General features: G+C 64.5%; 52 protein-coding genes and 1 rRNA gene. 34 read left to right on the top strand and 19 right to left on the bottom strand.

Features of this window, described 5'->3' with window-relative positions; all coding sequences use genetic code 11:
* Positions 1 to 139: 139 nt before the first annotated feature.
* From rrf to IEX78_RS23980, 3 genes are all read left to right on the top strand, one after another.
* Positions 140 to 256, top strand: a 5S ribosomal RNA gene (gene rrf / locus IEX78_RS23990).
* 95 nt (positions 257 to 351) lie between these two features.
* A complete protein-coding gene (gene nucS, locus IEX78_RS23985; RefSeq protein WP_188831343.1) occupies positions 352 to 1,092 on the top strand; it encodes an endonuclease NucS in 741 nt (246 codons plus the stop codon).
* A gap of 11 nt (positions 1,093 to 1,103) precedes the next feature.
* Positions 1,104 to 1,403, top strand: coding sequence for an Rv1322 family protein (locus tag IEX78_RS23980; protein WP_188831342.1), 300 nt, complete (start codon positions 1,104 to 1,106; stop codon positions 1,401 to 1,403).
* Positions 1,404 to 1,469: 66 nt separating this feature from the next.
* Here the strand turns inward: IEX78_RS23980 and IEX78_RS23975 are convergent, their stop codons facing one another.
* Together IEX78_RS23975 and mce are read right to left on the bottom strand one after the other, a co-directional pair.
* The gene (locus tag IEX78_RS23975) at positions 1,470 to 2,468 is read right to left on the bottom strand and encodes a coiled-coil domain-containing protein (protein ID WP_188831341.1); all 999 of its coding nucleotides are present in this window, start codon (positions 2,466 to 2,468) and stop codon (positions 1,470 to 1,472) included.
* Between the two features lie 86 nt (positions 2,469 to 2,554).
* The gene (gene mce / locus IEX78_RS23970; protein ID WP_229684327.1) at positions 2,555 to 3,016 is read right to left on the bottom strand and encodes a methylmalonyl-CoA epimerase; all 462 of its coding nucleotides are present in this window, start codon (positions 3,014 to 3,016) and stop codon (positions 2,555 to 2,557) included.
* Between the two features lie 100 nt (positions 3,017 to 3,116).
* Between mce and IEX78_RS23965 the strand changes: the two genes are divergently transcribed.
* The 3 genes from IEX78_RS23965 to IEX78_RS23955 all read left to right on the top strand — a co-directional run bounded on the left by IEX78_RS23965 (position 3,117) and on the right by IEX78_RS23955 (position 5,806).
* On the top strand, positions 3,117 to 4,307 hold the full coding sequence (locus IEX78_RS23965; RefSeq protein WP_188831340.1) for an acetyl-CoA C-acetyltransferase: 1,191 nt from the start codon (positions 3,117 to 3,119) through the stop codon (positions 4,305 to 4,307).
* Between the two features lie 211 nt (positions 4,308 to 4,518).
* The gene (locus IEX78_RS23960) at positions 4,519 to 4,890 is read left to right on the top strand and encodes a DUF3817 domain-containing protein (RefSeq protein ID WP_373291648.1); all 372 of its coding nucleotides are present in this window, start codon (positions 4,519 to 4,521) and stop codon (positions 4,888 to 4,890) included.
* A 61-nt stretch (positions 4,891 to 4,951) separates the two neighbouring features.
* On the top strand, positions 4,952 to 5,806 hold the full coding sequence (locus tag IEX78_RS23955; protein WP_188831350.1) for a tetratricopeptide repeat protein: 855 nt from the start codon (positions 4,952 to 4,954) through the stop codon (positions 5,804 to 5,806).
* 181 nt (positions 5,807 to 5,987) lie between these two features.
* Here IEX78_RS23955 and glgB read toward each other — a convergent pair whose 3' ends face one another.
* Together glgB and IEX78_RS23945 are read right to left on the bottom strand one after the other, a co-directional pair.
* Entirely contained in the window at positions 5,988 to 8,132 is a 2,145-nt protein-coding gene (gene glgB / locus IEX78_RS23950) for a 1,4-alpha-glucan branching protein GlgB (protein ID WP_188831338.1), read from the bottom strand.
* Complete coding sequence (locus IEX78_RS23945; protein ID WP_188831337.1) at positions 8,129 to 10,135, bottom strand: alpha-1,4-glucan--maltose-1-phosphate maltosyltransferase; 2,007 nt, start codon at positions 10,133 to 10,135, stop codon at positions 8,129 to 8,131. The genes glgB and IEX78_RS23945 overlap by 4 nt, the downstream gene beginning before the upstream one ends.
* Before the next feature lie 93 nt (positions 10,136 to 10,228).
* On the opposite strand from IEX78_RS23945, the gene glgP reads away from it, so the two are divergent.
* The 5 genes from glgP (at position 10,229) to IEX78_RS23920 (ending at position 16,416) form a co-directional block, all read left to right on the top strand.
* Positions 10,229 to 12,793, top strand: a complete 2,565-nt coding sequence (glgP, locus tag IEX78_RS23940) for an alpha-glucan family phosphorylase (protein ID WP_188831336.1) — start codon at positions 10,229 to 10,231, stop codon at positions 12,791 to 12,793.
* A gap of 103 nt (positions 12,794 to 12,896) precedes the next feature.
* A complete protein-coding gene (locus IEX78_RS23935; protein WP_188831335.1) occupies positions 12,897 to 14,261 on the top strand; it encodes an NCS2 family permease in 1,365 nt (454 codons plus the stop codon).
* A 69-nt stretch (positions 14,262 to 14,330) separates the two neighbouring features.
* Positions 14,331 to 14,744 carry an MTB12 C-terminal domain-containing protein gene (locus tag IEX78_RS23930; RefSeq protein ID WP_188831334.1) on the top strand — a complete coding sequence of 138 codons (414 nt, stop codon included), beginning with the start codon at positions 14,331 to 14,333 and terminating at the stop codon, positions 14,742 to 14,744.
* A 168-nt stretch (positions 14,745 to 14,912) separates the two neighbouring features.
* On the top strand, positions 14,913 to 15,461 hold the full coding sequence (locus IEX78_RS23925) for a DoxX family protein (protein WP_188831333.1): 549 nt from the start codon (positions 14,913 to 14,915) through the stop codon (positions 15,459 to 15,461).
* A gap of 145 nt (positions 15,462 to 15,606) precedes the next feature.
* Positions 15,607 to 16,416 carry a hypothetical protein gene (locus tag IEX78_RS23920; RefSeq protein WP_188831332.1) on the top strand — a complete coding sequence of 270 codons (810 nt, stop codon included), beginning with the start codon at positions 15,607 to 15,609 and terminating at the stop codon, positions 16,414 to 16,416.
* Here IEX78_RS23920 and IEX78_RS23915 read toward each other — a convergent pair whose 3' ends face one another.
* From IEX78_RS23915 to IEX78_RS23890, 6 genes are read right to left on the bottom strand one after another with little or no spacing between them, the layout of a single operon-like run.
* Positions 16,417 to 17,694: a glycosyltransferase 87 family protein gene (locus IEX78_RS23915; RefSeq protein ID WP_229684324.1), complete on the bottom strand. Its 1,278-nt coding sequence runs from the start codon at positions 17,692 to 17,694 to the stop codon at positions 16,417 to 16,419. It lies immediately after the preceding gene.
* 44 nt (positions 17,695 to 17,738) lie between these two features.
* Positions 17,739 to 18,440 carry a class I SAM-dependent methyltransferase gene (locus IEX78_RS23910; RefSeq protein ID WP_229684322.1) on the bottom strand — a complete coding sequence of 234 codons (702 nt, stop codon included), beginning with the start codon at positions 18,438 to 18,440 and terminating at the stop codon, positions 17,739 to 17,741.
* A 42-nt stretch (positions 18,441 to 18,482) separates the two neighbouring features.
* Positions 18,483 to 20,531, bottom strand: a complete 2,049-nt coding sequence (locus IEX78_RS23905) for an ATP-dependent DNA helicase (protein ID WP_188831331.1) — start codon at positions 20,529 to 20,531, stop codon at positions 18,483 to 18,485.
* A gap of 45 nt (positions 20,532 to 20,576) precedes the next feature.
* The gene (locus tag IEX78_RS23900) at positions 20,577 to 21,116 is read right to left on the bottom strand and encodes a DMP19 family protein (RefSeq protein ID WP_188831330.1); all 540 of its coding nucleotides are present in this window, start codon (positions 21,114 to 21,116) and stop codon (positions 20,577 to 20,579) included.
* A 9-nt stretch (positions 21,117 to 21,125) separates the two neighbouring features.
* Positions 21,126 to 21,692: an isochorismatase family protein gene (locus tag IEX78_RS23895; RefSeq protein WP_188831329.1), complete on the bottom strand. Its 567-nt coding sequence runs from the start codon at positions 21,690 to 21,692 to the stop codon at positions 21,126 to 21,128.
* A 48-nt stretch (positions 21,693 to 21,740) separates the two neighbouring features.
* On the bottom strand, positions 21,741 to 23,054 hold the full coding sequence (locus tag IEX78_RS23890; RefSeq protein WP_229684320.1) for a nicotinate phosphoribosyltransferase: 1,314 nt from the start codon (positions 23,052 to 23,054) through the stop codon (positions 21,741 to 21,743).
* 61 nt (positions 23,055 to 23,115) lie between these two features.
* On the opposite strand from IEX78_RS23890, the gene clpS reads away from it, so the two are divergent.
* The 10 genes from clpS (at position 23,116) to rdgB (ending at position 29,746) form a co-directional block, all read left to right on the top strand.
* The gene (gene clpS / locus IEX78_RS23885) at positions 23,116 to 23,412 is read left to right on the top strand and encodes an ATP-dependent Clp protease adapter ClpS (protein WP_188831327.1); all 297 of its coding nucleotides are present in this window, start codon (positions 23,116 to 23,118) and stop codon (positions 23,410 to 23,412) included.
* A gap of 22 nt (positions 23,413 to 23,434) precedes the next feature.
* The gene (gene aosR, locus IEX78_RS23880) at positions 23,435 to 24,010 is read left to right on the top strand and encodes an oxidative stress transcriptional regulator AosR (RefSeq protein ID WP_188831326.1); all 576 of its coding nucleotides are present in this window, start codon (positions 23,435 to 23,437) and stop codon (positions 24,008 to 24,010) included.
* A 10-nt stretch (positions 24,011 to 24,020) separates the two neighbouring features.
* On the top strand, positions 24,021 to 25,088 hold the full coding sequence (locus IEX78_RS23875) for a P1 family peptidase (RefSeq protein WP_188831325.1): 1,068 nt from the start codon (positions 24,021 to 24,023) through the stop codon (positions 25,086 to 25,088).
* Between the two features lie 48 nt (positions 25,089 to 25,136).
* Entirely contained in the window at positions 25,137 to 25,556 is a 420-nt protein-coding gene (locus IEX78_RS23870) for a M67 family metallopeptidase (protein WP_188831324.1), read from the top strand.
* Positions 25,557 to 25,558: 2 nt separating this feature from the next.
* Entirely contained in the window at positions 25,559 to 25,837 is a 279-nt protein-coding gene (locus IEX78_RS23865) for a MoaD/ThiS family protein (RefSeq protein WP_188831323.1), read from the top strand.
* 4 nt (positions 25,838 to 25,841) lie between these two features.
* Positions 25,842 to 26,804: a PLP-dependent cysteine synthase family protein gene (locus IEX78_RS23860; protein WP_188831322.1), complete on the top strand. Its 963-nt coding sequence runs from the start codon at positions 25,842 to 25,844 to the stop codon at positions 26,802 to 26,804.
* A 40-nt stretch (positions 26,805 to 26,844) separates the two neighbouring features.
* Positions 26,845 to 27,501 carry a rhomboid family intramembrane serine protease gene (locus IEX78_RS23855; RefSeq protein ID WP_229684319.1) on the top strand — a complete coding sequence of 219 codons (657 nt, stop codon included), beginning with the start codon at positions 26,845 to 26,847 and terminating at the stop codon, positions 27,499 to 27,501.
* A gap of 69 nt (positions 27,502 to 27,570) precedes the next feature.
* Entirely contained in the window at positions 27,571 to 28,335 is a 765-nt protein-coding gene (locus IEX78_RS23850; protein WP_188831347.1) for a cyclic nucleotide-degrading phosphodiesterase, read from the top strand.
* 44 nt (positions 28,336 to 28,379) lie between these two features.
* Positions 28,380 to 29,144, top strand: coding sequence for a ribonuclease PH (gene rph, locus IEX78_RS23845; protein ID WP_188831320.1), 765 nt, complete (start codon positions 28,380 to 28,382; stop codon positions 29,142 to 29,144).
* The gene (gene rdgB / locus IEX78_RS23840; protein ID WP_188831319.1) at positions 29,144 to 29,746 is read left to right on the top strand and encodes an RdgB/HAM1 family non-canonical purine NTP pyrophosphatase; all 603 of its coding nucleotides are present in this window, start codon (positions 29,144 to 29,146) and stop codon (positions 29,744 to 29,746) included. The genes rph and rdgB overlap by 1 nt, the downstream gene beginning before the upstream one ends.
* Positions 29,747 to 29,820: 74 nt before the next feature.
* On the opposite strand, the gene IEX78_RS23835 is transcribed toward rdgB, so the two are convergent.
* The 3 genes from IEX78_RS23835 to IEX78_RS23825 all read right to left on the bottom strand — a co-directional run bounded on the left by IEX78_RS23835 (position 29,821) and on the right by IEX78_RS23825 (position 31,572).
* Complete coding sequence (locus IEX78_RS23835; protein WP_188831318.1) at positions 29,821 to 30,207, bottom strand: DUF3817 domain-containing protein; 387 nt, start codon at positions 30,205 to 30,207, stop codon at positions 29,821 to 29,823.
* A complete protein-coding gene (locus tag IEX78_RS23830) occupies positions 30,204 to 30,629 on the bottom strand; it encodes a transcriptional regulator (protein ID WP_188831317.1) in 426 nt (141 codons plus the stop codon). Before IEX78_RS23830 ends, IEX78_RS23835 begins: the two co-directional genes overlap by 4 nt.
* Before the next feature lie 64 nt (positions 30,630 to 30,693).
* Positions 30,694 to 31,572, bottom strand: a complete 879-nt coding sequence (locus IEX78_RS23825; protein ID WP_188831316.1) for an oxidoreductase — start codon at positions 31,570 to 31,572, stop codon at positions 30,694 to 30,696.
* 111 nt (positions 31,573 to 31,683) lie between these two features.
* Between IEX78_RS23825 and IEX78_RS23820 the strand changes: the two genes are divergently transcribed.
* The gene (locus IEX78_RS23820; RefSeq protein ID WP_229684317.1) at positions 31,684 to 33,711 is read left to right on the top strand and encodes an MDR family MFS transporter; all 2,028 of its coding nucleotides are present in this window, start codon (positions 31,684 to 31,686) and stop codon (positions 33,709 to 33,711) included.
* 4 nt (positions 33,712 to 33,715) lie between these two features.
* Here IEX78_RS23820 and IEX78_RS23815 read toward each other — a convergent pair whose 3' ends face one another.
* The 3 genes from IEX78_RS23815 to IEX78_RS23805 all read right to left on the bottom strand — a co-directional run bounded on the left by IEX78_RS23815 (position 33,716) and on the right by IEX78_RS23805 (position 35,453).
* Positions 33,716 to 33,940 carry a hypothetical protein gene (locus tag IEX78_RS23815; RefSeq protein ID WP_188831315.1) on the bottom strand — a complete coding sequence of 75 codons (225 nt, stop codon included), beginning with the start codon at positions 33,938 to 33,940 and terminating at the stop codon, positions 33,716 to 33,718.
* Positions 33,941 to 33,975: 35 nt separating this feature from the next.
* The gene (locus IEX78_RS23810) at positions 33,976 to 34,734 is read right to left on the bottom strand and encodes an HNH endonuclease family protein (protein ID WP_188831314.1); all 759 of its coding nucleotides are present in this window, start codon (positions 34,732 to 34,734) and stop codon (positions 33,976 to 33,978) included.
* Positions 34,735 to 34,805: 71 nt separating this feature from the next.
* Positions 34,806 to 35,453: a phosphate signaling complex PhoU family protein gene (locus IEX78_RS23805; RefSeq protein ID WP_188831313.1), complete on the bottom strand. Its 648-nt coding sequence runs from the start codon at positions 35,451 to 35,453 to the stop codon at positions 34,806 to 34,808.
* A 294-nt stretch (positions 35,454 to 35,747) separates the two neighbouring features.
* Here IEX78_RS23805 and IEX78_RS23800 point away from each other — a divergent pair, with 294 nt between their 5' ends.
* From IEX78_RS23800 to IEX78_RS23755, 10 genes are all read left to right on the top strand, one after another.
* On the top strand, positions 35,748 to 36,599 hold the full coding sequence (locus IEX78_RS23800) for an ABC transporter permease (RefSeq protein WP_188831312.1): 852 nt from the start codon (positions 35,748 to 35,750) through the stop codon (positions 36,597 to 36,599).
* Positions 36,600 to 37,463: an MlaE family ABC transporter permease gene (locus tag IEX78_RS23795; protein WP_188831311.1), complete on the top strand. Its 864-nt coding sequence runs from the start codon at positions 36,600 to 36,602 to the stop codon at positions 37,461 to 37,463.
* A 6-nt stretch (positions 37,464 to 37,469) separates the two neighbouring features.
* Positions 37,470 to 38,501, top strand: coding sequence for an MlaD family protein (locus IEX78_RS23790; protein WP_229684315.1), 1,032 nt, complete (start codon positions 37,470 to 37,472; stop codon positions 38,499 to 38,501).
* Complete coding sequence (locus IEX78_RS23785; RefSeq protein WP_188831310.1) at positions 38,498 to 39,496, top strand: MlaD family protein; 999 nt, start codon at positions 38,498 to 38,500, stop codon at positions 39,494 to 39,496. The genes IEX78_RS23790 and IEX78_RS23785 overlap by 4 nt, the downstream gene beginning before the upstream one ends.
* Positions 39,484 to 40,497 (top strand): MlaD family protein, encoded by a 1,014-nt coding sequence (locus tag IEX78_RS23780; RefSeq protein WP_188831309.1) that lies wholly within the window; start codon positions 39,484 to 39,486, stop codon positions 40,495 to 40,497. Before IEX78_RS23785 ends, IEX78_RS23780 begins: the two co-directional genes overlap by 13 nt.
* A complete protein-coding gene (locus IEX78_RS23775) occupies positions 40,467 to 41,582 on the top strand; it encodes an MlaD family protein (RefSeq protein WP_229684313.1) in 1,116 nt (371 codons plus the stop codon). The genes IEX78_RS23780 and IEX78_RS23775 overlap by 31 nt, the downstream gene beginning before the upstream one ends.
* Positions 41,579 to 42,625, top strand: a complete 1,047-nt coding sequence (locus IEX78_RS23770) for an MlaD family protein (protein ID WP_188831308.1) — start codon at positions 41,579 to 41,581, stop codon at positions 42,623 to 42,625. The genes IEX78_RS23775 and IEX78_RS23770 overlap by 4 nt, the downstream gene beginning before the upstream one ends.
* Positions 42,622 to 43,578: an MlaD family protein gene (locus IEX78_RS23765; RefSeq protein ID WP_188831307.1), complete on the top strand. Its 957-nt coding sequence runs from the start codon at positions 42,622 to 42,624 to the stop codon at positions 43,576 to 43,578. Before IEX78_RS23770 ends, IEX78_RS23765 begins: the two co-directional genes overlap by 4 nt.
* Positions 43,579 to 43,715: 137 nt before the next feature.
* On the top strand, positions 43,716 to 44,378 hold the full coding sequence (locus tag IEX78_RS23760; RefSeq protein WP_188831306.1) for a hypothetical protein: 663 nt from the start codon (positions 43,716 to 43,718) through the stop codon (positions 44,376 to 44,378).
* A gap of 246 nt (positions 44,379 to 44,624) precedes the next feature.
* A complete protein-coding gene (locus IEX78_RS23755) occupies positions 44,625 to 46,208 on the top strand; it encodes a Na+/H+ antiporter (RefSeq protein ID WP_188831305.1) in 1,584 nt (527 codons plus the stop codon).
* On the opposite strand, the gene IEX78_RS23750 is transcribed toward IEX78_RS23755, so the two are convergent.
* Genes IEX78_RS23750 through IEX78_RS23740 form a run of 3 tightly spaced genes read right to left on the bottom strand, consistent with a single transcriptional unit; the run spans position 46,205 to position 48,860 of the window.
* Entirely contained in the window at positions 46,205 to 46,918 is a 714-nt protein-coding gene (locus tag IEX78_RS23750) for a VIT1/CCC1 transporter family protein (protein ID WP_188831304.1), read from the bottom strand. The genes IEX78_RS23755 and IEX78_RS23750 overlap by 4 nt on opposite strands.
* Positions 46,919 to 46,941: 23 nt before the next feature.
* Positions 46,942 to 48,273: a GMC oxidoreductase gene (locus IEX78_RS23745; protein ID WP_188831303.1), complete on the bottom strand. Its 1,332-nt coding sequence runs from the start codon at positions 48,271 to 48,273 to the stop codon at positions 46,942 to 46,944.
* 38 nt (positions 48,274 to 48,311) lie between these two features.
* The gene (locus IEX78_RS23740) at positions 48,312 to 48,860 is read right to left on the bottom strand and encodes a YdcF family protein (RefSeq protein WP_229684328.1); all 549 of its coding nucleotides are present in this window, start codon (positions 48,858 to 48,860) and stop codon (positions 48,312 to 48,314) included.
* Positions 48,861 to 48,925: 65 nt separating this feature from the next.
* Between IEX78_RS23740 and IEX78_RS23735 the strand changes: the two genes are divergently transcribed.
* Complete coding sequence (locus IEX78_RS23735) at positions 48,926 to 50,434, top strand: flavin-containing monooxygenase (protein ID WP_188831301.1); 1,509 nt, start codon at positions 48,926 to 48,928, stop codon at positions 50,432 to 50,434.
* Between the two features lie 67 nt (positions 50,435 to 50,501).
* A complete protein-coding gene (locus IEX78_RS23730) occupies positions 50,502 to 50,909 on the top strand; it encodes a DUF7144 family membrane protein (RefSeq protein WP_188831300.1) in 408 nt (135 codons plus the stop codon).
* Positions 50,910 to 51,470: the final 561 nt, after the last annotated feature.

Here is a 51,470-nt window from a genome sequence, read left to right as displayed (position 1 = left end):
TTACTGAATGAAGGTGTTACGCGTCCACTGTGCGGTATCTGAAACAACAGACACTGCAGCACACTCACCCACGGTGTGATTCCTGATGAGAATTCGGGTTTCGCATTTGGGTGGGGAGCGCTGTCTAGTTTCATAGTGTTACGGCGGTTATAGCGGTGGGGAAACGCCCGGTCCCATTCCGAACCCGGAAGCTAAGGCCACCTGCGCCGATGGTACTGCACTCGACAGGGTGTGGGAGAGTAGGACACCGCCGGAACAATTTTCCCGAAAGGCCCCCAGCATTGCTGGGGGCCTTTCGTCATTTCTCGACCAGTTTTGCATTCGACCGTGCCCGGTCCCTAGAGTTGCCGGGTGCGCCTCGTCATTGCTCGTTGCAAGGTTGATTACGTCGGTCGACTGACCGCTCACCTGCCCATGGCTCGTCGGCTGCTGATGATCAAAGCCGATGGCTCGGTGCTCGTGCATTCGGACGGCGGCTCCTATAAGCCGCTCAACTGGATGAGCCCGCCATGCTGGTTCAACGAGCGTGACGTCACCGAACCCGCCGACGAACTACCGCCCGGCGTTACGCCGCTGCGCGAGGGTCAGGCGGTCGCGCCGAATCAAATCAAGGCGCTCTGGGTGGTCACCAACAAGGCTGGCGAAGAGCTGCGCATCAGCATCGAGGAAATCTTCCACGACTTCGAACACGACCTGGGGATCGATCCCGGTCTGCAGAAGGACGGCGTCGAAGCGCACCTGCAAGCGCTGCTGGCTGAACACGTGACGAAACTCGGTGAGGGTTACACCTTGGTTCGTCGCGAATACATGACCGCGATCGGCCCAGTCGACCTGCTTTGCCGCAACGCCGACGGCGCGACGGTCGCCGTCGAAATCAAGCGCCGCGGTGACATCGACGGCGTCGAACAGCTCACGCGCTACCTCGAATTGCTCAACCGCGACCCGGTCCTCGCACCGGTGACTGGCGTGTTCGCGGCGCAGCAAATCAAGCCGCAAGCGCGTACTTTGGCTGAGGACCGAGGGATCCGTTGCCTGACGCTCGATTACGACGAGCTACGTGGCACGGAGAGCAACGTGTTCCGACTTTTCTAGGGGCAGGCAGGATGCCACGACGTAAACCACGCGCTGGGGCTTCAAGCCGTTCCAACGCACCGCGTCCCGTTGGCGACGTATTTGGGCGCACTGAGGCGGGTCCGTCCGGCGATGACTATGTGGTTCGCACGGTTCCTGGCGCTCGTGCGGTCAAGACGTACCGGTGTCCAGGCTGCGATCACGAGATCGCGCCCGGTGTCGCCCATGTCGTCGCTTGGGCGGTCGACGGTGGCGAAGAGGATCGCAGGCATTGGCACCAGGGCTGCTGGAACGGTCGCCGCACGCGCACGATCACGCGACGCTGGTCATAGCGCGACAAACGAAAGGGCCCGTCGCTCGGAAAGTTCCGAGCGACGGGCCCTTTTTGCTAACCGGACCTAGTTGCTGACGTCAGCGGCTTCGCGCTCGTCCTCAACGATCTCGGCGTCATCGGTGTTGTCCTTCGCCTTGCTGTTGCGCGAGACGGACTTGCCGTTGCCGCCGTTGCTGCTGATCGACTTGCGCTCGGGTGCACCGTCGAGCAGTTCGCTTTCGCGGTTGACCGCGGCGAGCATCGCGGGCACCGAGTCGAGCTGGCCACGAATACCGAGCAGCTGCGCGAGCACGCGGCCACGCAGGACGCGCATTTCCTCGGCAAGTTCCTTGGCGTGGGCGATCTTGCGCTCGGAGGTCTGGGTTGCCGAGCTGATGAGTCGGTTGGACTCGTCGGTGGCATCCTTGATCCGCTGAGCGGCCTCGGCGCGGCTTGTTGCTTCCAGCTCTTCCATAGCCCGAGTCAGCTTGGTGCGCCGATCGTTCATGGTTGCTTCGAAGTCCTGCTGGGTGGCCTTGCGCTTGGCTTCGGCCTCCTTGCCCAGACGTTCGACATCGGCTTGGGCGGCTTCGATGATCTTGGCCGACTCGGTGCGCGCGTTCGCGAGGGTCTGCTCGAACTCAATTTCGAGGGCCTCGCGCTTCTCCTTGGTCTCGGCGAGCAGCGACTCGTACTTGCCACGCATTTCGGTGGCCTGCTGCTCGGCGATCGACACCATCTCGGCGGCCTCGGCCTGCGCGAGCGCGCGGACCTCGGACGCTTCGTCCGAGGCGAGGCGCAGCATGCGCGAGATGCGGTCGGACATACCTTCGGCGGTGGTCGGCGGCACGGAAAGCCGGTCGACCTCCTTGCGGAGCTCGTCGATTTCGTCCCGTGCATCTTCCAGCTGGCTGGCGAGATTGCGGGCCTGCGCTGCGGCAGCGTCCCGGTCGGTGGCGGTGACGCGGAGCTCAGCGTCGAAGCGGTCGAAGTAGTTGCGCACCTCGTCTTGCGCATAACCCTTGCGCACAACGGTGAAGGGCAGTGCAACGAAGCGATTGCGATCGGACTCAGGTGACGACATGGCACACAAAATACAGCCTTGAGCCACCCTATGGAGACTCGACCGCAATTGTGACCGCGCCGAGATTTACCAGGCTGCTATGACTACTAGTGCGTAACGTCGGCGCTGGGCTCAACCAGTTCGATCAGCACACCGCCAGCATCCTTGGGATGCACGAAATTAATGCGCGAATCGGCGGTTCCGTTGCGGGGTGCGTCGTACAGCAATCGCAGTCCGCGTTCGCGTAGGAAGCTCGAAACGGTCTCAATATCGGTGACGCGGTAGGCCAGCTGCTGGAGGCCGGGACCGCTGCGATCGATGAACTTCGCGATCGTCGAATCGGCGTTCAGCGGGGCCAGCAACTGCAGAGCGGTCGAGCCGTCGGCGGCGGCAGGCGAAGACAGCATCGCCTCGACGACGCCCTGTGCCTCGTTGACTTCGCGGTGGGTCTCGACCATGCCGAGATTGTCGGTGTAGAAGGCGACGGCGGCGTCGAGGTCGGGCACGGCGATGCCCACGTGGTCGACGGCGATGATGTAGTCGCCCGGGATTAAGTTCGCGTTGCTCACCTGAGCCAAGTTAGCCGAAGTTTGTTGCTACCTGCGTGTCAGCCACCCGCCGATACCGGTTACCGTGGAGAGCAACCCTTTTTATGAATGCGAGGCTTTCGTGACGACTTCTGTCATCGTGTCCGGTGCACGTACCCCGGTTGGTCGACTGCTGGGTGGGCTGAAGGACTTCAAGGCTTCGGACCTGGCTGGCGTCGCGATCAAGGCCGCGCTTGAAAAGGGCGGCGTCGCCCCCGAGCAGGTCGACTACGTGATCCTCGGCCAGGTGCTGCAGGCCGGTCAGGGTCAGCTGCCCGCGCGTCAGGCCGCGATCGCCGGCGGCATCCCAATGGATGTGCCGTCGATTCTGATCAACAAGGTTTGCTTGTCGGGCATCAACGCGATCGCGTTGGCCGACCAGCTCATTCGCGCTGGCGAGCACGAGATCATCGTCGCCGGCGGCATGGAATCGATGAGCCAGACCCCGCACCTGCTGCCGAAGAGCCGTGAGGGCTTCAAGTACGGCAACACCACGCTGGTCGACCACATGGCCTACGACGGCCTGCATGACGTGATCACCGACCAGGCGATGGGTCTGCTCACCGAAGAGCGCAACGACCTCGACAAGGTCAGCCGGGAAGAGCAGGACGCGGTTGCCGCGCGCTCGCACCAGCTCGCCGCCAAGGCGTGGAAGGACGGCGTTTTCGCCGACGAGGTCGTGCCCGTCGCTGTTCCGCAGCGCAAGGGCGACCCGATTTACGTCACCGAGGACGAGGGCATTCGCGCTGACACGACCGTTGAGTCGCTCGGCAAGCTGCGTCCCGCGTTCCGCAAGGACGGCACGGTCACTGCTGGTACCGCGTCACAGATTTCCGACGGTGCCGCCGCTGTTGTCGTGATGAGCAAGGCGAAGGCCGAAGAGCTTGGGCTTGAGTGGATCGCCGAGATTGGCGCGTCGGGCCAGGTCGCAGGGCCGGACTCCACGCTGCAGGACCAGCCTGCCAACGCCATCCTCGCCGCATGCGCGAAGGAAGGCATCACGCCCGCCGACCTGGATTTGATCGAGATCAACGAGGCATTCGCCGCCGTTGGTGTCGCGTCGACGAAGAAGCTGGGTTTTGACCCGGAAAAGGTGAACGTGAACGGTGGTGCGATTTCGATCGGCCACCCGCTTGGCATGTCGGGTGCCCGCATCGCCCTGCACCTCGCGCTGGAACTGCAGCGTCGTGGTGGGGGAGTTGGCGCGGCCGCACTGTGCGGTGGTGGAGGCCAGGGCGACGCCTTGATCCTCAAAGTGCCGGGCGCGAAGTAGTCGGGCCGCAGCACGCGACTCTTTTCGGAGCCCTCGTGACCCACTGATTTCGGGACACGAGGGTAACTCCGCTCCCACCTCCGACTTTGCGGGGCGGAACGTGAGCCCGACTGTCAACAGTCGAGCTACCGGACGCTCCGCTGAGTCGCGGGGAGGCGGGACTGCCGGGCCAACTACGTATCGTCGTAGCCAGTCCTGCACAATGGTTGACATGGGTTTCTTCGATCTTCGGTCCACGGTCAGTCGGTTTCGGTTCTTCGCGGTGCTCGAAGCACTGTCGTGGATCGGGTTGCTCGTCGGCATGGCCTTCAAATACCTGCCTGCCGATGGCAATGAAATCGGCGTGAAGATCTTCGGGCCGGTGCACGGCACGATCTTCATTCTCTTCGTCATCACCGCGCTGCTTACCGCGCGTGAGCTGGGCTGGAGTGCCAAGACCACGCTGCTCGCGCTGGCGTCGAGCATTCCGCCGCTGTTCACTGTCGTTTTCGAAATCTGGGCCGTGCGTACCGGTCAGCTTGGTGAGCTCAGCGCACCCGACGCGCGTAAGGACTCCCCGGCAGCTTCGCCGATCGCTTCGTGACAAACTGGAAACCGTGACTCGTCCAGCTGCCCGTCGTCCCTCACCCGCCATCGCTGCCGCCATGTCTGGCGCGGTGGATCTGTCCGGTCTTAAGCAGCCGCCCGCCGCCGCTGGTGGTGCCGCAACACCGGGCGACAATGCCGTCACCGAAGCCAATTTCGAGGCTAAGGTGCTGCGTCGCTCGATGCAGGTGCCCGTTGTTGTCGCGGTGTATTCGCAGCGCAGCCAGGGCAGTATCGACCTGCTGCACACCCTTGAGCGGTATCAGGCCGCCGATGGTGGCACATGGGATTTGGCGACGGTCGAAGCCGAACCGAATATGCAGATCGTCCAGGCGCTTGGCGTGAAGGGCATTCCGACGGTGATTGCTGTCGCCGGTGGTCAGCCGCTTGCGGATTTCGAGGGGGCGCAGCCGCCTGAGCAGGTGCGACAGTGGCTCGACGCGGTGCTCGACGCGACCGCTGGCAAGCTCGAAGGCCCAGGCGGGGCGCCGGAACCCGAGGTCGACGATCCCCGTTTCACCGCGGCCGAGGATGCGCTCGCCGAAGGTGATTACGCGGGTGCTGAGGCCGCGTACGAGGCGATCATCGCTGAGGAACCCGGCAACGAAGAAGCCAAGGCGGCGCTGCGTCAGGTGCGTTTCCTGACTCGCGCCCAAGCGCTAGACCCCGCAGTTATCGCGACGGCCGACGCCACCCCGACCGAAGTTGCCGCCGCACTCGACGCCGCTGACGTCGAGGTGCTTGAGCAGCGCCCGGAAGCCGCGTTCGAACGGCTCGTCGCGCTGGTCAGGGCCACCGCTGGCGACGACCGCACGACCGTGCGCACCCGCCTGCTTGAGCTGTTTGAGCTGTACGACAAGGCCGACCCGACCGTGGTCGCCGCACGTCGCAAGTTGGCTGCCGCGCTGTACTAGAAGGCGAGCGTCGCCCGCACCGGAAATTGCCCGAGTCGGTTCCCGCAACTGGGAGCCGACTCGTGGTGTGCCCGGGGTCCAGGGCCCGCCATAGCGACCGCCTTCGAGGTCAACCCGCGCCCAGCGTGCCCGTCAGAGCGACGGGGCGCGATCGCCTGGATCGTGTGCCGAGCGCGAATGCCTAGAGCGTCAGCCAAACGGCGCTGTTGGGGGCCAGCGTGACTTCCGCTGAGAACGGGCGTCCGTGCCACGGGATCTCAAGCGCATCGACCGCGCCCAAGTTTCCTGTTCCCGCGCCGCCGAATTCGGCCGCGTCGGTGTTGAGGATTTCGCGCCACGTTCCGGGGAACGGTAGGCCGATGCGGTAGTTCTCGCGGGTGGTTCCCGAGAAGTTGAAGACGCACGCGACGACGGAGCCGTCGGTGCCCCAGCGCAGGAACGCGAGCATGTTGCCAGCGCTGTCGTCGGCTTCGATCCATTCGTGCCCGCCGGGGGTGGTGTCTTGCGACCACAGTGCCGAATGCGCGCGATAGACCGCGTTCAGTGCGGTGACCGTTGTCGAAATACCTTGGTGCAGTGGGTTTTCCAGCTCGTGCCAGTCGACGCCACGCTCGTTGTCCCACTCGCGGAACTGGCCGAATTCCTGGCCCATGAACAGCAACTGCTTGCCCGGGTGCGCCCACATGTACGCGAGTAGCGCGCGGACGCCTGCCGCGCGGACGTAGTCGTCGCCGGGCATCCGCGTCCACAGGGTGCCCTTGCCGTGCACGACCTCGTCGTGGCTGATGGGCAGCACATAGTTCTCGCTCCACGCGTAGACCAGCGAGAACGTCATTTCGTTGTGGTGCCATGCGCGGTGGATGGGGTCGCGCGACAGGTAGCCGAGCGTGTCGTGCATCCAGCCCATGTTCCATTTCATGGTGAAGCCGAGGCCGCCAACGTCGGTGCCGCGCGTGACGCCGGGCCAGGTTGTTGATTCTTCGGCGATCATGACGACGCCGGGGTGGGTGCCCGCCACGGTGTCGTTGAGTTCCTGCATAAAGTCGACGGCGTCGAGGTTTTCGCGACCGCCGTAGATATTGGGTTCCCATTCGTCGCGGGAGTAGTCGAGGTAAAGCATCGAAGCGACGGCATCCACCCGCAGTCCGTCGATGTGAAATTCGTCGAGCCAGAACAGGGCGTTGGCTACGAGGAAATTGCGTACTTCGTGACGGCCAAAATGGAAAACATAAGTACCCCAGTCCAATTGCTCGCCACGGCGGGGGTCGGGGTGCTCATACAGGGGCGTTCCGTCGAAGCGGCCGAGCGCCCATTCGTCCCGGGGGAAATGCGCGGGCACCCAGTCGAGCAGCACGCCGATGCCCGCTTGGTGCAGTTGATCGACGAAATAGCGGAAGTCGTCGGGCGAACCGAACCGCGACGTTGGCGCGTAATAGGACGTGACCTGATAACCCCACGATCCACCGAAGGGATGCTCGGACACCGGCAACAATTCCACATGCGTAAAGCCAAGTCCGCGCACGTATTCGACCAGTTCGCTTGCCAATTCGCGATACGTCAGCCCTGGTCGCCACGAACCGAGGTGCACCTCGTAAACGCTCATCGGGTCGCGAATCGCATCGGCATTGCGCCGGCGATCCAGCCAATTGCCGTCGCCCCATTGGTAATTCGACTGAGCGACGACCGACGCTGTCGCAGGCGGCAATTCGGTCGCGAAAGCCAGCGGGTCGGCGTGGTCGACAACGCGCCCGTCGGCACCGTGAATTCGATACTTATACCGCGTCCCGGGCGCGACTCCCGGCACGAAAACTTCCCATACCCCCGAATCGCCAAGCTTGCGCATCGGCGCTGCCTGCCCACCCCAGTGGTCGAAGTCGCCAAACACCGTGACACCCCGAGCATTTGGGGCCCACACCGCGAATGACGTGCCGTCGACGTCGCCGTCGAGGGTGGTGTAGTGCCGTGGGTGCGCGCCGAGTACCTGCCAGAGTCGCGTGTGTTTGCCCTCGCCGATGAGATGCAGGTCGAGTTCGCCGACGGTTGGCAGGAAGCGGTAACCGTCGGCCGACAGCACCGTCTGACCGCCGGGATAAGTTGTGCGAACGCGGTAGTCGTCGAGCTGCGGGTAAGGGAGTTTCGCGGCGAAAACGCCGTGGCCCAACGACTTCAGCGGATGTTGCGCGTCGCCAACCAACACCGTGACCGACTCGGCGTGCGGGCGAAGCGTGCGAACGGTCGTCCCGTCCGCTTCGACATGCGAGCCAAGGACGGTGTGTGGGTCGGGGTGCGTGCCCGCGGCGAGCAGCATCAAATCGCGACGTTTCATCGCAGGCTCGTTCGATAGCCGAGCCGAGCGCGGGCGTCGATCGGCACGGGCGGCAACGCGACGATATGCGCGACGGCCTGGGCGGGATCGAGGCGAACCCAGTTCGCGGCACCCCAGTGCCACTGTTGCCCGCTGACCTCGTCAACGACGTCGAACGTCTCGTCGGCACTTCGGCCAAGCGCGCTTAGGTCCACAAAAAGCGTGCCTTCCTCGGCACCGTGCGGATTGAGGTTCACCACCACAAGTACCGCGTCGCCGGAAACCGGATCGACTTTCGAATAGGCGATGAGCGCGTCATTGTCGATGTGGTGGAAAACGATATTGCGCAACTGCTGCAAACTCGGATGCGCACGTCGGATCTCGTTCAGCCGGGTGATCCACGGTTCAAGTGATTCACCGCGATCGAGCGCACCGGCGAAATCGCGCGGGCGCAATTCGTACTTCTCGGAATCGAGGTATTCCTCGCTGCCCGGCCGAACGGCGACGTGTTCGAATAATTCGAAACCGGAGTACACACCCCAGGTCGGGCCCATTGTCGCGGCAAGCGCGGCGCGGATCGCGAACATCGCTGGACCGCCGTTTTGCAAGCTTTCGTGCAGGATATCCGGGGTATTGACGAAGAGGTTCGGCCGCGATTCGTCTGCCTTCGCGGCTAGTTCGTGCCCGAATTCGATGAGTTCGTTCTTGTAAACGCGCCACGTGAAGTACGTGTACGACTGGCTGAATCCACGTCGCGCCAATCCGTACAGTCGTGCCGGGCGAGTGAAGGACTCGGATAAGAAAATCACGTCCGGGTCAGTGCGGCGGACCGTGGTAATAAGCCATTCCCAGAAATCGGCGGGCTTGGTATGCGGGTTGTCGACCCGGAAAATGCGCACACCCAAACTGATCCAATGCCGCACGACGCGCAGTACTTCCGCGTAGATGCCGTCGGGGTCATTATCGAAATTCACCGGGTAGATATCTTGGTACTTCTTCGGCGGGTTTTCCGCGTAGGCGATGGTCCCGTCAGGCAGGGTCGTGAACCACTCCGGGTGGGCTTCGACCCACGGGTGGTCGGGAGCTGCTTGCAGCGCCAGGTCCAACGCGACCTCAAGGCCCAATGACCTTGCGACAGCGACAAAGTCAACGAAGTCAGCCTCGGTGCCGAGCAGCGGATCGATCGCGTCATGCCCGCCAGCCGACGACCCGATTGCCCACGGCGAGCCAACATCCCCAGGCTCGGTGACGAGAGAGTTGTTGCGCCCCTTGCGATTTACCTCGCCGATCGGATGAATCGGCGGCAGGTAAACCACGTCGAACCCCATGTTCGCGACGCGGGGGAGTGCCCGCGTCGCGGTCGCGAAGGTGCCGTGAACCGGCACACCGTCACCATCGCGACCGCCGGTTGACCTCGGGAAAAACTCGTACCACGAACCGACGAGCGCCCGCCGACGTTCAACCAGCACGGTGAATTGCGTTCCCCGCGTGAGCAATTCGCGCAGCGGAGTCGCGCGCAAAATCTCGCTTACCTCAGTCGAGAACGCGGGCGCGACGCGTGCGGGCAGGTCGGCTGAACTCCGCAACGCGGCAGCCGCCGCACGCAGTCGTTCGAACTGTTTCTTCGGCACGGCTTGGGCGGCCCGTTCCAGCAAGTCGGCACCAACGGCCAAGTCGTTGGCAAGCTCGGCCGCGTTCTGCCCGACGGCCAACTTCGCCTCAACGGCGGCCCGCCATGTCGCGATGGGGTCGCCCCACCCTTCGACGCGATAGGTCCAGCTCCCCGCGGTGTGCGGGGTGAATGACGCGTTGAACACGTCGGGTTCCCACTGATCTGGCGTCATCGGAATGCGGGTAACCCGCGACGTGCCGGGCGCGCGCACCGCCAACGTCGCCCCGACCGCGTCGTGGCCTTCACGCCACACAACCGCGCGCACCGGGAACGATTCACCGACTACGGCCTTGGCCGGGCGGTTTCCTGGGAGCGAGGGGGCGATGTCATCGATGGCAATCCGGCCGGTCACCGGATCAGTGTATGTACGGTCGCGCCGCTCGCGCGTGTTCGCGACGCGGTCTCAGCGTGCGAGCGGCCGTCGGTGCGCGCTAGGGTTTCGCTGGTGAAGGCTCTTCGTCGGTTCACTGTCCGGGCCCATCTGCCGCAGCGACTTTCCGCGCTCGCGGCGCTGTCAACCAACCTGCGGTGGTCGTGGCACGGGCCAACGCAAGATCTCTTCGCCGAACTCGACCCCGAATTGTGGCGTGAGGTCGGGCAAGATCCGGTGCGGATGCTTGGCGAAGTGCCCGCTGCCAGGCTCGATGAACTCGCCGCCGACGACGACTACGTCGCGCGCGTCGAAGCGGCCGACGCCGGACTGCGCGACTACCTCACTCGCCCACGCTGGTTCCAAGAACAGTCGGGCACCGACGTCGCGGGCATCGCCTATTTCTCGATGGAATTCGGGGTCACCGAAGTACTGCCGAACTATTCGGGCGGCCTCGGCATCCTCGCTGGCGACCACCTCAAAGCAGCCTCTGACCTTGGCCTTCCGCTTATTGGCGTCGGCCTGCTTTATCGCTCGGGGTACTTCCGGCAGTCATTGTCGGCCGACGGTTGGCAGCTTGAGCACTACCCCGCGCTCGACCCGCAAGGTCTGCCGCTCAAGCTCCTGACCAGCGAAGACGGTTCGCCGGTGCTCATTCACGTCGGCATGCCCGAAGGGCGCGTGCTGCGGGCGCGGGTGTGGATCGCCCAGGTTGGTCGGATTCCGCTGCTGCTGCTCGACTCCGACATCGCCGAAAACGACCCCGAATTGCGTGCCGTCACCGACCGGCTTTACGGCGGTGACCAGGACCATCGCATCAAGCAGGAAATCCTCGCTGGCATCGGTGGCGTTCGCGCGGTCCGCGCTTACACCCACGCGAACGGGCTGCCCGATCCTGACGTGTTCCACATGAATGAGGGCCACGCTGGCTTCCTTGGCGTCGAGCGCATTCGCGAATTCGTCGCTGCCGGACTGGATTTCGACACCGCGCTGGCGGCCGTGCGTGCGGGCACCGTGTTCACCACCCACACGCCAGTCCCTGCTGGCATCGATCGGTTCCCAATGTCGTTGGTGCGCAGATACTTTGGCGGCAGTGAAGCGGAGTCGACACTGCTGCCCGGTCTCGCGCTCGACCAGATTCTCGCGTTCGGCCGCGAAGCCGACCCCGGCGTCTTCAACATGGCCAACATGGGCCTGCGTCTCGCCCAACGCGCCAACGGCGTTTCGAAGCTGCACGGCGAAGTCAGCCGCGACATGTTCGCCTCACTCTGGCCCGGTTTTGACGCAAGCGAGGTGCCGATCGGGTCGGTGACCAACGGCGTCCACGCGCCAACCTGGGCCGCGCGCGAATGGCTCGACAAGGCGCGCGAGCTGGTCGGCCCCGAACTCGTCGAAGAAGCGCGCGGCTGGGAGAATCTGTCCGACGTCGACTTGGGCGAATTGTGGTCGACGCGCCAGGAGTTGCGCGGCGTGCTGATCGACGAAGTGCGACGTCGCGTCCGCGCGTCATGGCGTCAGCGCGGTGCTGCCGAGGCCGAATTGGGTTGGGTAGACAGCGTTTTCGATCCGAATGTCCTCACGATCGGTTTCGCCCGCCGCGTGCCGACTTACAAGCGACTCACCCTTATGCTGCGCGACCCCGACCGACTCCGCGCGCTGCTCCTCGACCCCGAACGCCCAGTTCAGCTTGTTGTCGCGGGCAAGAGTCACCCAGCCGACGACGGCGGCAAAGCGCTGATCCAGCAGGTCGTGCGCTTTGCTGACGACCCGGCGGTGCGTCATCGCATTGTTTTCCTGCCCGATTACGACATGTCCATGGCCCGCTACCTCTACTGGGGCTGCGACGTATGGCTCAACAACCCGCTGCGCCCGCTGGAAGCGTGTGGCACGTCGGGGATGAAGTCGGCGCTGAACGGCGGACTGAATCTGTCGATTCGCGACGGCTGGTGGGACGAAATGTTCGACGGCGAAAACGGGTGGTCGATCCCGTCAGCCGACGGTGTCACCGACGAAGTCCGCCGCGACGACCTCGAAGCGGCTGCGCTGTATGAGCTGGTCGAGCGCACGGTCGCGCCGCGTTTCTACGACCGCGACGAGCGCGACGTTCCGGTGCGCTGGACCGAAATGGTGCGCCACACGTTGCAGACAACGAGCCCGCAGGTGCTCGCGTCGCGGATGGTCGCCGATTACGCGCAGCAGTACTACGGTCCCGCGGCCGCCGCGTTCGCAAAAGTGTCGACCGACGATTTCGCTGGCGCACGTGCGCTTGCCGAGTACCGCACGCGCGTCGATCAGGCGTGGCCGTCGGTGCGGGTGTTGCAAGTCGACAGTTCCGGCCTCGACATCCCGGTGATCGGCGCTGACCTGTCGCTGCGCGCCCGAATCGACCTTGCTGGTTTGTCGCCCGACGACGTGACGGTCGAAGCGGTCATCGGCCGGGTCTCGCCGACCGACGAGCTCACCGAAACGACCGCGTTCGCGATGTCGCTGGAAGGCGTCACCGACGGCGTGCACGACTTCGCGATCACCGCGCCCGTTCCGCTGTCGGGGGCGGTCGGCTACACCGTGCGCGTGCTGCCGCGCAACGCGTTGCTGGCAAGTCCGGCCGAGCTGGGTTTGGTCGCCGTCGCCACCGGGTAACGCACGACACCTTCGGCTGGCGTCGGCGGGTTACAGAATTGGGTGAATAGTCAGCTAACGTTGCCTTTCGCACCCTATTTCTTAAATCGCGGACTGGAGAGTCATGGCCAGCGACGTACTAACCCGTGCCCGACGGGGCTTAGATTCCTATTTTGGAGTCACCGCCGCCGGGTCCACCTTCCGACGCGAGGTGATGGCGGGCACGGTCACGTTCCTCGCCATGTCCTACGTGCTCGCCGTCAACCCGTCGATCCTTGGTGATCAGGGCGCGCTTGGCGACAAGGGCATCCCGATGCAGGCGGTGTTCACCGCGACCGCTGTCGCCGCGGTGTTCGGCACGCTGGTCATGGGCATCTGGGCGCGGTACCCGATCGCGCTCGCCCCCGGCATGGGCCTCAACGCGTTCTTCGCCTACACGGTCGTGCTCACGATGGGCATTCCGTGGCAGGTCGCGTTGTCGGGCACGTTCCTGTCCGGCGTGATCTTCTTCGTGCTCGCGATAACCAAGGTTCGCGAACGCATTCTCAACGCGATCCCGCTGCAGTTGAAGTTCGCCGTTGGCGCTGGCATTGGTTTGTTCGTCGCGTTCCTCGGCTTTAAGAACGCGGGCATCGTTGTCAACAGTGACGCGACCTTCGTGACGGTCGGCGACTTCACCAAGAGCACAACCATGCTCGCCCTTTTCGGGCTGGTGCTCACCGTCATCTTCCTTGTTCGTGGCTGGCATGGCGCGGTGCTTTACGGCATCGTCGCGACAACGACGGTCGGCATGATCTTCGGCATCGTCGACGTGCCGCATTCGATCGCCGAACTGCCGAAGGGCCTCGATCAGACCTTCGGTCAGGCCATCATTCACCTGCCTGACGCGTTTACCGGGCAGATGATCGTCGTCGTGCTGACGATGCTTTTCGTTGACTTCTTCGACGCGTCGGGCACCCTGATCGGCGTCGCGAACCAGGCTGGCCTGCTCAATAAGGACGGCACGCTGCCGCGCGCTGCTTCGGCGATGGCAGCGGACTCGGTTGGTACCACCGCGGGCGCGATTATCGGTACGTCGACGACCACGGCTTATGTCGAATCAACCGCGGGCGTAAGTGCGGGCGGTAGAACCGGAATAACGGCCATCGCGACGGCAGGTTGGTTCTTCGTCGCGATGTTCTGTTTCCCGTTGTTCTCGGTGATCGCGGGTTCGGCGGAAATCACCGCGCCCGCGTTGATCGTCGTCGGCGTGTTGATGGCTCGCTCGCTCGGCGACATCGACTGGCAGCACCTCGAATACTCGGTGCCCGCGTTCATCACCGTGATCATGATGCCGCTCACGTATTCGATCGCGAATGGCCTTGCGATGGGCATGATTTTCTACCCGATCGTCATGGTCGCGAAGGGTCGCGGCAAGGACATCCATCCGGTGATGTGGGCGCTGATGGTGCTGTTCCTTGGGTACTTCTTCTTCCTCGTCGAGCACTAGGTAGACGAACTTAGGTTAGGTATGCCTATACTTAGCGCAGCCTAACCAAAGCTCGAAGGAGAACACCCTATGAAGCGTTCGCTCGCCGCTGCCTCGATGGCCGTCGCCACCCTGTTCGCGCCGGTCGCCGTCGCGGTTGTCGCCACCGCGCCCGTCGCCATCGCCGCCCCGGCTACGCCGTCGGCGGGCGAACTGCAGGGCAAGCTGCGCGCCGCGATGAACGGTTCGGCCGCCGAACTCGCCTCGGGCGACGCGTCGGGCATGGCGACGGTGAACGCGACCGTCGGCCGTATCCCCGGCTACAGCTGGGACGTTTCGGGTCCGGTGACCGTCGACGGTGACGTGCTGTCGGCCACCCTCAACAGTCGCCTCGGCGACTACGTGTTCCCGATCCCGGTCACCTGGGTCGCCGTCGACGGCACCTGGAAGCTGTCGCAGGAGTCGGAGCAGACGCTGGTTGGGTACGCCACGATGGCTTGGTAAGACCGCAATCGCGAAAAGGGCCGTCCTTCGGGGCGGCCCTTTTCGCATGTGACGAGCGTCACTCGGAAAGGTCTCAAGGCTGGGAACAGTTGTACAGGGACGAGTGGTTAGTTCCAATGAATATCCGGACCTTAGTCCGGATTGCCGGACTAAGTAGATGGGGATCTCATGACTGTCACCACTTCGCCTGCGACCGAATCGACAACCAACACCGAGACTAATGATGCGACCAGCATCGGCCTGCTCATCCTGCGGGTCGGCTTCGGTGGACTGATGGCCATCCACGGCGCGCAGAAGCTCTTCGGCTGGTTCAACGGCTACGGCTGGAGCGCGAACGCGGACGGTTTCGAGGCGATGGGCTACCACCCGGGCGCGCTATTCGGCACGCTCGCTGGCGGCACCGAACTGCTCGCCGGCCTCGCGCTTGCCCTCGGTCTGTTCACACCCCTCGCCGCCGCGGCCTTGCTCGGCACGATGGTCAACGTCCTGAATACCACCTGGGGCAACGGCCTGATGGGCGGCACTGCCGGTCCCGGCTACGAGATGGGGCTGCTGTTCGCGATCGTCGCGGTTGTCATCGGCTTCACCGGCGCGGGCAAGTATTCCCTCGACAACGGTCGCGTGTGGGATCGCAATGGCGTCGCGATCGGCGGCGGCGTTCTCGTCGTTGGCATCGTTTCGGGCCTGCTCATCTTGGTGCTCAAGGCCGTTCTCTAACTCTGCTACCGCCGACAGCGTGCCAATCGAAATCGGTTGGTGCGTTGTCGTTCGCCGTAATGTCGCCGATCCCAGCTAACCTCGTCGGCGGTGCGCCTTTTCCGGCGGCCGGGCGGCATCGGTGTGTGGCGAAGGAGAATGGCGAATGAAGGCTTACGACCTGGGATTCGGTGATTCGGCGGACAAGTTGGCCGAGACGCCTGGCGGCGAACCGCTTGTGCTGAAAGCGGCGGTGCGCTCGGGTTGGGTTGGCAGCGACGGGCCCGCTATCGACCCGGCAACTTGGCCGCGCGGACCGGTGACCGGCCTGCCGATGATGCACGCGCTCACCTTGGCCCTCCCTGCCGACTACCAGCGACGCGGCGCGCAGTACCCCGCGATCGCCTTCTTCCAGGGCGAAGGGCAGTTCGCCAACCCAGCCGACCAGGTCGAAGCCGATGCCGAATCGCCCGATCCGGTGTTGCGCGACCTCGCGTCGACGCGAGTGCACCCGCAACTGCAGTTGATGCACGACGAGATTGGTGGCGTTTTCGCGCTGGTCTGGCTCACAGCAGCCGAATACGCGGCCGGACCCGTCGCTCCGCCCGCCGACGTGCGCGAGGAAGGAACGCCCGCATCGACCGACGGCGGTACTAACGCCTGGGACAACACATCGCCGACCATCGGGATTTGGCTCGCCGAGCGCGACGACCCCAACGTCGGCATTCCGCCCGTCGAATACGACCCGTACACCTCGTACAAAGACCCGCTCACTGACGATTCCGGTTGGGAGCCCTGGGCTGAGCCGCTGTTCGGCCGGTCGCACTTGGGTGGCACGGCGTTCCCTGTGCAGGCATTGCCCGAGGGGTTGACCCAGTTCTATCTGGAGATTGAAGAGGTCGGCGGGCTCAATCTGGGCGGCGGTATCGCCCAAATCGATTTGGAGTCAGGCGTTTTCGACTGGGCCTGTCCCTAACTACCGTTGGGCAACAAGCGGGGTCGGGATTTCGACTTCGACCTCGCTTGGCGGAAGTGCTTGCGCTCCTTGCCTGTTCGTGTACACGAGGCGTGCGCACGCCGCGATCACCAGGACGTACAGCGCTACGTAGACGTTTTGCATCAGCGGCGCGCCGAACCACCACGGTGGCAGCAGGAACGTGCCCACGCTCACCCAGCCAGGCAGGTAGGTGTAGGTCCACGCCGCGATCGCGAGTGAAAGACCAAGGGCAACAAGCCAATAGCGCGCTGACTGGGTCGCTCGGTGCACGATGTAGACCAATAGCGGAACGAACCACACCCAGTGGTGGCCCCACGAAAAAGGGGAAACAACGCAGGCGGTGAGGCCCGCGACGGTGATCGAAAGCAGCCGCTCGCCGGTGCGATGCAGGGCAACCGAGACTGTGAGCCCAACCGCTACCGCGACACCAACGCCCAACGCCCACAACCAAAGCGGCGCAGGCCCGCCACCGAGATGGGCGATCAGACCGCGCAACGACTGGTTGGCGGGGTGGTCGTCGGGGGCGATGCGCCCGGACTGGAAGAAAATCGACGTCCAGTATTCGCGCGATTCCACCGGCAACAGCAGCGCGGTGCCAACAACGGTTCCGGCGAAGGTCGCCGACGCGACAACCGCCGCGCGCCACTGTCGCAACGCGGCGAATTCGACGATGAAAAACAGGGGGACCAGCTTGATTCCGCCCGCGATGCCAACGCCGACGCCGCGCAGTTTCGCCGATGCGGGACGTGCGAAGTCGAGCAGCACTACGAGCATGAGGATCAGGTTGATTTGCCCGTAGTAGAGCGTGGTGCGCACCGGTTCGAGGAAAACGCACCCGAAAGTCATGATCGCGCTCGCGCCGAGCAGCGTTGGGGTGATGCGGTAGCCGAGCATTCGCCAGCTGGTGACAATGCATCCGAAAAGGGTGAGCAGATTCAGCACCAGCCAGGTGCTTGTCAGTGCCTGCCATGGGAACAGGTTTGTCGGGGTGAAGGCGATCGCGGAGAACGGGGTGTAGGTGTAGAGCAGATCGCGCAAGGTCGGCTCGTCATAAAGTGGACGGCCGTGCAAGATTCGCGACGCGCCGTCGCGGTAGATGTGCGCATCGAGTCCGCCGTTGAAAATGCCGCCGTTGACGAGCCATGGATCCATCGTGCTGAACAGCAGAATCAGTGACGTGACGGCGGCTAGCGACAGGATCACGAACGTCGCGGGGGAGCGCGGAAAGGCTGTCGTCGAACCTGGTTCGGCCACCATTCGTTAGACGGTACAACAAATCCATAGCAGGGCTGTATCGGGGCTCAATTGCTTCGGTCGGCGACGAGCATGGTGTGCGCGCCGTGGTGAAATTCGTAGTCGACGCGCACCAATGAAGTGGTAATTCCGTTGGTGGACAGTTCTTTTCGTACCCGGTCGACGAGCTCGTCAAGAGGGTTGCCGAGGTAGTCAAGGAGGGGATACGCGCGCACCTGGCGAGCAACGCGGCTGAGTTCGAGCAGGGCTTTGACGTGAAAGGTGGCGTCGAGTCGATCGGCGTAGCTGAAGAGCAGATGCGAACTGAGCGCGAGGTCAAAGCTGTTGTCGGCGAAGGGAAGTGAAGGCAGCGCGCCGAAGTAATAGCGCTCCGGTGCGACCCGAACGTCGGCCGCGAAGCGTGTCGCCGCGGCCCGGCGAACGCGCGCTTGGGCGTCGAGTGTGCCGTAGAAATCCCAGCGATAACGCTCGGCATGATGGTGTGCCCAGGCCACCGCGCGTTCGGTTTCGACCAACGCCTGCTCGGCGAGGACGTTGGGACTGGTCGCGTAAATCGGGTCGACGGCGACAGCGCGCGCGCCAACGCGGTTGGCCTCGGCGGTGAAACTAGCGGCGCCACCTGGGCAATCGAGGATGTCGCGACCAGCTAGGTCGCGAGGGGACAGCGCGAACATCGCACGGTACTCACTCAAAGAACGTGCGCTGACGAGGAATTCAGTGAGAACTTCGCTTTGCGAACCTTCGAACATGAACGCAACAGTGCCACGAGAAACGATCACGTGGATCCGATTTCACCGTGTGGTTACCTCAGTTGTCAATCGGCGCAATGCTTTTCGCACGAGCTCGGGATCGTCGGTCTCCCAATACGGCGGCAGCGACGCGCGCAGGTAGCCGCCGTAGCGGGCTTTGGCAAGGCGCGGATCGAGGATCGCGATCACGCCGCGATCGTCGACACTACGCAGTAGGCGGCCGGTGCCCTGCGCGAGCAAAAGAGCAGCGTGACTTGCGGCGATGGTCATAAAGCCGTTGCCGCCGCGCGACTCGACCGCGCGCTGCCGAGCGGTAAGCAGCGGGTCGTCGGGGCGCGGGAACGGAATGCGGTCGAGGATCACCAAACTCAGCGATGGGCCGGGCACATCGACGCCCTGCCAAAGGGTGAGGGTGCCGAACAGCGACGTTGCCGGATCGTCGGCGAACTTGCGGACAAGCGCGCCCATCGAGTCGTCGCCCTGGCAGAGGACCGGGGTGTCGAGACGTTCGCGCAGCGCTTCGGTTGCCGCTTTCGCCGCGCGCATGGACGAGAAAAGCCCAAGCGTGCGACCGCCTGCGGCGTTGATGAGCCGTTCGATTTCATCGAGGTAGGCGGGCGCGAGGCCGTCGCGGCCCGGGGTTGGCAGGTGCGACGCGACGTAAAGGATGCCGGATTTGGCGTGGTCGAAGGGGGAGCCGACGTCGAGGGAACTCCACCGCATCGTTTCGGTGTCGGCTGGGGCTTTCGCACCGTTGGCCAGCGCGGCGTCGACCTTGCTTGACGTTTGTGGCGGAAGCCCCCAGGTGATCGCGAGGCCATCGAAGGAACCGCCGATTTGCAGCGTGGCCGAGGTGAGGACCACTGTCGCTGTGCCGAAAAGTTGCGCGCGCAACAGCCCGCCAACCGAAAGTGGGGCCATGCGCAACGTGCGGCGCGGAACGCCACGGATTTCTTCCAGCGACAACCAAATCACGTCGCGACGCGCGGATGCGTCGGGCTCTTCGAACGTGGTGAGCGCGCGGACGGCGGCGTCGTGGATTTCATCGAGGCCAGCAACGGCGAGCGTGCGTGCCGCCGCGTTGTCGGGGTCGTCGGTGACCTTGACGCTGCCCGACGGCGCGATCTCGGTGCGCGCGTTCCACGCGGCGTCGCGGACCAGCGCCAACACCCCGGCGACGCCTTCAGGCAGCTGATCCCAACGGGCAGCGGGCAGCTCTTCGAGGATCTCGTGGAACGCTTCGGCCGCGCCTTCAAGCCGGTCGAGTTCGCGTTCGTCGATGAGTTTCGTGCAGCGACGCGCTGCCCCGGAAATGGCGGCCGATGTGAGTTCGGCGGTGGCGACGCCGGTGACGCGGTCGACCAGCTCGTGCGCTTCATCGATGACGACAACATCGTGTTCGGGCAGGATTTGGATGCCGCTGATGGCGTCGATCGCGAGCAACGCGTGGTTGGTGACGACAACGTCGGCCTGGGCGGCTTCGGCACGTGCCCGCTCGGCGAAGCAGTCTTGCCCGAACGCGCAGCGCGACTTGCCGAGGCACTCACGCGACGACACGCTCACCTGCCGCCACGCGCGGTCGCTGACACCGGGGGCGAGTTCGTCGCGGTCGCCGGTCTCGGTGTCAGACGCCCACTCGTTGAGCCGCTGCACTTCCTTGCCGAGGCGCGAGATCGCGAACGCGTCGAAAAGCTGGTCTTCGGCGGGGTCTTCGGGAACGCTGTTGATCTTGTTCAGGCACAAATAGTTGTTGCGGCCCTTGAGAATTGCGAATTGCGCGACGCGCCCAAGCGCGGGGGTGAGCGCTTCGGCGAGGCGCGGCAGGTCGCGGTCGACAAGCTGACGTTGCAACGCGATGGTGGCGGTACTCACCACAACCGTGCGACCAGTGCGGACCGCGTGCCGCAAACTCGGCACCAGATACGCGAGCGACTTGCCGGTGCCCGTTCCCGCTTGGACGGCTAGATGCTCTTTGGTGTCGATCGCGTTGTCGACCGCATTGGCCATCGTGGTTTGACCCGCACGTTCAGTGCCGCCAAGCGCTTTGACGGCGGTGGCGAGCAGGCTGGAGACGGAGGGGAGTTCGGGCACGTGAGCCACCTTATCGGCAGGCTCTGACAAGTTCTGACAAGTTTCTCAGTCGGTCTCGACGAAGTCATCGAGGTTGGCGCGCACGTAGTCGAGCACGCGCTCCTCGAAGTCGGCGGGCTCGTTGATGTCGTATATCTCGTCGGGATCGTCGACGCGCGCGCCCTTCGGCCGCTTGATCTGGTCGGGGTTGGCTAAGACCTGTTCCTCGTGTTCCCAGAATCGATCGAGGATGTCGTCGGCGCGGCTCGGTGACGCGTCACGCGCGGCGATGATCGCGGCGGCGGCCAACTCGGGCATGCCAGCCGCACGCAGCGCGCGCACCGCCCACGGCAGTTCATCGCGACGAGTGCGCAGGTAGGTGGTGAAACCGGAGTCGAGCACGGTCGAATGCAAACTGGAAAGCGCGAGCAAATGCGCGAACGCGGGCGGTAGCTGACCGAACACGCGCACGCCGATGTCATGCAGTTCGTAAGCGGCCGGATTGGACCAAAACACGATGTCGGCGGCATCGTGGATATCGGAAGTCTTCGCCAGGCCGCTGGCGACCCGATCACGAACGTGCGCCGGGAACCGGTAATCCTGCATGGGGTTAGCCTACGACGGAACCTCGCCGGTCAGTGCCACGCCCGCTTCGCGTAATTGACGCAGCGCATCCGTTGTCGTCGCCGGCGACACGCCCGCGGTGAGGTCGAGCAACACCGTCGTGTCGAAGCCCGCGGCGGCCGCGTCTACTGCCGTCGCGCGCACGCAGTGGTCGGTCGCGATGCCGACAATGTCGACGGCGTCGATGTCGCGTGCGCGCAACCACTCGGCGAGCCCAGTTCCGTCGTCGGCCGCGCCCTCGAAACCCGAGTACGCCGCGCTGTAATGGCCCTTCGAAAACACTTCGGCGACCGCGCTCGTGTCGAAGTTCGGGTGGAAATCCGCGCCCGGCGTCCCAACCCGACAGTGCGGCGGCCACGTGTCGACGTAATCCGGCTGCGCCGAGAAGTGCGCGCCCGGGTCGATATGGAAATCGCGCGTCGCGACAATGGCCGCGTAGTCCGAACCGGCGACGTGCGCGCTAATCGCGGACGCGACCGCAGCGCCCCCGGCCACCGCGAGCGCACCCCCTTCGCAGAAATCGTTTTGCACATCGACGATCACCAAACCGCGTGCCATCGGCCTACCTCTCCACTAACAAACTTCGGCGGTCCCCATTGTGGCCGCTCAGCCCACGTATGTCGTGGGGATAGCTGGTTCGCCAGCCGACAGCTTGAGCCCTTCCCACGGCAGGCTGACCAACCCGCGCGCGACCAGGTCGCGGCTTTGGGTCAGGTCGGCCAATCCGTCGACCGGAACGCCCTTGCGGACCATCGGCACCTGCAACGGTCGCGCGGTGAACTCCTCGCTGACGGGCGCTTCGCCGTTCGCCGGGTAGATCACTTCCTCGACAACGGTGCCGGTTGGCCGAGCGAGTCGAAGGGCGCTCTTCGCGCCGCCACGCGATTCCTTATGACTACTGCGCTTGGCGACCGGGATACCGTCGACCTCGACAAGCTTGTACACCATGCCCGCGGTCGGCGCGCCCGACCCGACGACAACCGACGTACCGACGCCGTACACGTCGACCGGCTCGGCACGCAGCGCCGCGATCGCGTACTCATCGAGGTCGCCGGAAACGACGATGCGCGTTTTGGTCGCGCCAAGGCCGTCGAGCTGGTCGCGGACCTGTCGGGCGAGCACACCGAGGTCGCCGGAGTCGATCCGCACGCCGCCAAGCTCAGGACCAGCCACTTCGACCGCCGTCGCGACACCGCGCGTGATGTCGAAGGTGTCGACAAGCAACGTTGTCCCAACGCCCTGCACAGCGACCTGACTGCGGAACGCTTCAGCCTCATGCTCACCGTCGGCGCCGCTGTGCAGCAACGTGAACGCGTGCGCGCTCGTACCCGCGCCGGGCACGCCGAATTCGCGAACCGCCTGCAAGTTCGACGTTGCGTCAAAGCCCGCGAGATACGCCGCGCGCGAGCTGGCCGGTGCCGCCCATTCGTGCGTGCGGCGGGAACCCATCTCGATCATCCGCCGTCCAGACGCCGCGCTGACCATCCGCGCCGCCGCCGACGCGATCGCGCTGTCGTGGTTGTAAATCGACAAGATCAACGTCTCAAGCAGCACACTTTCAGCAAAGCTGCCGCGCACGGTGAGAATCGGCGAACCGGGGAAGTACAGCTCGCCCTCGGGATAGCCGTCGATGTCGCCGGTGAAACGGTAATTCGACAGCCACTCGACCGTGGCGGGGTCGAGAAAACGTGAAACGACGTCAAGCTCGGGTTCGGTGAAGCGGAAGTCGGCGAGCGCGTCGAGCAACCGGCCCGTGCCCGCGACAACGCCGTAGCGCCGCCCGGTCGGCAGTCGTCGCGCGAACACTTCAAAAACGCATTCGCGCTGGGCAGAGCCGTCGGCAAGCGCCGCAGCCAGCATGGTGAGTTCGTACTGGTCGGTCAGCAAAGCGGTGCTGGCATGTTCGTCACGGTTGCGCACACGCGCAACTCTAGTCACCGCGAGTGTTGTTTCCACGGGCTCGCGTCGTACCCTGGAAATCATGATGTCGGCACCACAAGCGACGCCGGAGGCCACCGAATACGCCGAGATCCTCGAGGCCGAAGATCGGCCTTGGGTCACCGTTGTCTGGGACGACCCGGTCAACCTCATGCACTACGTCACCTACATCTTCCAAAAGCTCTTCGGCTACAGCAAAGCCAAGGCGACCGAGTTGATGCTGCAGGTGCACAACGAGGGCAAGGCCGTCGTCTCGTCGGGTTCGCGCGACAAGATGGAACAAGACGTGCGTCGCCTGCATGCGGCTGGCCTGTGGGCCACCATGCAACGCGACGACTAGCGCCCCGACTACCCTTGCGCTTGTGCGTAAGTGGAGCAGGAAATCCTCACTCAGTGGGAGCGGCCCGAAGCTTCGTTCGGAAATGGACGAGCACGAGGCCACGGTTCTGCGTTCGCTAATCGGGGCGGTTTCCGGGCTACTCAACGACCGGGCTGCCGAAGCTCCCGAAGACGAACTCACGCAGCTCACGGGCTTGCGGCCGGGCAATCCGGTCGCCCCTGACGACCCGCAACTGCTGCGGTTACTTCCCGATTTTCATCGCGCCGAACCCGGCTCACCCGATGCCAAACGCGCCGACCTCAACGCCGCGCTACGCAGTTTGCACGAACCGGAAATCATCGAATCGAAGCTGGCCGCCGGTCGCGTTGTGTTGGAAACCTGCCCGGAGTCGGGCGGCAAAATCGTGCTCAATAGCGACCAGGCCGACGCGTGGCTCGCCGCGCTCACCGACGTGCGATTGGCGCTCGGCACGCTACTCGACATCGACGACGAAACGCCCGATCACCTCGACCCCGACGACCCGCGCGCCCCGCATCTCGACGTCTACCACTGGCTCACCTGGATGCAGGACTCGCTGCTACAAGCGCTCAACCCGTAGGAGTCACGCGATGCGCGCGGTGCAAGGACAGCGGAATTCGATCACTGATGTCGCTGGCGTGCTCGTCGGCCAGCATCAGGCTCTTGATCCTGACGCGACACTCGGCACGGGCGCGGCGACCGGCACGACGGTGGTGCGATTTCCGAATGGCGCGACCGCGTCGGTCGACGTGCGCGGCGGTGGACCAGGCACTCGTGAAACCGATCTGCTGCACCCCGCCAACACCATTCGCCAGGTCAACGCCATCGTGCTCACCGGCGGCAGCGCCTACGGCCTCGCCGCTGCCGACGGCGTGATGCGCTGGGCGGAGAAGCACGGCGAAGGCATTCCGATGGATCCGCGCGACCTGTCGAAAGTGGTGCCGATCGTGCCCGCCGCGGTGATTTTCGATCTGCCCGTTGGGGATTGGCGTATTCGCCCCGACGCGGAGTTTGGCTACGCGGCGGCGTCGGCGGCCGACGTTGAGTTCGAACGCGGCACCGCGGGCGCTGGAACGGGGGCACGTGCGGGTTCGCTCAAAGGTGGAATCGGCTCTGCCAGTGTGGTTTTGGACGATGGCCCCGGCGAAGGCGTCACGGTCGGTGCGGTCGTTGTCGCCAATCCTGTTGGCTCCGTTGTTGATCCACGTACTGGTTGGCCGTGGGGCGTTGGCACCGACGGGCCGGAGTTCTTCGGACTAGGGCCGGTGACACCCGACGAGTTGGCCGCGTTCAACGCGCTGCCGACCAAAGGCACTGTCCTCAACACCACACTCGGCGTCGTCGCCACCGACGCCGCACTTGACCCCGCAGGGTGTGAACGGGTCGCGACCGCGGCCCACGACGGGCTCGCCCGCGCGATCCGCCCAGTGCACTCCCCACTTGATGGCGACACGATCTTCGTCGCTGCGACGGGCACGTTCGACGTCGCGCCAGCGCAACTGCCGCCCGCGTTCCCAAGCGACCTGCCGCTGCTCGACCAGCTCTGTAGCGCCGCCGCCGTTGTTGTTGAACGCGCGATCGTCGACGCGGTGCTCAACGCCACCTCGGTCGCTGGCATCCCCGCCTACCGCGACTTGTTTCCAAGCGCGATGGAATAGCCGCGATAGGCTCGACAGTTGTCGCTTGATGTGGAAAGGGGCTCGTAAGTGCTGGTGATCAGAGCCGATCTTGTTGACGCGATGGTCGCGCACGCGCGCGCCGATCATCCGGATGAAGCATGCGGCATCATCGCTGGTCCTGAGGGCAGCGACCGCCCAGAACGCTTTATCGCGATGGACAACGCCGAGCGTTCGCCCACGTTCTACCGCTTTGACTCGGGTGAGCAGTTGCGCGTGTGGCGCGCGATGGACGACGCCGACGAGGTGCCCGTTGTCGTGTATCACTCCCATACCGCGACCGAGGCGTACCCGAGCCGCACCGACATCTCCTACGCCGCCGAGCCGGACGCGCACTACGTCCTGATTTCTACCCGCGACCCCGCCGAACACGAGCTGCGCAGCTACCGCATCATCGACGGGGTCGTCACCGAGGAACCAGTCAGCATCGTCGAGAAGTATCAGGAGTGACCATGTCGGTAACCGTGTCCATCCCAACCATCATGCGCGGCCTCACCGGCGGGGAGAAGCGCGTCCAAGGCGAAGGCGACACCGTCGCGGCGCTGATCGACAACCTCAACGCCAACCACCCCGGCCTTGCCGACCGGCTGCTTTCCGACGGCAAACTCAACCGCTTCGTCAATATTTACGTCGACGACGAAGACGTGCGCTTCCTCGGTGGACTCGCCGCCGAAGTGCCCGCCGACGCCTCGGTCACGATCTTGCCCGCGGTCGCGGGCGGGGCGCGCTGATCGCGTGGCCCGCTACGAGTCGGTTATCGACACGCTCGGCGGCACCCCGCTCGTCGGGTTGAAGTCGCTTTCGCCGCAGTGGGACGGCGACGATCACGTGCGACTGTGGGCCAAACTCGAGGACCGCAACCCGACCGGCTCCATCAAAGACCGTGCCGCGCTGAAAATGATTGAGCAGGCCGAAGCCGACGGTCGCCTGACCCCCGGCTGCACGATTCTGGAACCGACAAGCGGCAATACCGGGATTTCGTTGGCGATGGCAGCCAAGCTCAAGGGCTACAAACTCGTGTGCGTGATGCCGGAGAACACGTCGATCGAGCGACGCCAGCTGCTCACGATGTACGGCGCCGAGATCATCACCTCGCCTGCGGCGGGCGGTTCGAACCAAGCTGTCGCGATGGCGAAGGAAATCGCCGCCTCCCACCCCGATTGGGTGATGCTCTATCAATACGGCAACCCGGCCAACGCGCTAGCCCACTACGAGGGCACCGGGCCCGAATTGCTCGCTGACCTGCCTGAAATCACGCATTTCGTCGCCGGACTCGGCACGACGGGCACGCTTATGGGCACCGGCCGCTACCTGCGCGAACACGTGCCCGATATCCAGATCGTCGCAGCCGAACCGCGCTATGGCGAGCTGGTTTACGGTCTGCGCAATATTGACGAGGGCTTTATTCCTGAGCTTTACGACGAGAAGGTGCTCACCAGTCGATTCTCGGTCGGCCCGTACGACGCGGTCCGCCGCACACGCGAACTCGTCGGCGAGGAAGGCATCTTCGCTGGCATTTCGACCGGCGCGATCTTGCATGCCGCGCTTGGTGTCGCGAAAAAGGCGCAGAAAGCGGGCGAGCGAGCCGACATCGCGTTCGTTGTCGCCGACGGCGGCTGGAAGTACCTGTCGACCGGCGCTTACGACGGCACGCTCGACGAAGCGGAAGAAGCACTCGACGGGCAGCTCTGGGCCTGATTTGCCCGTACTCTCGATGAAAAGCGAGGAGGGCTTTGCGATGTTCGATACGAGTGCGCCACCGGCGAAGCGATCCGGGCTCAACTGGCTCGGCGCTGCTATCGCGATCAGCGTCTTCGTGCTTTCGCTGTATGTCATCGAAGGCGTCGACGCGATCCTGTCCGCCGACCGGCCAGCGTGGCAGGCCAACCAGCTCGACGGTGCTGGCATCGAACCGCGCACTGTCGACGGACTCGACGGCATCATCTGGGCCCCGCTGTTGCACGGCGGCTGGGACCACCTCATCGCCAACACTCTGCCGCTGCTGATCCTCGGTTTCCTCGTTTTGCTGTCGGGCGTCGCGCGCGGCATCGCGGCAACGGTCATCATCTGGATCGTCGCTGGCGTCGGCACCTGGCTCACCGGTTCGCCGGGCAGCGTGCACCTTGGTGCTTCGTCGCTGGTGTTCGGTTGGTTGACGTATCTGATTTGCCGAGGCTGGTTCGCGCGCAACGTCGGCCAGATCATTTTGGGTGTCGTGATCTTCCTGATTTACGGCTCAATGCTGTGGGGCGTACTGCCCAGCGATCCCCGAATTTCTTGGCAGGGGCATCTTTTCGGGGCGGTGGGTGGAGTGCTCGCGGGCTGGGTACTCTCTGGTGATGAACGTCGACGCCGCCGTGGAACCTCGGTCGGCCGCGCACCAACAACGCGGTAACCGGGGGTCAGGTCTGGAATTTGGGGGGATCTCGCAGTGACTACCAGTTCGTCGTGGGAGCATGGGGGCATGCGCCTAACCGTCCTCGGGTGCTCGGGCAGTGTGTCCGGCCCGGACTCGCCCGCGTCCGGTTACCTGTTGACCGGGCCGGATATGCGGCCGACGGTCATCGATTTCGGACCAGGCATTCTTGGCGCGTTGCAAAAGCACCTCAACCCCGGCGACGTCGACATTTTCCTCACGCATCTGCACGCCGATCACTGCCTTGACCTGCCCGGTTTGCTGGTTTGGCGGCGCTACCATCCCAACCCGCCCACCGGGCGCGCGCTGGTTCGCGGCCCGTCGGATGCGGCGTTGCGCATCGGCAACGCGTCGGCCGAAATCGGCGGCGAAACCGACGACTGGTCCGACGTCATCGACTCCCAGGCGTGGGAAGACGGCGTTGCCGCCGAGTTCGGCCCAGGCCACACCGTTGTCGCGCGGCGGATGTTCCACCCGCCCGAGTCATACGGGTTGCGCATTACAAGCAACGACGGTCGCGTTTTCGTCTACACCGGTGACACCGCGATGTGCGACGCGGTCGTCGAGCTCGCCCAAGGCGCCGACGTGCTCATGGCCGAAGCGTCGTGGACCCACGACCCGGCCAACCGGCCGCCCGGGATTCACCTTTCGGGCACCGAAGCTGGCGAGGTCGCAACACGCGCGGGGGCGAAGGAACTGCTGCTCACCCACATCCCGCCGTGGACGTCGCGCGAAGATGTGATCGCCGAAGCCAAGGCCGCGTTCTCCGGTCCGGTCCACGCGGTCGCGCCCGGCGAAACCTTCGACCTGTAAGGCGAATCGGTAACTGTCGGTCCGTCCGGGCATAATCGGCAACCATGTCGAGACGAGCTGATGGCAGGGCGGATGACCAACTCCGCGAAGTGAAGATCACCCGAGGATTCACGTCGCATCCGGCCGGTTCGGTTTTGGTCGAATTCGGCCAGACGCGCGTGATGTGCACCGCGAGCGTCACCGAGGGGGTGCCGCCGTGGCGTCGTGATTCGGGCCTCGGGTGGCTCACCGCCGAGTACGCGATGCTGCCCGCCGCCACGCACACCCGCAGTGGGCGTGAATCGGTGAAGGGCAAGGTCGGTGGGCGCACGCAGGAGATCAGCCGACTGATCGGTCGTTCACTACGCGCTTGCATCGACCTTGCCGCGCTCGGCGAGAACACCATCGCGATCGACTGCGATGTCCTCCAAGCCGATGGCGGCACGCGCACCGCGTCGATCACCGGTGCCTACGTCGCGCTGTCGGACGCGGTCACCTACCTTGCCGCACGCGGCAAACTGGCTGACCCGCAACCGATTTCGTGCATGATCGCGGCAGTGAGCGTGGGCGTTGTCGACGGTCGCGTTCGCCTTGACCTCCCGTACGAAGAAGATTCGCGCGCCGAGGTCGACATGAATGTCGTCGCCACCGACACCGGCACGCTCGTCGAGATTCAGGGCACCGGCGAAGGCGCCACCTTCCCGCGCTCGACCCTGGACAAAATGCTCGACTCGGCGCTGCTTGGCTGCGATGAGATCTTCGCGATCCAGCGGGCCGCGCTCGCGCTGCCGTACCCGGGCCCGCTGCCTGAGCCGACGGGCAAGCGCTAATGACCAAGGTGCTTGTCGCGAGTCGAAATGCCAAGAAGCTCAACGAACTTCGTCGCATCCTCGATGAAGCTGGCGTCGCCGGAATCGAATTGGTGAGCCTGGCCGACGTGCCGCCGTACGAGGAAGCGCCCGAGACCGGTGCGACGTTCGAAGAGAACTCGATCGCGAAGGCGCGCGACGGTGCTGTCGCGACCGGATTGCCTTGTGTCGCCGACGATTCCGGCATCGAGGTCGACGCGCTGAACGGGATGCCCGGCGTGCTTTCGGCGCGGTGGGCGGGCAAGCACGGCGACGACGCGGCCAACAACGCGTTGCTGCTCGCACAGTTGGGCGACGTGCCCGCCGAGCGTCGCGGTGCGCGGTTCGTTTCCACCTGCGCCCTGGTGCTGCCCGACGGAACAACCACGGTGGTTCGCGGTGAATGGCCCGGCGTGATCGGCACCGAACCCGCTGGTGACGGCGGTTTTGGCTACGATCCGCTGTTCTACCCCGACGGTGGAACGGGCAGCGCTGGCCAACTCACGCCCGCTGAGAAGGACGCGGTTTCACATCGCGGACGCGCGCTGGCACAGTTGCTTCCGGCATTGGCCGCACTGGCCTAGCCAGTCCTAGCTACGGAAAACGCCGCCCCGGGTTCCGAATCCCAGGGCGGCGTTTTGCGTTGTGCGCGAAGCGATTACGCGATGTCGAACGCGGCCTTGACCTGCTTGGTGCGAAGGTGTTCGACGTAGAACGACAGGAATGGGATCGTGCCCGCGAGTGCGGTGAGCACCGTGACCTCGGGCTTCCACCGTGCCTTGATGGCAAGGTCGATCGTGAAGACCAGGTACAGCATGTAGAAAACGCCGTGCGCCTGGGCGATGTAGAAGAACCAGCCCGGCGCGTCGGCCGAGTCGGCGAGCACGAGGTACTTGAAAACCATCTCGCCAACGAGCACGAGCAGCCACACGCCGGTGATCCACGCGAGCACGCGGTAACGAGTAAGCGCGGTGGCGATCTTGTCCTTGGCTGCCGCGCCCGCAGGCGGCTTGGGAGCGGTTGCGGTCTGGTTGTCGCTGGTCACCCGGCGTTCCTCTCAGGTGCGCGCAAGCCAGCCGAATCGACCTGCGCTTTGATGTCTTCGGCGTGCAAACTCGCCAGGTATTGGTTGTAGGCGACGGTCTCCGGGTCGTCCTCGACAGCGACCTTGGGCCGCTCGGGGAGAAAATCCGCCGGGATTTCGCGCGGTGCTTCGCGTTTTTCCGCGACCGGTTGCGCGGGGGAGTCCGGGTCGGCTTCGCGTTCCAGCCGCACAAACCGCACATACGCGAAGATCGCGAACGCGGCGAACAGCGGCCACTGCAACGCGTAACCGAGATTCTGGCCGGTGCCGGTCGCGGATTCGAACCGCTGCCACTGCCACCACCCAAGCGCCAGACAGCCGAGCGCCGCGACGACGACTAGCGCGATGAGCGCGGGCCGGTTGTGCTGCGGGCGGGGAGTCACGCAACCGAGGGTACCTGCCTACTACGCGGGCGCGTAGCGGCAGGTAGTCGGGGTGAAGCGCCGGTCACAGCCCCTTGTAGCTGAAGCCGGTGAGTCGCTCGGATTCGATCCACAGCTTGGCGAGGAGTTCGGGGTCGCGCGAGATCTTGCTCGACGGGCACGCTTCGACCGGGCCTTGGGACTGCATCAACCGGTTCGGACCCCAGTAGGTGGTCGGGTCGGCGTCGGGTTCGGTCGCGGCGAATAGCGTGGAGTGCGCTGCCTTGGCGGGCGCGTGGCCGATGAGCCGGATGAACGGCTTGCTCACGAGGTCGAGTGGGGTTTCGGTTTTCGAGAACAGGTCGGTCGCTGAGACGCCGGGATGCACAACGTAGGACTTCTTCGCCGAGCCGGCCTCGGTCAGCCGACGCTGCAGTTCGCGCCCGAACATCAAATTCGACAGCTTCGCTTGGGCGTAGGCGAGATTGCGCTGGTAGCGACGGTTTTCGTAGTTGAGGTCGTCGACCCAGAGCTTTGGCGTCTGCTTGTGGGCGATGCTCGCCAGCGTCACAACGCGGTCGCTGATGCGGTCGAGCAGCAGGCCGGTGAGCACGAAGTGACCGAGGTGGTTCACGCCGAACTGGGTTTCGAAGCCGTCCTTGGTGCGCGAGAACGGGATGTTCATCAGGCCAGCGTTGTTGACGAGCACATCGAAGTCGCCCTGCTTGTCGGCGAAGGCGCGCACCGATGCCAGGTCGGCGAGGTCGAGCGTGGCGACGCGCACGTCACCGTCGATCTTGTCGGCGACCGGTTGCGCCTTCTCCGCGTTGCGACAGGCCATGATCACTGTCGCGCCTTTTGCGGCGAGTACCTTCGTAGTCTCGGCACCGAGGCCGCCATTGGCCCCAGTGATCACGAAGGTGCGCCCGCTTTGGTCGGCGATATCCGCCGGTTTCCATGCCATGCGCCGATCTTACTCTTGAGTAAGATGAGGCGGTGTCAGATGACAACCGATAGCCGATTGCCGCCGTGTCACTGAACCGGTCCGAGCGGGACAAAAGCCCATACTGAGGCCATGTCGGAAGCCGTTGCTGACCCCGAGGTGATGAGCAAAACGAAGGTCAATCTGATCTTCGCCACGGTCGCGCTCGGCATGTTCATGGCCGCGCTTGATCAGACGATCGTGTCGTCGGCGCTGCCGTCGATCGTTGCCGACCTGGGTAGCGCGGGGCATATGGCCTGGGTCGTCACGTCGTATCTGCTTGCCGAAGCGGTGGCGACGGTGCTCGCTGGCAAGCTCGGTGACCTGTTCGGCCGCAAACTCATGTTCCAGCTCAGCGCGATCATCTTCATCACCGGCTCAGCGCTCGCGGGGCTTGCGGGCGACATGGTGATCTTGATTCTGGCGCGCGGCATCCAAGGCATCGGCGCTGGCGGCCTGATGGTCACGTCGATGGCGCTGATCGCCGATGCCATTCCGCTGCGCGAACGCGGCAAATACCAGGGCGCGCTCGGCGGCGTTTTCGGCATCACGACCGTGATCGGCCCAACGCTCGGCGGCCTGTTCACCGACCACGCGAGCTGGCGGTGGTGCTTTTACGTGAACGTCCCCGTCGCGATCTTGATGGTGCTGCTCGCGGCCCGCACCCTCCCGCATTTGCGCACCAAAGCCAAGCCCATCATCGACTATCTCGGCATTGGCCTTGTCGCCCTTGGTGTTTCGGCCCTGATCCTTGGCCTTGAGTTCGGCGGCAATGAGTACCCGTGGCTGTCCTGGCAGATCATCGGCCTGTTCATCGCGGCCGCGCTGCTACTCACGGCGTTCGTTTTCGCGGAAAACCGCGCGAAGGAACCTATGCTGCCCATGCGACTGTTCAGCAGTCGCGTTTTCACGGTGTCGTCGATTCTGAGTTTCATCGTCGGCTTCGCGATGCTCGGCTCGATGACCTATCTGCCCGCGTATTTGCAGTACGTCGACGGCGATTCGGCAACCATCTCGGGCCTGCGCACCCTGCCGATGGTCGTCGGCCTGTTCATCACGTCAATCTTCTCCGGCCAAGTTGTTGGCCGCACCGGCCAGTACCGCTACTTCCCGATCGCGGGCATGGCCGTGATGGCTGTCGGCCTCGCGTTGATGTCGACGATGGGCCACGACACCAGCATCTGGCTCGAATCGCTCTACATGTTCATCCTCGGCGCGGGCTTAGGGCTGTCGATGCAGGTGCTCACGATCGTCGTGCAAAACACCGTGCCCTACTCCGACCTCGGTACAGCGACTTCGGGCGTGACGTTCTTCCGCACGCTCGGCAGCTCCTTCGGTACCGCCGTCTTCGGAACGCTCTACAACAACAAGAGCGAACCGGAACTCAAAGCCGCGATGGCCAAGGTGCACGGCATCCCACCGCAGGCGGTCACCGACCCGAAAACCCTGCGCAACCTGCCAGTCGACCAGGTGCGCCCGATCATCGACGCTTACGCGACGTCGATCGACTACGTCTTCCGCTGGGTTGTTCCGGTCGCGCTCGTCGGTTTCGTGATCGCCTGGTTCCTGCCGCAGGTGAAGCTGCGCGACAGCGCCCGCCACGGCGCATCCGACATGGGCGAGGGCTTTTCTATGCCAGATTCGCATGACCGGGTTGTGCAGCTGGAACGCGCGGTCGCGACGACGGTCCGCAAGGCGCGCGCGCACGGCCCGATCACGTCGCAACTGATCGCGGCGGCCCACAGCGACCTCACCCCCGACACCGCGTGGGTGCTCGCGCAGGTTTATCTGGAAAGCAAGACCGGGCAGCCGGTGACAATGCGCGGGATCGCCTACCGACACATGGTGCCGGTTGAAGTGTTGTCGCCGGTATTCCAGCGTGCGGTGGAGCGCGGCTTACTCACCGACAAAGCAGGCGACCTTGCCCTGACCAAAGAGGGCAAACAGGAAGTTGACGTGCTGCGCGTTGGCTGGCGACGCTGGCTCGGCGAACGCCTAGACGACTGGAACTCCAACAACCCGAAGGATCGCGAACTCCTTGACCAAGCGTTGACCAACATCGCGGCCAAACTGCTCGACCAGGGTGCTGACACCGACGAGCCGATGCCAGCACGGTCGTAACGAACTACGCTTCGAAAACCACGGCGTTGCCAGCGACATCGCGCGTGCCAGCGACCTTTTTGATGGCTTTCACCAAGTCGCCCAACGAGTCCCAGGTTTTCGCGTCTTCGCCTTCGATATTGCCGATGTGATACCAGGAATCGGTATCGCGATAGCGGACAAGCCCCTTGCCAGCATCGTCAAGCATCACATCGAGTGCGCCAGAAATCGTGCCTTCCTCTTCGGTCATCACGGCGGAATCAGCGGTGATCTCGATGAACTCGCTTATTTGAACTCTCCTCCACGAACGCAGTCAGCAACTGCGGTGCGCAATGCGGTGTGCTCCACGGAATCAACGGTCAACGCGTATTTTACTTTGATCTTCACGTAATGCTCGAGGTATGCGCAGCGAAATTCGCCGGGCGGCAAATAATTCGCGACGTCCTGGTCACCCTTTGACCGGTTGGCCGACGGGTCGGCGGCGACGAGGTTGATCGAGTCGTTGGCGATGCGGCGACGGGTGTCGACGTCGCGGTCGGCGGCGCCCGAACGCCACGCTTCCGCGAGCGGAACAATGTGTTCGGCATCGACTTTGGCGGGGTCGGTGATGAATTTGTACGGGCCGAGCTGGTTGGTCTTCTTGTCGATGAACCCGTAGTGGTCTTGCCACCCCGCACCCGCCGGGATCTTGAGGTCACACGTTGCCGCGTCGAGAGTCACGCCACCGGTCGCGTCGCGCAGCATCATCACTTCGCGCGTTGTGCATTTCGCGTATTTCGCCAGGTCGCCGGTGAAGCCGTGTTCGGGCTTGTTGGTGTCCCAGTGCGGGAACTTCTCCCGGTCGTAGCCGGTCATCGGGCCCTCGGGCGCGACGACGAGTTTGTCGACGAGCGCGCCGATTTCCTTGCTCGTGACCGTCGCCGCGCTCGCGGCGGGCAGACCTGGGCCACCGGGATTGGTTGTCGAAGACGACGAGCAACCGGACAGTAATGCGACGCCGAGAACAACAGGAACAATCGGCGCGCCGATCGAGAACCACTTCATGGCGACGAGCTTAGGCTGTTGAGGCGTCAAAAATGGTGCTATCCCATAGCTTGGCGCTATCGAGGGGTGAATCAGTCGGGTGCTGAACCACTTTCGGGAGCTACTCCGGTGGTCTGGAAGTGAATCAGACGAATGATGCGGGCAGCGTGATCGACGCAACGCTGAAACTGGCTGCCAAGCAAGGCGATATCAATCGCGACTTCGGCGGGGGTGTCGGCCTCGCTGAGCGTGGTGCGCAAGCGCGCGCACAGCGCTTCCATCGCATCGGGCGCACCGTCGTCGGCCTTGATGCGGCCGGTCGCCAGCGAATCGCCAACCCGCGAAACACTATGGGCCGCAAGCTCGCTCATCGGCGCAAGCACGTCGACAATCCCCGGTGCGGCGACTGCCGACGGGTGCGCGCGGTAAACGTACTGGCCTGCGGTTTCGGTGCGTCGCCCGATCCGCGACAGTTCACCAGCGATTTGGATCGACGTAACAACGTGGCGCAGGTCGCGCGCAACGGGGGCTTGCAGCGCGAGCAGGGCCATTGTGCGAGATTCGCAGGCGGCGAACATCTTTTGTAGTTGCTCGTCTAGCGCGAACACTTCATAGGTAGCGGCGAGGTCGGCATGGGTGATGGCGAAGCCGACGCGTTCGGTCGCGTCGTGGGCCAGGCGTGACATAAGAGTCAGATCGTTCGACAGAGCGAGAAGCTCAAGGGTGAACTGGGTCCGCACGCGCTGAATTCTTCCCCATCCTCGCCGTTGGAGTGCAGTACTCCGGCGATCTTCGCGACCACTTTCGGCAGCCGTGCTGGACGGCACCGGTCGTAATCGTAATGGGGATTGACGCGCCCGTTGGCCGCCTAGTGACGCCATTTCAGCAGGTGAGTGGGGTAGATCACATAGCGGTGATACGCGCGGCGAATTGATTGTGAAGTGGCGTGGATCACGGGGTGGAAATTTTGTTGTGACGCACAGTACCGGTTAGCTTGACCGGGAAGCATCGATGCCGAACCGAGAGAGCGCGTGATGACCACCTCAGTCGACGAGCACCGCGCGAAATCCGATTCCGCCGCACAGATCGTCCGCAAAAACTTCACCGACACCATCGTGTCGTCGTTGCGAACTTTTGGTCGCGCCGTCGATCTAGCGCGCGAATCAACAACGGGAACGCTTGCCGATGTGCTCGCGCGCAATTTCCAATGGCGCGAAACGCTGATTCAAGCGTGGCGGCTGATTACCGTCACCGCGATTCCCGCGATTTTGATGGCCATTCCGTTCGGCGTGATTGTGTCGGTTCAGGTCGGCAATCTCATTCACAGCCTCGGCGCTGACTCGATGCTCGGCGCGACCGGCGGCCTCGGCGTCATCAAACAGGGCGCGCCCATCGCGACCGGCTTCCTCCTCGGTGGCGCCGGCGCCGCGGCGATTGCCGCCGACCTCGGCGCCCGCACGATCCGCGAGGAAATCGACGCGCTCAACACGATGGGCATCAGCCCGGTGCACCGGCTCGTGATCCCGCGACTGGTCGCGATGCTGATCGTCGCGCCGATGCTGAACGTGCTGATCATCATCGTTGGCGTGCTCGCCGGCTACGCCGTCGCCGTCAGCGGCCAGGGCGTAACCCCGGGTTCGTACTGGTCGACGTTCGGTTCGTTCGCGACCGTCGGCGACGTGTGGGTCTCGCTGCTCAAGGCGCTGATCTTCGGCTTCCTTGTTGTCATCATCGCGTGCCAGCGTGGCCTTGAAGCCAAGGGCGGCCCGCGTGGCGTCGCCGATGCCGTGAACGCGGCCGTGGTGTTGAGCGTGGTTTCGATCGCGATCGTCAACCTGCTCGCCACCCAGATCAGCGCGATGTTCCTTCCGACGAAGTTGGCGTAAATGGCTGCTCCTTATCTCCCCGCGTCGCTGGCGTGGTTGCGTAAACCCGCCCGCGTTGGCAAACAAGTTGTTGGCGCTGGCGAATCGCTCGGCTTTATCGCGGTGTTCGTCTGGCAGGTCATCGCGTCGGTTCCGCTGACGCTCAAGCGCTATCGCGCTGAGACGCTGCGCGCGGTCACCGACATGACCTGGGGTCGCGGTTCGATCATCGTCGGCGGCGGCACCGTCCCGATGATGATCGTGTTGGGCCTGGTGATGGGCGCGTCGGTCGGCGTTGAGTCGTTCGCTTCGCTTGACATGCTCGGCATGGGCCCGGTCACCGGCGTGATTTCTGCGTACGCGACAACGCGTGAACTCGCGCCCATCGCCGCCGCGATCGGCTTCGCCGCCCAGGCAGGCTGCCGCATCACCGCCGAAATCGGCTCGATGCGCATCTCCGAGGAGATCGACGCCATCGAAGCGCTCGGCCTGCGTTCGGTGCCGTTCGTCGTGACCACCCGCGTGATCGCGGGCGCGATCGCGATCGTCCCGACGTTCCTTATCGCGCTGATCCTGTCGTACGCGGCGTGCCGCGGCCTGCTGACGATGGTCTACGGCCAGTCAGCGGGCGTATACGACCACTACTTTTTCCAGTTCATTGCTGGTTTCGACATGATCGCCGCCGTTATCAAGGTCGCCGTTTTCGGCACGGTCGTGATCCTTGTCCACAGCTACTTCGGTTTCTTCGCCACCGGCGGCCCCGAGGGCGTCGGCATCGCGTCGGGACGTGCCGTTCGCGCGTCGTCGGTCGCGATTGTCGCCATCGACATGGTCTTGTCGATCGCGCTGTGGGGCTTCAACTCGGCGATCAGCTTTACGGGGTGATGGGCAGTGCCTAACTACGGAATGCCAGGCGTCGCTGCCTCGCGTAAATCGTCGCGTACTACCGGCGTTGTCATCATCGGGCTGATCGCGGTGGTGCTCGTCGCCACCCTCGTCTACCGCAACGTCCGCACCGAAGATGGCCTGCGCGTCTCGCTGCACACCGAACTCATTGGTGACGGCATTACAGCGGGCAGTCAGGTGCGCGTCGACGGCGTCACCGTCGGCAAGGTCGACTCGGTCGTCGCGGGGGAGAGCGGCACGCAGCAAATCGCGCTGCTGCTCGACAACTCCCGTATGCACGGCATCGATTCGGCGCTGTCGATCGACTACGCCCCGACGAACCTGTTCGGCATCGCCGAAATCGAACTCAAGCGTGGCGACGGTGGCCAACCGCTGCGCGGCGGCGAAACCATCGACCTGACCGGGCCGAAGTCAGGTCGCGTTTACGACGCGACGATGAGCTCGATCCTGCGCAGCCTCTCCGGCATGGGCGTCACGGTGACGAGCCCGCAGATGGCGTCGGTGATTTCCCAGCTTGCCGCCGACTTCAAGGCGTTCACCCCGCTCGCGCAGGCGATGATCACCCTGGCGACCACCATCGCCGACAACCAGGACGTCATGCCGTCGGAGTTGGCGGGCAAGCTCGGTCCCGCCTTCCACGGCGGCGGCGAGTTCGCGGGCGCGACCATGCAGGTGCTCGACATCCTGTCCGACATCCGCGTCACCCAGGTCGACAAGGAACGCTACGACCTCGGCGTCAACGCGCTCGGCGGCACGATTCTGCCTTCGCTTTCCACCACACTTACCACCGCGGGCGGCCAGCTCACCGGCACCGCCGACCTGCTCGCCCCGATGCTGTACGCGCTCGCGCAGATGTCGTCGGCGCAGGCCGGCACTGACCTGCACGCGCTGCTCACCAACCTGCTCGGCGCGATGCCCGCTGGCCCGAACGGCAGCCCGGTGCTCAACCTCGAAGTCGAGCTCGCGGACGTTCCCGCGCTCGCCGTTCCCCTGTTCGGAAAGGGCGGTGTCCGATGAAAATCGGTGGCGTCGCACTGCGACTCGGCGTTTTCGCCCTCGTCATGCTCGCGTTACTCGGGCTGGTCTTCACGCTGATCAAGCGGCCCGTCGCTGGCGAAACCCAAGCTCACGACGCGATCTTCACCGACGCGAACGGGCTCAAAGTCGGCAATGACGTGCGCATGTTCGGTGTGCAGGTCGGCAAGGTCGAAAAGATCTCCCTCGAAGGCGACAAGGCCAAGGTCGCGTTGACGGTGAAGACCGACACCCCGATCTATGACAACTCGAAGTTGGCCATCCGGTACCAAAACCTCACCGGCCAGCGCTACATCGACCTGCAGCAGCAGCCGAACCCGGGCAAGGTCATGCCTGCCGGGGCGCGGATCGGCGCGAACATGACCGTCCCGTCGTTCGACGTGACGAGCCTGTTCAGCGGGTTGAAGCCGGTGCTCGCGACGCTGTCGCCCGAGGCGATCAACCAGTTCACCGCCAACATGCTCGCGGTCATCGAAGGCGACGGCAACGGCATCGGTCCCGCGCTGAAGTCGATCGACGAGCTGGTGAAATACGCCGACAACCGGCAGGAAATCATCAGCACGCTCATCGCGAACCTGTCGACGCTGAGCGAACGTCACGGCGGCCGCGTCGGCTACCTCGTCCCGTTGCTCGCGCGTCTCACCGACATCTTCGAAGCGATGCAGCGCAACATCGACGGCGTCGTGAAGTTCGCGATGACCGCGCCGTCGGTGCTCGCGCCGGTCGACCACCTGCTCGCTTCGCTTGGTCTTACCTCGGCCAACGACGCCGACGCGCTGATCAAGTCGCTGTTCCCCGATCCGAACGAAGCCGTTGACGTGCTCGGCAAGCTGCCCGGCCTGCTGACCAGCGTCGACGCGACGATGTCGCGCGACTTCGCCGACTTCACCCCGCACTGCACCAACGGTGCCGCGACGGTGCCCGCCCCGCTGCGGGTGCTCATGGCAGGACAGGAGGTCACGGTATGCAACGGCTGATGCGTTGGCTGTCGTCGGGTGACCGCCCGATCATGGATGAGCCGACCCGTAAAGCGCGCGAATTACGTATGGGCGTCATCGGATTGGCGATGGTCGTGCTTTTCGTGATCGGCGCTGGCGTGATTTACGTTGTGCCGCTTGGCAAGCACACCTACACCGCCGAGCTCGCCGAAGCGCAGTCGGTGCACGAGGGTGACGACGTTCGCCTCGCTGGTATCTCGGTTGGCGAGGTGACCTCGCTTGAGCTGCGGCCCGACAAGGTGATCATGAAGTTCACCGTCGACCGTGACGTGTTCGTCGGCGATAAGACCTCGCTGGATGTCCGCATGCTCACCGTCGTCGGTGGCCACTACGTCGCGCTGTACCCGGCGGGCTCAACTGCCTTGGGCGACAAGCCAATTCCCACCGACCGCATCCGGTTGCCCTACAGCCTGATGGAAACGTTCCAGGACGCGACCAACCCGCTCAACGCCGTCGACGGCGCGACCGTGCGCAACAACCTCGCCGCCGCCAACGCCGCGATCGCGAAATCGCCTGACGCCCTTCGCACTACGCTTGACACCGTCGGCAAGTACGCCGACATGCTCGACCGCCAGCGCGACCAGGTGTCGAAGTCGATCGCCGTTGTCGACGAGTACATCAGGATGTACGACGGCGCGAAAAGCGACCTCGGTCGCCTGATGGACAACGTCAACCTGCTTGAAGACCAACTGCTCAGCCGCAAGGCCGAAGCCGCTGAAGCGGTCCGGTTGCTCGTTTCGGTTGTCGACCGACTCGCGATGCTCGCGCCCAGCTACGACTCAACGCTCAAGCCGCGTGCCCAGGCACTCGCCGACGCGCTGCCTCGACTGCGCGAACTCGCCGGTCAGTTCGAACCGATGATCGCCACCGTTGGCGACCTGCAAACCAAACTCGGCGCACTCGTCGTGCCTGACCAGGGCGTTGTCGTCGATCAGTCGAAGACGCGACTGTGCGTTCCGCTGCCCGGGAAGGCGTGCTGATGTTCAAACGACTGCTCGCATCGCAGGCGTTCATGTCGGTCGCCGGGGTCGCGGTGCTCGTCGCGCTCGTCATCGGCGGCTACGTGATCGCGTTCGATCCGCTGCGCAAAACCGAGAGCTACTGCGCGATCATGCCCGACGCGATCGGCCTCTATCCGGGCAATCACGTGACGATGCGCGGCATTGATGTCGGCGAGGTCACCTCCGTGCGCAACGAAGGTTCAAAGGTGCGCGTCGAGTTCGCCGTTGACGCCAAGTACCCGGTGTATGCCGACGCGTCGGCGACGACCGTCGCGTATTCCGTTGCCGCCGACCGCAACCTGGCCGTGCTCACCTCCGGCAAAGAGATGCGCAAGCTGTCGAACGGGTGCATCACCAAAACCCTTACGCCAAAGAGCGTTACCGAAACGCTCACCGCGCTCGCCAGTCTCGCTGAAGAACTCAACGGCACCGACCCGAGTCAGTCGAATATCCTCGCCAATGGCCTGAGTTCGATCGAACGCGCGACCGCGGGCACCGGCCCGACGATCAACCAACTGATCCAAAAGCTCGGTTCGGCGATGAACAAGCCGGATGCCGACATCGCCCATCTCGCAAGCCTTTTCGACGCGTTCGCCTCGGTGTCGAGCAAGGTCAGCGAGCACTGGGGTGAGCTGCAATCGATGCTCGTGCGCCTCGCGCCGCTGCTGAACCAGTCGACCGATGACCTGCTCGGGCCCGCGACCAAGCTGTTCGACGGACTTGGTGCCGCGCTGCCAATGCTCAACGACCTGGTCACCATCCTTGGCGACCCGATCATCAGCGCGCTCGACGACGTTGTTCCAACGGTAAAACTGTTGCGCGCCAACGCGACTAACCTGCGCGAGATCGTCAACAAGACGCCAGCGCTCGCGGCGAACTTCAGCGCGGTCGCCGGCGGTGGCATCACGTACGCGCCGCCGCGTGTCGACCTGCCCGTCGCCGAAACCGATCAGGTGTGTGCGGCGGTGGACGCGCTCGTGCCAGGTCAGTGCCCGGAACCGGGACACGGACCCACCGACGTCAACCTTGTTCAGGTAGTGCTTGAAATGGCGGGTACGCGATGAGTATCAAGCGAAAAGGCTTGCGGTACAAGGCGATTGCCCTCGCCGCGACCGGGCTCGCGCTGAGTGCGTGCGGGTTCGACCCCGCGCAGGTGCCCGTGCCCGGCTCGGGCGTCAGCGGCCCGACCTACCACGTGAACATCGAGTTCGAGAGCGCGCTGAACCTGCCAGCGAAGTCGAAGGTGATCGCCAACGGCGCCCAGGTCGGCGTTGTCGACAACGTGCGCGTCGTTTCGCCAGCCAACGCGCCAGCCGGCCGTGGCGGTTACGTTGTCGTCGAAGCCGAGATCAGCGATTCGGTGCGACTGCCCAAGTCATCGATCGCCGAACTGCGGCAAAACACGCTGCTCGGCGACATCCACCTGTCGCTCACCACGCCCAAAGACGGGTTCACAACCCTGCTGCGTGACGGCGACACCATCGGCATCGACCACACCAAAACTCCTGTCCAACTTGAGGACACGATGGCGACGATGGCGCTGTTCGTCCAGGGCGGCGCGGTCGGACAATTGCAAGACATGATGGCGCGCGTGAACTCGGTGATGCCGCGCGATCCCGCCGAAACCGCGCGGATCGCGGGTGTGATGGGTGCCGACGTCGCCGACTTGGCCGCGCACCTCGACCAGGTCGACCTGCTCGTCAACGGCTTGGCGAGCAACGCGCCGGTCCTGCTCGACATCGAGGCCCAACTCAGCGACATCCTCACCCCGGCCTCGGTCGACGCGATGAACGGCACCGCCGATTCGATCGCGAAGACGATGGCCGTGTTCAAGGCGCTCGGCCCGACCGGCGAGTCGCTCGTGTGGGCCGAACCGCTCGCCCGCTCCGGCGACGCCGCCGTCACCGCGCTGGTGCCGCTGCTGACCGGCGGGTCACCTGACCTGCGTAATTCGTCGAATCTCGCGCTGTTGACGAAGTTGCTTGGCGAGAAAGTCGTGCCCTTCGCCCAGCACCCTTCGGTCAACGTGACCGAAGTTTCGGTTGGCGACAAACAAGAGTTGGCCCAGATCGTGGCCGCCCTGCGCATGATCGGAATGGTGCGATGAAACTCGGCGCGCTCGCCTCCCTCACCGGTATCGCCGCGATCACTGTGCTCGGCGCGAGTTACCTGACCTTCGGTGTCGTTAAGGTCGACCCGTTCGCCGAGTACACCAACGCGTCGCTCGAAGTCGCCAACTCCGGCGGGCTCAGCGTCGGTTCGCCGGTGTTGCTCACCGGCATCGAAATCGGCAAAGTCACCCAGGTCGACACCGTCGGCGCTGGTCGCGTGCAGGTCGGTTTCCGCATCGACGCCGACCAAAAACTGCCGATGAGCAGCACGGTCACGATCGAACACCTGTCTTCGCTTGGTGAGCCGTTCGTGCAGTTCGTCCCGCGCGACAGCAACGGACCGTACGTGCGCGACGGGCAGAAGTTGGCTGGGACCAACATCAAAACGCCGATGTCGATTCCCGAAGTCGCGCGGCTGGTCACCAAGACCGTCGACCAGCTTGACCCGACCGTGGTCGGTTCACTCACCGAAACGCTCAACACCGCGCTGACGGGCTCGGAGAACGTTGTGCCCGAACTCGCGCGCGCTGGCGACCTGCTTGCCGCCGCGATCATGAGCCGCGCGCCCGCGATCGCGACGTTGGAAAACAACTTCGAATCCGTCGTCGGCGATATCGGCTGGGCAGAGCCGGCGACGCTCGCCGCGGCGCCCGCGTTCGTTCGCCTAGCGCAGACGATCGACCAGTTCGTTGAAGCGGTCGGCCGATACGGTGCGTCCGAAGACGCGAGCGCGTACCTGCGCGACGGCGGCCTTGTCGACTTCTTGGGCCAGCTCAACGCCAAGCTCACTGAGCTCGGACCCGAGTTGCAGGCGTCGCTGCCGGGGCTCGCGCCGCTGACGCAGTCGGTTACCTCGACCGCGCCGCAACTGGATCTGAGCGCGCTTATCGCACAGGCACTGCACAATACCGACGCCGACGCGGTGAAGGTTCGGGTCGCGATCAAGTAACCTTCTGGCAACCGCTGAATATAGGTATCAGCACTGGCCAGTAGCGTTATTCGGTGTCGAGCGTCGGCTGAGCAACCTTCGGGTAGCGTGCGAAGGCAGGAGAAGTCCTGTCGTTCTCCACGGCCGGAGGCGGTGTGATGGAACAGCTCGCAAGCCCAACGAAACGTCCGCGCCGGATCGCGTTCGCCGCGGTGATGGTCGCGTTGCTCGCGCTCGTTGGCGCACTCGGACTCGTGCTGCGCGCCGACGACGGCGTCGAGCGCAATCGCGCGTCCAACAACGCGGTTAGGCCCGAAGTCGCTGGTCAGCCGCTCGCTGATGTGAGCGCCGAGGATCGCACCGACAAACAGGTAGCCAACGCCGGTGAGCAATTCGCGCCGCCGTGGCCTGCGCGCCGCGTTGGGCTCAACTGTTCAGCCGGCGGTATCGAAGCGCATTGGAAGATCCAGACCGTTGAGGCGGGCGACCGCTGGGAATGCACCCCTGACCGTCCGGTGACAACAAACCCGGTCCCGCCTCCGCCACCGCCACCCGCCCCGGTTGGCGACCAGCCAGCACCGGCTCCCGCTCCCGCGCCGGTCGAGCAACACGTGCCTGTCCCGGAACCGCAGTACATCCCGCCGCCTGCCCCCGAACCGGACCCGTACGTCCCGCCCGCCCCCGAACCCGAATACGCCCCGCCTGCCCCGGAGTACGCTCCGCCGCCCCCCGCCCCGGCCCCGCCTCCGCAACAGACAATCCCGATGCCCTTCAACCTCCCCCCTTTGGTCCTCCCGGGCGCCCGAGCCCAAGTCGACTAGCCCGAATGCGCTGCGGCCACTGCGGAATTCGTCGACGCCGCGACCGGGCGACTGCTGGCTGCCGCTGTGACGGTGCCGCCGCCTAGCCGCCCACGTCCTGTCGCCCCGCTGCGCATTGAGCGCCCTTGCTGGGCACCGACAATTGTTGCGAGCAAACCTGGCCCTGCCACCGCGCGGACGCCCGCAGTCCGCACCCCCGGCGATTCTCCGAGATCTGATCGGCCGCATCAGTGAGACTTGCCAGCTATGAACCAGTTGGTGCTCGTGCTGGCGATCTTGCTCGCCGCCGTGATCGCCGAGTCGATTTCCGCGCGAATCGGCGTCGCGTCTTCGATCATGATGACGGTTTTCGGCTGCGTACTCGCGCTGTTGCCGTGGGTGCCGCAACTGAAGATTCCGCCGCATCTGATCCTGCCGCTGGTGCTGCCTCCGCTGCTGTACGCGGCGGCCCGTCGCACGTCATGGCGACAATTCGCCGAAAACTGGGTCGCGATCTCGATGCGCGCGTTCGGGCTTGTCGTCGTTACCGCTGTCGCCGTCGCCGCCGCGTTTCACGCGTGGAACCCCGGTGTGCCGATCGCGGTTGGCATGGTTCTTGGCTCGTTGACCGCCCCGCCCGACCCTGTCGCCGCGATGGCGATGGCAGGCAAACTCGGCCTCCCACGCAGGCTCATCGTCCCGCTCGGCGGTGAGGGGCTGTTCAACGACGTCACCGCGATCGTCATCTACACCGTCAGCGTGCAAGCCGTCGTCACCGGCGTTTTCTCGCCGTGGCACGCGGTCCGCGACTTCATCATCGCCGCGCTGGTCGGCGGTGGCGTCGGCCTTGCGCTCGGGTGGGTCGGCGGCAAGCTCACCCAACTACTCACGACGGTCACCTGCGAAGTGTCGCTGAGCCTGCTGCTGCCGTTCATCGCCTACGCCGTCGCCGAACACTGGCACGGCTCCGGCGTGCTCGCGGTCCTGGTCTGCGCGCTCTACCTCACCGACGCACTCACGAAAATCGCCAACCGCGACTACCGACTCGTCGCCGACGCGGTGTGGGACATCATCGAAATGCTCATCACCGGCTTCGCGTTCGGCCTGATCGGGCTCGAACTCCAGGTCGTGCTGCAAACAACAAAAGACGAGTGGTCAACGATGATCGGCGTCTCGGTCGCTGTCGTCGCGATCATCGTGCTGCTTCGCCTCGTGTGGCTGCTCGCTTCGTGGAAGCTGTTCCTGCGCTATTCGAAGAGCTACGCCGCCGACGCCCTGTCCTGGCAAGAAGTGATCATCACGTGGTGGGCCGGAATGCGCGGCGTCGCGACCGTCGCGCTTGCCCTCGCCGTCCCTTTCACCATCGATACAGGTGCTGACTTCCCCGCCCGCTCGCAGGTGCTTTTCGTCGCGTTCGTCCTCGTCCTTTTCACCTTGCTTGTGCAAGGACCGACGCTGCCGTGGCTGGTCCGCATCACCGGCGTTCGCGTCGACACCCGCCAAGAACGCGCGATCGAACGTCAGCTGTGGACGCGCGTCGTCCACGCCGAACTCGCGACGCTGAAATCCATCGCCAAACGCGACGACGTCCCCGAAGACGTTTACGTCGACATCAAGGACAACCTGCGTCGCTTCAGCGCGAAAGCCGACCCCGAAGCCGCCGACGCCGACGAGAAGGCCGAGGCCCAGATGGAGCGAATTCGTCAGCGCCGCGACCAAATTCGCCATATTCGCGCCGAGGTCGCCGAAGCTGGTCGCGCTGAAGCCCTCGCCGCCCGTCGCGAACCGGGCATGCCACCGGAACTGGTCGACGAGGTGATCCGCCGCCTCGACCTAGGCCCAACGCGCTAGAGCGAATCGGTGAGGTGCCCGATCCCGTAGGTGACCGCCATCGCGACCGCGCCGCCAACAACAACGCGCGTCACCGCGCGCGCTCGCGAGCTCCCGCCGAGCCCCGCGCTCACCGACCCGGTCAGCGCGAGCGCAAGCAAAACCGCGATGAACGTGACCGGCACACGCCAGGCCGCAGGCGTCAACGAGATCGCGAGCAGCGGCAGTATCGCGCCGCTGGTGAACGAGATCGCCGACGAAACCGCCGCCGCCCACGGGTTGGTGAGCGCGTCGGGGTCGAGGCGCAATTCAGCTTCGGCATGCGCGGTGAAGGCATCGTGGGCGGTCAGTTCCTCGGCAACCTGACGTGCGGTTTCGGCCGAAAGTCCCTTTGACTCATAGATTTCGGCGAGTTCGGCCAACTCCGCTTCGGGCTCCTCGGCAAGTTCGCGCCGTTCCTTCGCCAACAGCGCGCGCTCGGAGTCGCGCTGCGTACTCACCGAAATGTACTCACCCGCCGCCATCGACAACGCGCCAGCGACCAGCCCGGCAATGCCCGCGGCGAGAATCACTCGCACGCTCGTCGTCGTCGCGGCGACACCGACGACGAGCCCGGCCGTCGATACGATCCCGTCATTGGCACCGAGCACACCCGCGCGCAACCAATTGAGCCGGGACGCGAGGCTTTCGGCATGGGGTTCGTCGGGATGCGTTGCGGGGGTTTGGCTCACGCCGACGAGCCTAATCGGGCCGATCAACCCAGGCGCGTAGCCGCCATTCGCGCTGCGATGGTGTCGGCGAGGCGGATGGCGAGCGCGACGGCGGCCAGGGTGGGGTCGGCATGGCCGGTGGTTGGAAACACCGACGGGCCAGCGATGTAGAGGTTGTCGACGCCATGCACGCGGCACTGTCCGTCGACTACGCCGTCGCGCGGGTTGGTCGACATGCGCGTTGTGCCGGTCGGCTCGTTCACCGCCGTCAACGTTGGCGTGGGGTCGATGTTGGGCGCTGGCCAGTCGCGGCGCGCGAATTCGTCGGTGAGGAGGTCGAGCGCGCGGCGCAGGGTGGCGAGCTGTCGATCGTCGGGGTCGATTTCAGCGACGGGCACATGGAAAGCATCAGTTTCGTTGTCCGACAAGCGAACTCGACTATCGAAATCGGGCGCCTGCTCAACGACGGCATGCACGTCGACGCCACCGAGTCGCGGCAGCCCGGCGGTTCGCCACGCCCATCCTGTCGCGCCGCCACCGATGATGGAAACGTCGCTGGCACTGGCTTTTCCGCGCAGCAGCCGGTCAAGGGCGACCTTCATCGACCCACGCTTGGCCGCCTCGCGAAACCACATCGCGCAGCCGAGGAGCCGCTCGTCGCGTTGAACGGTGGCGCTCAGCGCGAATCCGGGTGTCCCATTGCGAAACTCAGTGAACGCGGCCGCCGCTGCGGCGGGCGACAATCGCGCGACAACCCCGTGGCGACGATCTTGGAGATACCGCCCAACCTGGTCGTACCGGTTCCCAACGCCGGACGGCAACGTGCGCCGTGAGGCGAGTAGCAGGCGAGGCGTTTCGATCGCGCCCATCGCCAGCACGAACACCTTCGCCTCAACGAGACACCGCCTGCCGCCCAATCCGGACAGCTCAAGCGCGTAAACGTGCGCGCCGGTCGCGTCGGTGTCGAGGTGGATGGCGGTCGCGTCGACGATGCGGACGTCGGGGAGATCGACCGGGTTTGCCGCGGTAACTTGCCCCGCGATCGGGCAGAGGGCGGCGCCGACCGATTCGGGCGTGGGTGGGGGAGCGAGGCCGAGGTAGCTCAACGCCCGCGCGGAATACGCGGCGATGGTTTGTGCGGGAATGGGCCACCCAGCGCGACTCACCCACGGTCGGGTCGTGACGTCGAAATCGGTACTCGTCACAGCGAATTCCGTTGGTGCGGAAGGGGTTTGGTTGTGCTCGACCACTAGCACCGTCACTCCACGCGTCGCCAACTCCCGCGCGACCACCCGCCCAACAACCCCCGCGCCAACCACGCACACCTGCGTGCGCAAGACATCGTCAGTGATCGTATGAAGCTGCTCGGCCCGCATCGGCGGCCCCTCTCGCCTGTGACGCTTAACGAGTCACTCTAGAAGGCGGAAGCGGTTTTTTCGGCCGTCTCGCAATGCTGATTCACGAAAGCGCGCACGTAGCCACCGGATTGGCGCACGTACATCCAGGCCCAGAACCCCAGCCCGGACTCGCTCGGACTCGCGACCATGGTGATCTCGCCGTCGAAGCACTTCTCAACGATGTAGCGCGCACGAGAAACGTGCGGGGTGAACGTCACGACGATGATGTGGCGCCACCCGTAAATCTTTGCGCGACGGACGATTTCGCGCGCCTCACCGTCGGTGGTCCACGGATCGGGCACAAAGCACGAAACCCGAAACGCGAAGCGACCGCCGCAGTAACGGTCCATCTCCGGATCGTCAGCCCCGGTTGACTGCGAGATCAACACCTCGGGCGCATACCCCTGCTGAGCGAGCTCGATCCCTCGATCGAAGCGCTCGTAGGGCGTGCCACCGAGCACGACGATCACATCGGCCCGGCGAAGAGGATCTATTTGCGGTCGCACGAAAACCGGAAAACCGGCTACGGCGATAACACCAACGCTCACCAGTGCGACGATCACCAACCAGGCCGCACGCCGAAATATCGACACCTTCCGACGATAGCGACCCCGCGTGCACACTGGACGCCATGACCGAGCACACAGCAACTCCCGAACACCTCGACGTCGTCGTTATCGGCGCGGGGCTGTCGGGAATCGGGGCCGCGTATCGCCTCAAAACCGAACATCCGGGCCGCAGCTTCGCCGTTTTGGAAGCACGCGCTGACCTGGGCGGGACCTGGGATTTGTTCCGTTATCCGGGCGTTCGATCGGACTCGGACATGTTCACGCTCGGCTACCCATTCAAACCGTGGCGGGCCGCCAAGTCGATCGCCGATGGCGCTTCGATCATGGAATACCTGCGCGAAACCGTCGCCGAGAACGGCATCGACGCCCACATCCGCTACGGCTCGCGCGTGCTTGGCGCTGATTGGTCGTCGGCGAACGCGCACTGGCGGCTCACTGTCGCGCACGAGGGGCCAGACGGTCCCGAACTCAGCACGCTGACCTGCGGTTTCCTCTACACCTGTGCCGGTTACTACGACTACGAACGCCCGCACGACCCCGAACTCCCCGGTCGCGACGACTTCGCTGGCCAGTTCGTCCACCCGCAGTTCTGGCCCGCAGACCTCGACTACACCGGCAAGCGCGTTGTGGTGATCGGCAGCGGTGCGACCGCGGTAACGCTGGTCCCGAACCTCGCTGATCAGGCCGAACACGTCACGATGTTGCAGCGCAGCCCCACCTGGATCAGCGCGGTTCCCGGTCGAGACAAACAAGCCGACAAGATTCGCGAGCTGCTGCCGCCCGCGCTTGCCCACCGGGTGATCCGCACCAAGAACATCCTGTTCAACATGGGTTTTTACCAGTACTGCCGCCGTCGGCCCGAAGCCGCGCGCAAGCTGCTCACCGGGCTGTCGACGCGCATCCTCAAAGACGCGCAGCTGGTCGCGAAGCACTTCACCCCCGAGTACGACCCGTGGGATCAGCGCCTTTGCGCCGCCCCGGACGCCGACTTCTTCAAGGCGATCAAGAAGGGCAAGGCGACGGTCGTCACCGACCGCATCGACACCTTCGTTCCTGAGGGCATCAAGCTGGAATCGGGCGAAGTGCTGCCCGCCGACATCGTCGTCACCGCGACTGGCTTGCGACTGCTCGCATTCGGCGGCATCGCCCCGACCGTCGATGGTGAAGCCGTTGACCTGGCCAAACAGTACGTTTGGCAGGGCGCGATGCTCACCGGCCTGCCCAACTTCGCGATCTGCGTCGGCTACACGAACGCGTCGTGGACGTTGCGCGCCGACCTCACGTCGCGCCTGGTGTGCAAGGTGTTGAGCCACCTCGATCGAACGGGCGCTGTCGCGGTAGTGCCGACCCCGTCGGGCAAGCTCGACGAACGCCCGCTGCTTGACCTCAAAGCTGGCTATGTCCTTCGGTCGATCGACCAGTTCCCGCGTCAAGGTGACCGAGGACCGTGGCGCGTACGCCAGAACTACCTGCTCGACAGCCTGTTCACCATGCGCGCTGACCTGCGGAAAACGCTCCGGCCAGTGCGCCCGACGGTGAGTTCACCCGCAACGGGTGAAGTGGTGCGCTAGCTCGGCTCCCTACCGTCGGGGAGTGCCGTGGTGGCACGTCAGCACTCCTGGCGGAAAGGCCAAACGCATGACGACGAACCAGAATCAGCACGCGGTGCGCGACGGAATCGCGGCCGGAACCTCCATCGGTGCAGGCATTCTCCTGGCGGTGGTCGGCGCGCTGCAGATCTTCCAGGGCATCTCGGCGGTAGTGAACGACGACCTCATCGTCGTTGGGCCCGAGTACACCTACCAGTTCGACCTCACGGCCTGGGGATGGTGGCACATCGTGCTCGGCGCGATCGCGATCATCATCGCGCTCGGGCTTATCGCCGGGCAGACATGGGGGCGTGTGCTCGCGATGATCATCGCCGCGATCTCGATCGTCGCGAACTTCCTCTACCTGCCGTACTACCCGTGGTGGTCGATTCTCATCATCGCGATCGACATCGTCGTGATTTGGGCGGTCGCTACGTGGAAGCCGCATCAGTCGTAAGCGACTTCGTCCGCTTTTCGTCCGCTGCCCCCGGTTCTCGACCGGGGGCAGCGTGCTGTTGTGGCGCATTTACCCCGTCTGACCTGCGGAGTTGACATCGTCTCGGTCAACACGTAACTTTATTCGAGTCAGAGCGACACGGACACCGACCCGGCCTTCACCGGCAGGGATAACGAGGTAGTACGGAGAGCGCCTGACTGATCATGTGTTCAGGGTCACTGCGTTTCGGACTTGCGTCCAACGAGTTTCCTGAGCTAAGTTAGAACAGTTGCCTTGCTGAAACCCACGAGTGATCGTTTGGGTGGAGGTTTGTGCGTGTGTTCTTTGAGAACTCAATAGTGTGTCGATGAATGTCAGTGCCAATATTATTATTGGTTCTCGCCTTCTATACCCCCCGGTTGGAATGGTGAGACATTTAAACAACAGCAAACTTTTGCTGGTGTTTGGCTTTGCTAGATTTTTCGGACTCTAGTTTAGATATTTCTGATTCACGTCTTCGGATGTGTTTCGAGAGTCTTCAACGGAGAGTTTGATTCTGGCTCAGGACGAACGCTAGCGGCG

It is taken from the genome of Nocardia camponoti (assembly GCF_014646135.1).
Taxonomy (GTDB): Bacteria; Actinomycetota; Actinomycetes; order Mycobacteriales; family Mycobacteriaceae; genus Nocardia; species Nocardia camponoti.
Note: the sequence above shows the minus strand (reverse complement) of the source record. Positions and strands in the feature narration are given on the sequence as shown.

Excerpts from the sequence above, each read along its gene's own strand:
- IEX78_RS23875 (WP_188831325.1), top strand. The coding sequence starts at position 24,021 with ATGCGCGCGGTGCAAGGACAGCGGAATTCGATCACTGATGTCGCTGGC.
- IEX78_RS23745 (WP_188831303.1), bottom strand. The coding sequence starts at position 48,273 with ATGCGGGCCGAGCAGCTTCATACGATCACTGACGATGTCTTGCGCACG.
- IEX78_RS23795 (WP_188831311.1), top strand. The coding sequence starts at position 36,600 with ATGGCTGCTCCTTATCTCCCCGCGTCGCTGGCGTGGTTGCGTAAACCC.
- IEX78_RS23900 (WP_188831330.1), bottom strand. The coding sequence starts at position 21,116 with ATGCAGGATTACCGGTTCCCGGCGCACGTTCGTGATCGGGTCGCCAGC.
- IEX78_RS23960 (WP_373291648.1), top strand. The coding sequence starts at position 4,519 with ATGGGTTTCTTCGATCTTCGGTCCACGGTCAGTCGGTTTCGGTTCTTC.
- IEX78_RS23760 (WP_188831306.1), top strand. The coding sequence starts at position 43,716 with ATGGAACAGCTCGCAAGCCCAACGAAACGTCCGCGCCGGATCGCGTTC.
- IEX78_RS23825 (WP_188831316.1), bottom strand. The coding sequence starts at position 31,572 with ATGGCATGGAAACCGGCGGATATCGCCGACCAAAGCGGGCGCACCTTC.
- glgB (WP_188831338.1), bottom strand. The coding sequence starts at position 8,132 with ATGAAACGTCGCGATTTGATGCTGCTCGCCGCGGGCACGCACCCCGAC.
- IEX78_RS23910 (WP_229684322.1), bottom strand. The coding sequence starts at position 18,440 with ATGTTCGAAGGTTCGCAAAGCGAAGTTCTCACTGAATTCCTCGTCAGC.
- clpS (WP_188831327.1), top strand. The coding sequence starts at position 23,116 with ATGATGTCGGCACCACAAGCGACGCCGGAGGCCACCGAATACGCCGAG.
- IEX78_RS23810 (WP_188831314.1), bottom strand. The coding sequence starts at position 34,734 with ATGAAGTGGTTCTCGATCGGCGCGCCGATTGTTCCTGTTGTTCTCGGC.
- rph (WP_188831320.1), top strand. The coding sequence starts at position 28,380 with ATGTCGAGACGAGCTGATGGCAGGGCGGATGACCAACTCCGCGAAGTG.
- IEX78_RS23895 (WP_188831329.1), bottom strand. The coding sequence starts at position 21,692 with ATGGCACGCGGTTTGGTGATCGTCGATGTGCAAAACGATTTCTGCGAA.
- IEX78_RS23755 (WP_188831305.1), top strand. The coding sequence starts at position 44,625 with ATGAACCAGTTGGTGCTCGTGCTGGCGATCTTGCTCGCCGCCGTGATC.
- IEX78_RS23980 (WP_188831342.1), top strand. The coding sequence starts at position 1,104 with ATGCCACGACGTAAACCACGCGCTGGGGCTTCAAGCCGTTCCAACGCA.
- IEX78_RS23800 (WP_188831312.1), top strand. The coding sequence starts at position 35,748 with ATGACCACCTCAGTCGACGAGCACCGCGCGAAATCCGATTCCGCCGCA.
- IEX78_RS23865 (WP_188831323.1), top strand. The coding sequence starts at position 25,559 with ATGTCGGTAACCGTGTCCATCCCAACCATCATGCGCGGCCTCACCGGC.
- rdgB (WP_188831319.1), top strand. The coding sequence starts at position 29,144 with ATGACCAAGGTGCTTGTCGCGAGTCGAAATGCCAAGAAGCTCAACGAA.
- IEX78_RS23765 (WP_188831307.1), top strand. The coding sequence starts at position 42,622 with ATGAAACTCGGCGCGCTCGCCTCCCTCACCGGTATCGCCGCGATCACT.
- IEX78_RS23955 (WP_188831350.1), top strand. The coding sequence starts at position 4,952 with ATGTCTGGCGCGGTGGATCTGTCCGGTCTTAAGCAGCCGCCCGCCGCC.
- IEX78_RS23780 (WP_188831309.1), top strand. The coding sequence starts at position 39,484 with ATGCAACGGCTGATGCGTTGGCTGTCGTCGGGTGACCGCCCGATCATG.
- IEX78_RS23935 (WP_188831335.1), top strand. The coding sequence starts at position 12,897 with ATGGCCAGCGACGTACTAACCCGTGCCCGACGGGGCTTAGATTCCTAT.
- IEX78_RS23735 (WP_188831301.1), top strand. The coding sequence starts at position 48,926 with ATGACCGAGCACACAGCAACTCCCGAACACCTCGACGTCGTCGTTATC.
- IEX78_RS23730 (WP_188831300.1), top strand. The coding sequence starts at position 50,502 with ATGACGACGAACCAGAATCAGCACGCGGTGCGCGACGGAATCGCGGCC.
- IEX78_RS23855 (WP_229684319.1), top strand. The coding sequence starts at position 26,845 with ATGTTCGATACGAGTGCGCCACCGGCGAAGCGATCCGGGCTCAACTGG.
- IEX78_RS23930 (WP_188831334.1), top strand. The coding sequence starts at position 14,331 with ATGAAGCGTTCGCTCGCCGCTGCCTCGATGGCCGTCGCCACCCTGTTC.
- IEX78_RS23770 (WP_188831308.1), top strand. The coding sequence starts at position 41,579 with ATGAGTATCAAGCGAAAAGGCTTGCGGTACAAGGCGATTGCCCTCGCC.
- IEX78_RS23850 (WP_188831347.1), top strand. The coding sequence starts at position 27,571 with ATGCGCCTAACCGTCCTCGGGTGCTCGGGCAGTGTGTCCGGCCCGGAC.
- IEX78_RS23815 (WP_188831315.1), bottom strand. The coding sequence starts at position 33,940 with ATGACCGAAGAGGAAGGCACGATTTCTGGCGCACTCGATGTGATGCTT.
- IEX78_RS23920 (WP_188831332.1), top strand. The coding sequence starts at position 15,607 with ATGAAGGCTTACGACCTGGGATTCGGTGATTCGGCGGACAAGTTGGCC.
- IEX78_RS23785 (WP_188831310.1), top strand. The coding sequence starts at position 38,498 with ATGAAAATCGGTGGCGTCGCACTGCGACTCGGCGTTTTCGCCCTCGTC.
- IEX78_RS23820 (WP_229684317.1), top strand. The coding sequence starts at position 31,684 with ATGTCGGAAGCCGTTGCTGACCCCGAGGTGATGAGCAAAACGAAGGTC.
- IEX78_RS23975 (WP_188831341.1), bottom strand. The coding sequence starts at position 2,468 with ATGTCGTCACCTGAGTCCGATCGCAATCGCTTCGTTGCACTGCCCTTC.
- IEX78_RS23925 (WP_188831333.1), top strand. The coding sequence starts at position 14,913 with ATGACTGTCACCACTTCGCCTGCGACCGAATCGACAACCAACACCGAG.
- IEX78_RS23915 (WP_229684324.1), bottom strand. The coding sequence starts at position 17,694 with ATGGTGGCCGAACCAGGTTCGACGACAGCCTTTCCGCGCTCCCCCGCG.